Here is a 57,671-nt window from a genome sequence, read left to right as displayed (position 1 = left end):
TGTTTGAGCCATGCGGCCACAGCGGCAACTTCCGTTTCAAGCGTTTCCCAGGAAATTTCGGTTAAAGGAGATTGTTCTGACTGAAAAAGAATGGCTGGCCGATCCTTTGTTTTGTTTCTGAAAACGTGCTCAGCGTAGTTGAGCTTGGAACGTGTAAACCATTTTGTGCCGATCATCCCATGCTTCGGCCTTTGCAAAACTTCCAGGTAAAGGTCATGGGATTTTATATTAAAGTAAAGCCACAAACTCTCCCAGAAATCTTCCAGATCCGTCACCGACCAATCCCAAAGATCATGGTAGGAGCGGAAATAAAGGCCTCTTTTTACAAAAAGCCAATCCATATATTTTTTGAGATTGGATTGCTCCAGAAGCGTTCTTCCTGGTTTCCATAGCGGTTGAGGCTGGACGTCCGTAGGCATATTTACATCTTTATAAGTGAAGGTTAGGTTATGGAAAAAGGCCTTTTTCATTGCATTTAACCAATAGTACTAATAAACGTTCGGTTACCAAAAATGGCATAAACCGAAGTGAAAATATTTACTTAAAAATTTCCTGTATCTTTGCAGACTTAATTAAAACACTTAGTACTCTGATCATCAGATACGTTGATTAGCGGGTTTTAGTGGCATCTTTGAAATACAGACTGCAAAACCGCTGTCAGTACACGGCAAATAGTAAGAGGAAACAAATTCCAGTAGTGATACTGCATTCCTAATGAGAAAAAGAACATCAACACCTTCGAAGGCGCCAAGAGCTTCGCAGCCTTCGACCGGCGGACAGAAAACTTTCCGCAAATCCAGTGACGGCGCAGGCCATCCATTCAAAAAGGTTCGCCCTGAGGCCGAAAGCCGTTTCAGTAAACCAAGCATCAAAAAATCAAGCTTACGCACTGCTTCCGGCAACGGAGATAATGCAGGACAAAAAGCACGTCCCAGCTTTGACCACGAAAAAGGATCAGGCGACAGATCAAGCTTCAATAAGCCGGGCTTTGCCAAGCCGGGCTTCGATAAGCCGAGATTTGATAAGCCGCGTTTTGACAAACCTTCATTTAAATCTGGTTTTGACAAGCCGGGCTTCCCTAAAAAAGAAGGCGGTTTCCGTAGCCCCGCTGACAAAAAGGATTTTGGACAAAGAGAGCGTTCATCCGGCGACAGAGAATTCAAACCTCGTTTTGACAGACAGGCACGCGAAGGGGACCGACCTCGGTTTGAAAAAAGAGGCGATGACCGTCCTGCGCAATCCGGAGATTCCCGCCCATTCCGTTCAAGAGAAGAATCAGGACCGAGAGAAAGGCCGACCGGCGACAGGGAATTCAAACCTCGTTTTGAAAGGCGCGAAGGCGAAAGACCAACTGGTGACAGAGAATTCAAACCGCGTGCTGAAAGACCAACCGGCGACAGAGAGTTTAAGCCGCGTACCGAAAGACCTGCACGTGACGGCGAGAGACGCGATTCGAGACCATCGGGCGACCGTCCATTCAACCGTCCCAGCAGAGACGGTAAGCCGGAATTTAAAAAAAAAGATGAAACCGCGAATGTAGAGCGTGATTTCGAAAACTCTGCCCGTAACGAAAATACCGAGCAAGCCGAAGATCGCAGTGGATTAGACAGAAGAGTGGGCCGATTTGAAAGTGCTCCACGCTACAATTTGTCCAGCTACGAAAAGAAGAATGCTCCAAAACGCAAGGAAAAAGAAGAATCCGCGCTTATTCGTCTGAACAGATACATTTCAAATGCAGGCATCTGCTCGCGTCGCGAGGCAGATGACCTTATTGCTTCGGGCCAGATTTCTGTGAATGGTAAAACAATTACAGAAATGGGTTATAAAGTATTGCCGACCGACGTTGTAAAATACGGCAAAAAGGCACTGAACCCGGAGAAAATGGTTTATATATTAATCAATAAACCAAAGGATTACATTACGACAACCGACGATCCGGAAGAGCGCAAAACTGTGCTCGACTTAATCCAGGGTGCTTGTAATGAGCGCGTTTACCCGGTAGGCCGTCTGGACAGAAACACAACTGGTTTATTGCTTTTAACAAATGATGGCGAACTGGCTGTAAAGCTGACGCACCCATCAGGCGGGATCAAGAAAATTTATCAGGCAGAATTGGATAAGCCTATCACAACGGAGGACTTTGAAAGCCTGCAACACGGTTTGGAACTGGAAGACGGGTTTATCCGCCCTGACGAAGTTGGCATCGTTACGCCGGACGCTATGGTGGTAGGGCTCGAAATTCACAGCGGCCGCAACCGCATCGTTCGCCGGATGTTTGAACATTTGGGTTACGAAGTTCAAAAGCTGGACCGCACGGTTTTCGCGGGCTTGAATAAGAAAGATCTTCCGCGTGGAAAATGGAGATTTTTAAGTGAAAAAGAGGTGGTGAAGCTGAAATTCATGCTTTAAGATTTTTTGAAATACAACAAAAAGAAAACCGGCTGCTACGATAAACGTAACAGCCGGTTTCTTTTTTGAACCTATATATTACAAACGGAATCCGAATGAATAAACGTCATATGGAGCATCAGGATAAAGGCCTTCAAACTGCACCATTGACTCTTCCTTGCCGGCAATCGCGGCCTGGAATTCTTTTACAGAACGCACTGGCTTACCATTTACTTTGGTAATGATAAAACCTTCTTCCACCTGAGAGCGGGCGAATTTACCACCGTCGATCGAGACCACTTTCACACCGCCGTCCAGCTTGTAACGAGACAAACGTTGTTTTTCCTGGTCGCTAAGGTTACCGAATTGGGCACCCAAAGCATTCATGATTGCAGCTGACTCGTCACGTTTCAAAATATCAGAACCACCGGTGCGGTTACGCAATGTGATGTCGAGTTCTTTTTCTTTGCCGTCACGGTTTACAGTCAGGCTCACTTTATCGCCAGGCTTATGCAAGCCGATTGATTGTTGCAATTCAGGGATCGAGTGAATGTTCACACCGTCCACTTTCACAATCACGTCGCCTTTATTTACACCACCTGCTTTCGCAGCGCTGTTTTCAGTGAATTCGCGCACATATACACCGTCATTCACTTTCACACCGTATTCTTCCGCTTTTCTGCTATCCAGATCGTCCAGGGCAATGCCCAGGTAACCGCGCTGCACATTACCGAATTTGATCAGATCACTTGAAACTTTCTTCACGATGCTTGAAGGCACCGCAAATGCATAACCTGCAAAGCTTCCTGTTGGGCTGGCAATTGCGGTGTTGATACCGATCAGTTCACCTTTCAGGTTTACCAATGCACCACCACTGTTTCCAGGGTTCACAACTGCATCCGTTTGGATGAATGATTCAAGAGGAGAATCCACAGACGCTGCTGAGGCCGGCGTAACACCGCGACCGCGTCTTGACTGGCCAATGATACCCAATCCACGTCCTTTCGCACTTACAATACCAGCTGTTACAGTCGATTCAAGGTTGAACGGGTTACCCACAGCCACAACCCACTCTCCTACTTTCACCGCATCCGAATTACCCAGTGTTACCGCTGGCAATTCCTTAGCTTCCACCTTAATGACCGCAATGTCCGTAGATGGGTCCGTTCCGATCACTTTTGCTCTGAACTTGCTTTTGTTATGCAGCGTGACTTCCAATTCCTGAGCACCTTCCACCACGTGGTTATTGGTAACAATGTATCCGTCTGAGGAAATGATCACACCTGAACCAGATGCTTCCTGCGACTGAGGACCGCGTGAGCCGCCTTCAAATTCATCTCCGAAAAAGTCCCGGAAAATATCAGGAATCTGCTGACCACCGCCACGCGAAGCCTGGCGCGTCATGGTAGACTTGATGTGAACTACCGTTGGCGTTGTAGCCTCAGCAGCATAAACGAAGTCCCCGGGTGCGCCCACCGGTGTGCCCGTTGACGTGAAACGCGTGATCGACTCCGCAGGAGCCTCCTTAAAAATTACATCTTTACCATCGTTATCACTAAATAGTTTGAAGCCGGCAAGAGTTGATGCGCTCGAAATCAACCCAACCAACACTAAACCTTTCCAATTTGTTTTCATATAAATTTGTTGGGGTTTTATTTTATGAATGAATAACGCAAAGCATTTACTAAATTATCCCCACAGAGGGCTCATTTAACATAATTTAACAAAGATATTTCAATTAATAATCCACTAAAATACCCTGCCAATCAACTAACAATTTATCGCCTGCTTTGTTCACAAAAAAGGCGTTATTAATTAAAATAACGCCTTCCTATGCTTAGAAATAAGATTAAGCGATGTCGATCGTACGAGCAGGCTTTTCTTTTGCTTCTTCACGTTTCGGCAATGCAATGCTCAATATGCCATCTGCATAATTGGCTTCAATTTTATCGCCATCGATTGAGTTTGGCAAAGTAAAAGTGCGCTGGAAAGAAGAATACTTGAACTCCCTCCGTGTGTATTTATCGCTTGCTTCTTCCTCTTTTTGTTCCTTTTGTGCCGAAATCGTCAGTTGATTTTTTTCAAGGTTCAATTTAAAATCTGGTTTCTGCAAGCCGGGGGCAGCCACTTCAATCCTGAAACCTTCTTTGTTCTCAACAACATTTACAGCTGGAACGCTTCCGGAAAATGCTGGATTAGCAAGTTCGTTAAAAAGGTCTTTGCCAAAGAATCCGTTTACGTAAGATGGATTTGCGAAATGGGTTTTTACTAATGTGCTCATTGTTATAAAATTTTAATGGTCTGTTTAAATTTTGAAAACCTATCCGGTATGATGGCTTATTATCAATACTTGTACCGAGCTGAAAAAAGTAAAATAAACATGACATAATGTCTGCTAATTCAAAATAAATCGAAAGTACGCGACATAATGTCCGATTTTATTCAATAGAATGAGACAAAATGGTATGACAACCTGAAATGCCGGCTGCTTTAAGCAAAGAAGTAAGTTTAGTTATTTAAGATCGAGCAATGCGCAAGCCTGTTCGGAGGCAGATTGCTCGGCTTTTTTCTTGGTGAAACCGTTGCCTTGTGCGAAAGGCTCGTCGTTTACCAATATTTGGGAGATAAATTCACGGTGATGCCGTGTGCCGCGTTCTTCCAGGATTTCGAAACGAATTTCCTTGCCTTCGCGCTGCGCCCATTCAATGATGAGGCTTTTGAAGTTAGCATTGTTCTGGATAATGCTATCCAGGTCGTAATGTGTAATCAGCTTGCTGATAATGAATGTCCGTGTGAAACGGAAACCCTTATCCAGATAAATCGCGCCTACAAATGCTTCAAGCGCATCGCCGTACATGGAAGATCGGGGTGACATTCCGCGGCGGTTGCCATCGTATTCGATCAGGCGATCAAGGCCGAGCTTTTTTGAGATTTGATTTAATGATTCCCGATTTACAATACGCGAGCGGATTTCTGTAAGGAAACCTTCGTCTTTGTAGGGATATTTTGTGAAGAGAAATTCGGCAACCACCATTCCTAAAACTGCGTCACCCAAGTATTCCAGCCGCTCATTAGACTCACGAAATCCTTTGATTGCAGTTTCCCTGGACGCAGATGTATGCCGGAAAGCAAGTTGGTACACGCCCAAATTTGAAGGCCGGTCGCCAATTACATGAGCAATCGATTCCTTAAATTTTTTATCCTCAGCACTTCCGGTTCTGAAAAGAGAGAGTATCGGTATAAGAATTCGCTTTGCCAAGTGTAATTAGTTAATCAGTCTTCATATTTTTTGAAAATGACTGATGCATTGTGACCGCCAAAGCCAAAAGTATTACTAAGCGCAATGTTGATTTTCCTTTTCTGTGCGTGATTGAATGTGAGGTTCAACCGTGGATTGATCTCGGGATCGTCTGTAAAGTGGTTGATGGTAGGAGGAACAACCTGATCGCGGATAGCCAGGATACATGCCGCAGCTTCAATAGCGCCAGCTCCACCCAGCAAATGCCCGGTCATGGATTTGGTTGAACTGATATTCAGCTCATAAGCATGATCTCCAAAGTATTTTTCGATCGCCTTGATCTCCTGCGGATCACCGATTGGCGTAGAAGTGCCATGGGTATTAATGTAGTCCACATCTTCTGGCTTGATCCCTGCATTCTCAATTGCATTTTTCATAACAATGTGAGCACCAAGGCCTTCCGGATGGGGCGCTGTAATGTGGTAGGCGTCAGAAGACATCCCGGCACCAATCATTTCAGCATAAATCTTTGCTCCCCTTGCTTTTGCATGTTCCAGCTCTTCCAGAATAAGCGCTGCTCCGCCTTCTCCCAAAACAAAACCATCACGGTCTTTATCATAAGGACGGGAAGCCGTTTCAGGAGAGTCGTTTCTTTCGGATAATGCTTTTAAAGCATTAAAACCTCCAACACCAGCAATGGTAACTGCTGCCTCGGAGCCTCCGGAAATACACACGTTCATCATCCCAAGCTTGATGTAATTGAATGCATCGATCAAGGCGTTGGTTGCTGAGGCGCAGGCTGAAACTGTGATGAAATTGGGACCGCGGAAACCATAGCGGATCGAGAGAACTCCCGAAGCACTGTCCACGATCATTTTAGGGATAAAGAATGGGTTGAATCTGGGTGTTTTACCGTTTTCCGCGAAATTCATCACCTCTTCTTCAAAGGTTTTCAACCCGCCGATTCCGGTACCCCAAATTACACCGGCTTTGTCGAGATCAAGCGTATCTGCGTCAAAGCCGGCGTCCTTCATTGCCTCGTCTGCTGCAATGACGGCGTATTGTGTAAACGGGTCCATTTTACGCGCTTCCTGACGAGGAATGTAATTATGAACGTCCAAACCTTTTACTTCACAGGCAAAACGGGTACGAAACTTTTCAGCGTCGAAACGCGTGATAGGAGCTGCTCCGCTTACACCTGCAACCAAATTTTTCCAAAAGGTAGAAACATCATTTCCAACGGGCGTTAATGCGCCCATTCCGGTAATTACAACTCTCTTCAAACTCATAAAATGGGGACAGAAATAAAATGATACTGGTGCAAAAACCGAATTACTTCACGTTTTCTTCCAGGTATGCAACAGCCTGACCAACTGTACCAATGTTCTCTGCCTGATCGTCAGGGATAGATAGATTGAATTCTTTTTCAAATTCCATGATCAATTCAACGGTATCTAGAGAGTCCGCTCCCAAGTCGTTCTGGAAGTTTGCTTCCGATGTTACTTCCGACTCTTCAACGCCGAGTTTTTCGACGATAATTTGCTTAACTCTTTCTGCAATTGCTGACATTTTATATTCACTTTTTGGTTAAAATCGGAACAAAGAAAGAAATTTCGATTCACTTTGTCAAAATTTTTTTAGTCGTAACAGTTTATTGCTTTCAATGTCTTGAAAATAAAAAAAGCACAAAATCAAATGCTTACCACGGATGCGTACCAGTAAATCCTTCATTTTTATAAAGAACATTCAGGATAGGCGTACATTCGCAAAACATTTACCGACCATCAGACGAAGTATTGTATGATTTCGATACCGAATATAAAAAATGCCGAATCGCCTTTATTTTTTTTAATGGCTGGCCCCTGCGCAATTGAAGGCAGGGACATGGCATTACGCATCGCCGAGCATATTACTGGCCTCACAGAACGACTGAAAATCCCCTATATATTCAAAGGTTCTTACCGAAAAGCCAACCGCACGAAGATCGATTCATTCACCGGAATCGGCGATGAAAAAGCATTAAAGATCCTAGAAGAAGTTCGCAATACATTTGGTGTCCCGGTGGTTACCGACATTCATGAATCGCATGAAGCCGCTTTTGCTGCCGAGTATGTGGATGTTTTGCAGATCCCCGCCTTCCTATGCCGTCAAACTGAGCTTTTGGCCGCCGCTGCAAGAACTGGAAAAGCCGTAAATGTGAAAAAGGGCCAGTTTTTATCCGGCGCTTCGATGAAATTCGCAGTGGAAAAAATCAATGAGGTTAACCCCGAATGTCAAGTGATCCTGACCGATCGTGGAAACAGCTTTGGTTATGGCGATCTGATCGTTGATTATCGTAACCTCCCGGAAATGAGCTCATTCGGAGTTCCGGTCGTGATGGATTGCACGCATTCGTTGCAGCAACCTAACCAGGCTTCCGGTGTGACGGGCGGCAAACCAAAACTAATTGAGACCATTGCAAAAGCTGCCATTGCGGTCGGCGCGGATGGATTATTTATAGAAACGCATTTCAATCCGGCGGAAGCAAAATCCGATGGGGCTAATATGTTGCCTTTGGATCAATTGGAAGGGCTTTTGGAAAGACTTGTGCGTGTCCGCGAAGCTGTGATGTAATGGTGGCACGTTATCTGAGGACACAGCTGATTTGCGTGATTTTCTGTTTTCAATTCGTTTCGCCCGACATTGCGGCCCAAAGGGCTTATGAATCGCAAGGTGCTGCCCGACAGGACTCTACGCTTTGGGTGATCAAAGCGGGCGATGTAATTCCGCCCGTTTCCCTTGCAGTGGCAGGTTTGGTCACCCAGGGAAAGATCAGCAGGCATTTTCATGAAAAAGTACGTTCTCAATATCCCAATTTTCACTCCAAAGCAGATGAATTTCTGCCTTATGCGCCTGGCGTAGTCAGTCTGGGACTGGCCTCTGCGGGCGTGAAGGGTAAGCATAAACTTGGCGATCAGGTCATTCTTGCATTGCTTTCCAACATTATAGCGCAGGGTGTGACGCAAAGTTTGAAGCGGGTTATCAAATATCCACGACCCGACCAATCCGATTATTATTCCTTCCCCTCCGGCCACACGACCACGGCTTTTGCCAATGCGACCCTATTACACGAAGAATATGGCCAGCGTAGCGTCCTGTACAGCATTGGCGGTTACGGAACAGCGACGGCAGTTGGCGGATTAAGAATTTTAAATAATAAACATTGGCTCGCGGATGTGCTGATGGGTGCAGGCGTAGGAATTGGTGCCACAAAAGCGCTTTACATTAGTTATCCCTGGCTGCAACGGACCGTTCGCAGGATGAAACATTAATTGTTTAATTTTATCAAAACCAACTGACATAGGGTTGTCACAAGGAGCTGTTTCATTTGCAAAAAATCTATCTCAACTCATGTCTTATTGCAGCTATATCAATCATAATATTTTAGAAACGACCGACTTTCTACTAAATAAGCACTATCACGACAACCAATATGGTTTCCAGATCACAGATGATGATGAGCTTTTCGGTCGTTTGATCCTTGAAATTAATCAGGCAGGATTGAGCTGGACATTAATGTTGAGAAAGCAGGATAGTTTTCGAAAAGCTTATGATAATTTTTCCATTGAGAAGATCGCTCAGTATGATGAATCGGATCGGGAAAGACTATTGCTGGATGCAGGAATCGTTCGTAATCGTTTGAAGGTGAATGCTGCGATAGTCAATGCGCAGAAAATCCTGGAATTAAAAAAGGATTACGGATCATTTAAAGGCTGGATCGACGCGCATCATCCTTTGACAAAAGAAGAATGGATTAAGCTTTTTAAGAAAACATTCAAATTCACCGGCGGTGAAATCGTGAATGAATTCCTCATGAGCACAGGCTACTTACCTGGCGCACACACGCCGGATTGCCCTATTTTTAAGAAAGTGAAACTGATTGAAGCGACGGCAAAGGCCTGATTATCTCACGTTATTATCCTGCAAATATTTGATTAATGCTGCTGGCTGATCGGTTTGCAAACCTTGGACGCGCTTTTCCAAAGCCACTTTCCAGGAAGCCGGTCCTTCGGTTGCACTTTGCACATCGAGCCAAACCTGCACACCTGCTTCATTCAACGCGCTCAAAAGATGCGGATGCGGGAGGTTATCAACGATTTTCAAAGGCATTTTTTCCAAAAAACCGGTCAACTTTTCTTTTGTATCAATGTCTTTGGGCAAACTTGACATTAAGGGCACATTCGGAGCAACTTTTTGCCATTCCTGATAATCACTTTCTTTATTAAGGTAAACAATCACCTGCTTTTGCATGCCCACAGCTTGAATTTGCTTCCAGGTTTCAGCGGCATCCGCTGCTTTAAAATCGAGGTAAATGTTGATCTTATCTTTGCAAACAGCCAATAATTCCTTGAATTCGGGAATTTTGTTGGTTTTCTTATTTCGATTGAAAACCTGCAAATGCTTCACCTCATCCAGCGTCATTGTGCTCACTTTTCCTGCGCCGTTGGTGGTTCTGTCCACAGTTGCGTCATGCAGCACGACCAAATGACCGTCTTTGGTTGTCCGCAAATCCACCTCCACATAATCAGCCCCGGCGTTGATGGCTTCTCTGGCAGCGGCAAGGGTGTTTTCAGGAACATTAATGTGGCTTCCACGGTGCGCGATGACAACAAGCTTATGCTTGGTTTCAGGCAAAACCTGCTGCGCAACCGCGCTCAAAGACATGAATAACGACAGGAAAAGAAGATTTGTGGCTTTGCTGAGCATGATGGGCTTTATAAAAAACAAGTCTACAAGTAAGAATAAAAACTTCTTAACTCATAGACTTATAAACTTTCAAAACGGGTAATTATTGAATTTCGAAACTCGACAAATTCACAAAATCCTGAACTCTTGCATTAATTTCTTCCTGCGTAAGGTTCACAATACGCTCTGTTCCAAATTTTTCCACACAGAAAGACGCCATTGCAGATCCGTAAATAATCGCACGTTTCATGTTTTCAAACGAAATGTCATCCGTGCTCGCCAGATAACCGATAAATCCGCCTGCAAATGTGTCTCCCGCGCCGGTTGGATCAAAAACTTCTTCCAACGGCAATGCGGGTGCAAAGAAAATCCTATCGTCCTGAAACAACAATGCGCCGTGTTCTCCTTTTTTAATGATCAAAGTTTTCGGCCCCATTTCCAGGATTTTCTTCGCAGCCTTCCGCAACGAGTATTCTCCCGAAAGCTGGCGCGCTTCCTCATCATTGATCGTGATCAGATCCACCATTTTCAACACTGCCTTCAGATCATCCATTGCAATGTTCATCCAAAGGTTCATCGTGTCCAGCATGATGAGTTTTGGACGGGATGTCATGCGTTCGATAATTAGCTTTTGCGTTGCTGGAACTGTGTTCCCCAACATTAGGAACGTTGTGCCTTGGTAAGTTTCCGGAATAATAGGATCGAAATGTTCCATTACATTGAGCTCCGTCACAAGCGTGTCGCGCGTGTTCATATCCTCATGATATTTCCCTGACCAGAAGAAGGTTTTTCCGTCCTGAACGATTTCAAGTCCTTCTGTATTAACGCCGTGATCTTGCAATAGGGAGATCATTTCATCGGGGAAATCGCCACCGACAACGGCTACCAGATTATTTTCTTTGGTGAAATATGATGCTGCTAGTGTGATGTAAGTGGCCGCACCGCCAATAATTTTATCTGTTTTTCCAAAAGGTGTTTCGAGTGCATCGAATGCAACAGATCCTACGGTTAATAAACTCATAAATTAGTATTGTATTGATTTTAAGATAGTTTCAATTTTGGCCTTCTCCATAAAAGCGCTGCGAAGATAATCAAAACGCCCGAATAGCATCCCCGTCACATTGTATTATGCCAAACTGTTTAAATCAATCATCGGTTATTTGCTATTTTTGTAAAATTTACCACTTTCACCACTAACACATTACTATGGAAGCGATCAGCGAAGCCAGAAGGCACATTGACAATGCAAAGGATTTTTTGAGCAACAATGCTAAGAAGCAAGATGGGTTGTATCGTGATGTAAAATATGTAAAGATCGCGGGGCATACTGCTTACACAGGAATATTATTAGCACTGAACGAATTACTTGGAGAGAAAAAGAAGAAATCTAGAAAGAGTGTTGAATGGTATCAAAAGGAATTAAGCAGTATGGACAAAAAAGTCACCTCCAACTTTGCTTTGGCATATGAAATTCTACATCTCGCAATGGGCTATGATGGCGCCAAGAGTGCAGAACTAGCAGAGATAGGCTTTGACAGAGCAGAGCAAATTATCGGATGGGTCGAAATGAGACTACAAAAACCGTCCTCCAAATATTAGATCAAAAAGTAAAAACATAGATGACCGCGCAAACTTTCCAGCCGCTTAAAATATTCAATACACTGACCCGTAAAAAGGATGTGTTTGTTCCTATTGCTCCTCCTTATGTCGGCATGTATGTCTGCGGTCCAACGGTTTATAATAATGTTCACTTAGGAAACATTCGTACGTTTTTGTCTTTCGATATTCTTTACAGATATCTAACGCACATTGGCTATAAAGTCCGCTATGTGCGGAACATTACGGATGTAGGTCATCTGGTGGGCGATGGCGAAGTCGGTGAAGATAAAATTGGCAAAATGGCGAAGCTGCAAAAGCTTGAACCGATGGAGATCGTACAGCGCTATACCAATGACTTTCACGACGTTTCAGCAACATTCAACCTGATTCCACCCAGTATTGAACCGACTGCAACGGGACATTTAATTGAGCAGATTGAAGCAGTGAAGACTTTGATAGAAAAAGGCGCTGCTTACGAATCGAACGGCTCTGTGTATTTTGATATCAATAAATATCAGGCGGACGGCAATGAATATGGCAAGCTTTCTGGCCGGATCATCGAAGATCTGTTGAATGAAACCCGCGAGTTGGACGGACAGTCTGAAAAGCGCAATCCGCTCGATTTCGCGTTATGGAAAAGGGCCAGCCCTGAGCACATCATGCAATGGGATTCTCCTTGGGGAATGGGCTTTCCGGGATGGCATTTGGAATGTACGTGCATGAGTGCCAAATATTTAGGAAAACAATTTGACATTCACGGCGGCGGAATGGATTTAAAATTCCCGCACCACGAATGCGAGATTGCGCAAGGAAAATCCTTAACAAATGAGGAGCCGGTGCGTTACTGGATGCATACGAATATGCTGACGGTAAACGGACAGAAAATGTCCAAATCGCTCAATAACTCGTTTTTGCCCGCTGAGCTATTTTCCGGAAATCATGATTTGCTGGAACAGGCTTACAGCCCGATGACAGTGCGCTTTTTTATGCTCCAAAGCCAATATCGCAGCACGCTTGATTTCTCAAATGACGCATTAAAGGCTGCGCATAAGGGTTACAAAAAGCTGGCAAATGGCCTGAGAAATGCAAAATTGCTTTCCTATGTGCCAGAAGAAGGCGTAAGCATTGATGAGATCAAGAAAATTGAAATAGAAAAATCGATTGACGGATTCTATGGCGCAATGAATGATGACCTGAACACGTCGGTTGCATTCGCCAACCTTTTTAATTTGCTCAAATACATTAATATGCTCAACATGGGCCAGCTGAAATCGGCGGCGCTTGGGGAGGAAACATTTAATGCTTTGAAACACAATTTCATCGCATTTTTCGAGGACGTTTTAGGTCTGAAAGAAGAGTTGAGCGAGGGTTATGCCATCCTCGACGGCATGCTGAAATTGTATAAGGAATATAAATTATCAATGAACTACGAAAAAGTAGACGAAATCCGTTCTTACTTCAAAAATCAGGGACTGGTAATCCGCGACACAAAAGTGCGGATCGATTGGGCTTACGAAGAGTGATTATGAAAAAGTTATCTATATTATTGTTTGTCTGTGTGCTGGCTTACGGCTGCAAAACCAAAGACAGTTCCGAACAAGCCGCCGAGCAAGCGCCTGCGTTGGTGAAAAGCCCTGCATTCAGCGAGGATTCGGCTTATAAGTTTGTGCAAAAGCAAGTTGATTTTGGCCCTAGGGTTCCAAATACGAAACAGCACGATGCTTGTGCAGCTTATTTAGCCGCAACGCTTAAAGGTTACGGTTTGGACGTTGTTGAGCAAAAATTTAAGGCGACGACTTACGACAACAATACCCTGAATTCCACAAATATCATTGGCAGCTTTAATCCAAAAGCTTCAAAACGCATTCTTTTAGCAGCACATTGGGATTCAAGACCTTTTTCCGACCAGGATTCGCTGGTTAAATACAAACCGGTCCTTGCAGCAAATGATGGTGCGAGCGGCGTGGGCATTCTCTTGGAAGTTGCTCGCGTGCTATCCGCTCAAAAACCCGCTCCGGAGATTGGTGTTGACATTATTTTCTTTGACGCTGAGGATTGGGGAAATTCTGAAAAGGCAAGTGATGAGTATGGTGGTTTCTGCCTTGGTTCACAATATTGGGCAGCGAATAAACATACGCCAAATTACACAGCATATTTCGGAATTTTGTTAGACATGGCTGGTGCAAAAGGAGCAACTTTCTTCAAAGAAGGGTATTCTGTCCAGATGGCTGAAAGTGTTGTGAATTCTGTTTGGAATACGGCGAGCAGACTTGGATACAACAATATTTTTATCAACGAAAGAGGCGGTGCCATTACAGACGACCATCTTCCGGTGAACAAAATCGCTAAGATTCCGATGATCGATATCATTCACACGCGTGCCAACAATGCTTCAAAAACGTTCTTCGATCAATGGCACACAAATGACGACACCATGGAACATATTGATCCTAAGACATTAAAGGCTGTTGGACAGACATTGATCCAGGTTGTATATCAGGAAGCCGAAGGTCAAGCGCTTTAACATTACATCTTCTTTACAGTAACCCAGATATTTGAGTTGCGACCCTTATCGTCGCTGCACGAAATCTTGACTCTGCCCAGCGGAAGGCTCACAAAAACGCTTTCATGCGAGGCAGATTTTTTATTCAGTTTATCATTAATATACCAAAAAACTTCCTGCACGTCATTGGACGTCTGACAGGCTAGCTGGATCTGCTGTGGCTCGTCGGGCCGTAAATAATATTCGCTTCCATCATTCGGACTCACGATCAGCGGCGGGCCTTCATGGAAAACGCGTTCACAATCAGGGTTATGCGGGGGAATTTTTTGATAAGGAATCTTTTGCATCTCATTATAGGCAATTAATTCTGGCGCCTGATTCGCATAAGCCCGTTTTTCATATCCATTTTCAGGAAGACAGTAAGTGCAGTAAGAAATCTTCCCAGGCTTATCTGTGAAAACCCACCTTAAATGCTGACATTTCCTGTAAGCCGAAACGCCCATAATGTATTGATCCAGAATTTGATGTGTGCAAAAATCAGACGGGATGTCGCCGCTCGCCGCACAAACTTTTCGTAACGAAACATTGGCAGGCGTTTCATACCAGCCCTTCGGTGAGTTGTAATCCAATGCATTAAAAATCGAAAACAGCAATGGTGTCGCTGTGTTCGCACCGCTCAGTTCCGGAACCCCTTCGCCGGAAAAATTACCCACCCACACGCCTATTGTATATCTGCGGTTGTAACCAATGCTCCACGCATCCCGCTTTCCGTATGAAGTGCCTGTTTTCCAGGCGATCTTCGGCAAATGATAGGTGTTGTCAAAGTTTGTCGGTAAGTCGGGACGAGTGATTTGGGTTAAAATGTTGGTTAACAAATAAGCGGCTTCCTGAGAAATGATCGGCGTTCCTTTTTTGTCCAAAGGCGTTTCCGATGTATAACGCAACTTTTTCAGCTCACCATTATTCGAAAACGCTGCAAACAAGCGCGTCAATTCTTCTAATGTAACCCCACATCCGCCGAGAATCATGGAAAGTCCAAGGTCTTTGGCTTGTTTATCAATGGTTTTAAAACCTGCTTTCCGAAGTTTTGCAATCAAAACCGGCGTGCTTACTTCCTTCAAAATCTTAACCGCCGGAATGTTCAGCGAATTGGACAATGCAAATTCAGCAGTAACCGGTCCGTTAAAATGCTGATCAAAATTCTCCGGCTCATAGCCGCTGAAATTGCTCGGAACGTCATTGACAATGTTTTTCGGTGTAATTAATCCCTGGTCAAATGCCGCCCCATAAAGCAATGGCTTCAAAGTGCTCCCAGGCGAACGAACCGCTCTAACCCCATCCACTTGTCCTCCATCAAATGGATTATTGAAATCCGCCGAACCAATGTAAGCCTCCACTTCCATCGTCTCATTATTCACCACCAGCACCGATGCATTGTGAATATTCATCGTTTGTCGCCGGTTAATGTAGTTTTTCACCTGCTCCTCGATCTGGCTTTGCAGCTGCATTTTAAGCTTACTATGAATAACCGGCTCGTCCGGGTTTTCCTTTTTTAGCCTTAATGCCAAATGCGGCGCCAGCTTAGGCGCTTGCAAACGCTTCACAACAAGCGGCTCGTTCAATGCATCCTGAATAATGTTTTTCTCAAAAAGCCCTTCTTCTTCAAACCGGCGCAGCCATTGATTTCTCGCTGCTACCAATGCGTCATTACGTGTGCCCGGCCGCAAGCTCGACGGGCGATTGGGAACTATGGTTAATGCGGTGATTTCTGATAAGCTGAGCAGCTGAGGCGGTTTTCCAAAATACAATAATGAAGCCGCCTTAATCCCTTCAATGTTCCCGCCATAAGGCACCAGATTGAGATACATTTGCAGGATTTCGGCTTTGGAATAATGCAGTTCGAGCTGGAATGCGCGGTGGATTTCAAGGATTTTGTTCAAGTAAGTCCTCTTCCTTGGTTCGATAAGCCGAACCACTTGCATGGTAATTGTTGAAGCACCCGAAGTTCTTCGGCCAGTATATACATTGCGAAAACCGGCACGCACAATGGCAAACGGATTCACCCCCGGATGCACATAGAAGTATTGATCTTCCTTATAAATCAATGTCTTACGCAGCAACGGCGTAATTTCTGAAATGCTGGCATACAAGCGCCATTTGTCTTCTTTATTGAGAAAAGCATAGATCAAGTTGCCTTTTTGGTCAGTAACCTGCGTGGCGTAGGAGATTTTGGGTTGAAAAGGGAAGACAAAGTCTAGAATGATAAACAGCAAAAAAACGCCTGCTAGGATTAGAAGTGCTTTTTTGAGCCTTGCAAATTTCATTTTTGTAGGTGTGTGAGGGTTCGTTTTCGGCTTCAATTTGTCCCTATCAGGTAATTTTCTCTAATTACTGACTTTATTGCAAATAAAGCCAATCATAATACCAATATGTCAAAATACGTTGCCGCCATTGACCAGGGAACCACCAGCACGCGCTGCATTCTTTTCGATCACCAGGGAAATATCGTTTCTGTAGGACAAAAAGAACACGAACAGATTTACCCACATCCGGGCTGGGTGGAGCATAATCCGACTGAAATCTGGAAAAACACATTGGAAGTGATGGCCATCGCGCGGATCAATGTGTCAGCGACGGCGGCGGACATTGCGGCGATTGGCATTACAAATCAAAGAGAAACAACGGTTGTCTGGAACAAACGCACGGGCAAACCTTATTATAACGCATTGGTCTGGCAAGATACGCGGACTACTGAACTTGTAGCAAAATATGAGCGTGAAGGCGGTTTGAACCAATTCCGAGAAATTACCGGTCTTCCCGTTTCAACCTATTTCAGCGGCCTGAAACTGAAATGGCTTCTGGATAATGTGGAAGGAATTCGTGAAGATGCGGAAAAAGGTGAAGCCATTTTTGGAAACATGGACACATTCCTGATCTGGCATCTGACCGGCAGCACGCACGGCGAAGGCGGCATTCACGTTACGGACGTTACCAATGCAAGCCGCACGCAACTGATGAACCTCAAAACATTGCAGTGGGACAAAGAAATGCTCGCAGCTTACGACATTCCGGAAAAAATGCTGCCCGCCATCAAAAGCAGCAGCGAAATTTACGGTTATGTTAATAATGAAATCCTTCCAGGCGTCCCGGTTGCAGGAATCTTGGGCGATCAGCACGCTGCATTGGTCGGACAAACTTGCTTTGAGCCTGGCATGGCCAAAAACACTTATGGAACCGGCTGCTTCCTGGTGATGAACACGGGTAACGAGCTCAAAACTTCTGAAAATGGCTTATTAACAACCATTGCTTATAAATTCGGCGACAATCCGGTTCAATATGCATTGGAAGGAAGCGTCGCGGTCACCGGCGCATTGGTGCAATGGGTTAGGGACAATTTGGGTTTGATTAAAAAAAGCAGCGACATTGAAAAACTGGCAAAAACCGTAGAAGACAACGGCGGTGCCTATTTCGTGCCGGCATTTTCAGGCTTATACGCACCTTACTGGCGCAATGATGCGCGCGGCGTAATTGCCGGATTGACTGGATATGTGAACAAAGGCCACATTGCACGCGCCGTTCTGGAAGCATCGGCCTATCAGACATTAGACGTCGTGCGGGCAATGGAGCAAGACTCAGGCATCGAACTTTCCTCCCTACGCGTAGATGGCGGAATGGTCGCCAATGAACTCTTGATGCAATTCCAGTCTGACATTTTAAACACTCAAGTCGTATCGCCTGCCGTCGCCGAAACCACCGCGTTAGGCGCAGCATATGCCGCTGGACTTGCAGTTGGCTATTGGAAAAACACCGATGAACTCACCGCTAATTGGGCTGTCGCCCACACGTGGAACCCAAATATGGAAGAAGCAACCCGCGAAAAATTCTATAAGGGCTGGCAGAAGGCGGTTACCAAGTCTTATGGCTGGATGGATTAAGAAAAATCTGTCGATAAGGTTTGACTAATGTTTAGAGAGTTGATAGGCAACGGACAGTTGTATATTCCTGCTGTAAAAGTCACGGAGGACTTTGGCATTGCCTTGGCTGTCAACTGTTCTAAGCAAGTTGCTTAATGGGGCTAATCCCTGAACACATCTTAATCCAATATTAACGGACGGAGAAACATTGACTCTGCAACCTACCGTCATGCCGAAATCAACTTTGGAATTCATTAACAGCAACGATCGCTTTGAGGCGTGTATAAAGCTTATTTGTGGACCTAGTTCTAAAATAACGCCTTTTCTAAAATGCACATTCAACAGCATTGGAATTGACAAATAATGTGCATAGGATTTGAAGAGATTGACATTGCTTCCATTTATTGAATACAAAAGCTCAGCCTGAACAGCGAATGTTTGATTTAATGGCTTTTCAACATAGCCTCCAACATGAGATAATATCATTGGCTTCCAAATGTTCTTTATTCCTTGTGAAAACGCATTTGTGCGCAACGAAAAATCCGAAACATTAACTCCTCCTTTTATTCCATATTTCAATTTTTGAGCTTGTCCATAAGTTGAAAATAGCATGAGAAGAATGAGGCTCCTGAAAAGAATTGTTGATGTCCGCATAGAAAGATCGGTTTGATTTGAAAAGATTCCGCTAGATAATCCACAGCCATGCGCTCAGAAAAAGCGATTATTTTTCGGCGACGCTGCGTTAGCCATCGGAATTGAGAAGTTCTTTTCCAAATCAATCCCAAATAGGAACGGCAGATAAACTGCACCAACCGGTGGACGCTGCCATTCAAATTTTAACTTTTTTATAATCTGTATAAACTAACCTCTTTCTTGCGGTATCTTAGGTTTAGGCGTAACTTCACGGCTCGAAAATCAAATTTGAGTGTCTTATGCATACCCTCCGTCTGAAAAAGCCGCTCGCTTTTTTTGATCTTGAAACAACCGGAGTCAATATCGTCCGCGACCGTATTGTTGAGATATCTGTCGTAAAGGCACTTCCCAACGGCGAAACCGAAATCCGCACCCGAAGGATCAATCCCGAAATGCCTATTCCGCTGGAAAGCAGCCTTATCCATGGCATTTATGACGAGGATATCAAGGATGCGCCGACATTCAAAGGCATTGCCAAAAACCTCGCAACATTTCTGGAAGGATGCGATCTGGCTGGTTTTAATTCCAATCGGTTTGACATTCCTATGCTTGTGGAAGAATTCCTGCGCGTGGGTGTTGAATTTGATTTAAAAAACCGCAAAACAGTTGATGCTCAACGCATTTACCATATGATGGAACCCAGGAATCTGGGTGCTGCTTATAAATTTTATTGCGGAAAAGAGCTTTTGAATGCACATAGCGCGGAGGCGGACACCATTGCAACTTTCGAAGTTTTGCAGGGCCAAATCGCTCGTTATGAAGGTGTAAAAGTCGTTGATTCACATGGTGTTGAAACGGAACCTATCAAAAACGATGTGGCTGCATTGCATGAGCTTACTGCCTCGAAATTGATTGACTTTGCGGGACGAATGTCCTACAATGATAAAGGCGAGGAAGTTTTCAATTTTGGCAAACACAATGGAAAACGCATTGCGGAAGTCTTAAAAAATGAGCCTTCTTTCTTCGACTGGATGATGAAAGGCGAGTTTCCTTTGGATACCAAAAGAAAACTGACAGAGATTAAATTAAGAGCATTAACCCAGCGCTGACATAAAGGTGACGAACGCACTTGAGTAAGTAGTATTTATGTCTATTTTTGCCGGAAATCTATTTTTGACTATTTTAACCGAATATCCAACAAGGTAAACCTGCTATGATCCCAAACCCCAATATTCCAGAGGTCAATATACCGGCGGTTATTCAGAATATTCCACTTCAACATTATCTAATTCTCAGCACTTTACTTTTTGTAATTGGCATTATCGGCGTGCTGACACGTCGCAATGCGATCATCATTTTCATGTCTGTAGAATTGATGCTCAATGCTGCGAACTTGCTCCTTATCGCATTTTCATCTTACAGATCTGACCCTTCCGGGCAGGTTTTTGTGTTTTTTATCATGGCGGTTGCCGCAGCGGAAGTGGCTGTGGGACTTGCGATTATCGTAATGATCTACCGAAACACAAGAAATACGGATATCGGGTTTCTCAACAAATTGAAGTGGTAAGCATTTGCCAATAAAGATTAATAAATAAACATGTCTGCATCATTACTCATTCTGATTCCACTTTTACCCCTGATTGGTTTCCTGATCAACGGAATCGGATTTAAGACTATACCCAAAGGCGCTGTCGGCATTATCGGAACATTGGCTGTTGTGGCGAGTTTCGTGCTTTCGGTGATGACATTCCAAGCATTTCTAGCCGCTGGCAGTCAGCCGGTTATCGTCCCGCTTTTCGACTGGATCACAGTTGGCAGCCTTAACATTCCATTTTCTTTCCAGGTTGACCAGCTTTCGCTTTTAATGCTGATGATCATTACGGGCGTGGGTTCGCTGATCCACATTTATTCGATTGGCTACATGCATCATGATGAGGGTTTTGGTAAGTTTTTCGCTTATCTGAACCTGTTTTTGTTCTTCATGTTACTGCTTGTTTTGGGTTCCAATTATGTGATTATGTTCATTGGTTGGGAAGGTGTTGGATTGTGCTCTTACCTGCTGATCGGTTTTTGGAATAAAAACACATATTACAACAATGCTGCGCGCAAGGCATTCATCATGAACCGTGTAGGGGACTTAGGTTTCCTATTGGGGATTTTTACAATCATCTCCACGTTCGGTTCGGTTGAGTATCTTGAGGTTTTTAGCAAAGCAACGGATTTTGAAATCGGTGATCCGGTGATCATTATGATTACATTATTCCTGTTTGTTGGTGCAATGGGAAAATCGGCTCAGATTCCACTTTACACGTGGTTGCCGGATGCGATGGCGGGTCCTACGCCTGTTTCTGCGCTTATTCACGCGGCTACGATGGTTACGGCCGGAATTTACATGGTGATCCGTTCCAATGTCCTCTATTCCCTGGCGCCTTCCACATTGGAGATCGTTGGCATCATTGGCGCGGCGACGGCATTGTTCGCGGCTTCTATTGGTCTTTTACAAAATGACATTAAGAAAGTGCTAGCTTATTCGACTGTGAGTCAGCTAGGTTATATGTTTATGGGATTGGGTGCAATGGCTTACTCGGCTTCCATGTTCCATGTGATTACGCATGCATTCTTTAAAGCATTACTATTTCTTGGAGCGGGTAGCGTGATTCACGCCATGTCCAATGAGCAGGATATTCGTTCCATGGGTGGTTTACGCAAAAAGCTCCCGATCACGTTCCTGACATTCCTGATTGCAACGATTGCAATCTCCGGGATTCCGCCATTTGCAGGGTTTTTCTCGAAAGATGAAATTCTAGCGCATGTTTTCGAGCATAACAAGTTGCTTTGGGTGATCGGAGTTTTGGGCTCGTTGATGACTTCATTTTATATGTTCCGATTGCTATTCCTGACATTCTTTGGAACATTCAGAGGCACGCATGAGCAGGAGCATCATTTGCATGAGTCGCCTGCTTCGATGACTATTCCATTAGTTATTTTGGCGGTTCTATCAGCATTAGGCGGTTTTATTGGTGTTCCGGAAGCATTGCATGGCACGCATCATCTGGCCGAGTTCATGAGTCCTTTATACGACGCATCGCGCATGGTTAATCCTGAGGCCTTCTTGCCCACGGAGCTTTCGCATTCAGAAGAATATTTGTTAATGGGCGTTTCGGTGGCTGTGGCGTTGGTTTCAGCGGTTGTGGCTTATGTGATGTATGTTCAGAAAGAATCTGTTCCGGCACCGGATTCTCAGCCAAAATCAGCATTGCAAGGTTTGGTTTACAACAAATATTATGTGGATGAGCTTTACGACAATGTGTTCGTGAAGCCCATCAAGACCTTATCCAATATCCTTTACAGTTTCGGCGAATTTTTCATTGATCTGATTGTAAATGCTTTTGTGAGACTGACGCAGTTTTTTGCCGGGCTTTTGAGAAAAACACAGACTGGATCTACGGGAGACTATGTTTTCGCTATGGTTTTGGGCATTGTGGTTATATTATTCTGGAAGCTTTTACTTTGATCATTAAATCCGTTCACCATTTGTTGCTGACCGTTGACTTGAAAATATGCTTACTCTTCTTTTAATACTTTTACCCATTGCCGCAGGTGTTCTCACGCTGCTTTCAGGCGAACGCCTGGCGAAGCAGGTTGCTTTGGTGAGCGGTTTGGCTGTGCTCGGCGTTGCCATTGCCACCTGGCTGCAATTTGATCCGGCTGCGGGGACGCAATTTAGTTTCAAATATGCCTGGCTGGCTTCGGGAGGCATTTCTTTTGCTGCCGGAATAGATGGCATCAGCTTAGTCCTCGTCTTACTTACGACATTTCTGACACCACTTATAATCCTTTCTGCTTTCAATCACGATTACAGAAAGCCTGCTTCGTTTTATTCCCTGATTTTGTTCATGGAAGCCGCCTTAATCGGTGTTTTTACGGCAACGGACGCGTTTCTGTTCTATCTGTTCTTTGAAGCTGCGCTGATTCCGGTTTATTTCCTTGCAGCAATCTGGGGTGGAGAAAATCGTTTGAAAGTAACATTCAAGTTCTTTATTTACACCATTTTCGGAAGCTTGTTAATGTTGGTCGGGCTGGTTTATTTGTATTATCAAACACCCGGCACGCATACTTCTGAAATCACTGCATTTTACGCATTACAGCTTAGCAAACAAGTTCAGGGTTTTGTCTTCTGGGCGTTCTTCATTGCCTTTGCGATCAAAATGCCGCTTTTCCCTTTCCATACCTGGCAGCCAGACACTTACACAGAATCTCCTACGCCAGCAACCATGTTGCTTTCAGGGATCATGTTGAAAATGGGGGTTTATGGTTTGATCCGTTTTTTACTTCCGATCGTTCCGGGTGGTATGGAAACATGGGGCACGATGGCGATGGTTTTGTCTGTGATCGGCATCATTTATGGTTCTATCATTGCCATTCAACAAAGCGATATGAAGCGTTTGATCGCTTACTCGTCCTTTGCGCACGTTGGTTTGATGGCCGCTGGGGTGTTTTCTTATTCGATCAATGGCTTGCAAGGAGCATTAATTCAAATGCTTGCGCACGGAATCAATGTGATTGGGTTGTTCTTCATTATTGATATTATTTATTCCCGCACCAAAACGCGCTATCTGGACCAGTTAGGCGGGATTACGCAAAGCACGCCGCATTTGAGCGTCTATTTCATGATATTGTTGCTGGGCAGCGTTGCGTTGCCATTGACCAACGGCTTTGTGGGTGAATTCCTGTTGTTATCCAGCGTTTTCCAATATGACGGCTGGCTGGGCGCCATTGCTGGTCTTACCATCATCCTCGGGTCGGTTTATATGCTGCGGATGTTCCAAAAATCAATGTTCGGGCCTCGTTCCAAATGGGTTGAAGGTTTTCAGGATCTAACCATGAGCGAACGCGCTGTGCTTTTGCCCTTGGTGATCATGGTTTTCTGGATTGGCATTTATCCCAACACGTTTCTGAAATTAACTGAGCCGGCTGTAAGTCAACTTTTACAAATGGTTAATAACTAGTCAAAATATGTATCCCATTATATTGTTGTCTGTTTTTGGTATCGTAACCCTGTTTTTGGGCTTTTCGAAAACTAAGAACATCCTGCTTCCCGCCACATTACTTTTCCTTGTGATTGCCACAGTAGGTAATTTCGTGGAGTGGAACAAAGGGCCTTTGCTTTATTTTTATGAAATGCTTCGTGTTGATAACCTGACACTTGCATTTAATGGTATTGTGCTCCTTTCCGCATTTATGATTGTGGCGATTTCAGGCGGTTTTCAGGAAAACCCGGATTCGGAGCCAGCGGAATATTTTGGGTTAATGCTCTTTTCGCTTGTTGGCGCGCTCATGATGATCGGTTTTGAGCATATGATCATGCTTTTCATCGGTGTTGAGATCTTGTCTGTTGCGATGTATATTTTAACAGGAAGCAACAAGCGTAACCTGCGTTCCAATGAAGCTGCGTTGAAATATTTCCTGATGGGCGCTTTCGCAACGGGCTTTATGCTTTTCGGCATGACCTTGATTTACGGGGCAACCGGTTCTTTCAAATTAAGCCAGATCCACGGCTTCGCATCCAACATTCAGGCAGATGCACAGCCTTACATTTTATATGCCGGTCTGCTGCTTTTGTTGATCGGGATGCTTTTCAAAGTGTCAGCCGCGCCGTTCCACTTTTGGACGCCCGATGTTTACGAAGGAGCGCCAACGATTTTTACCACATTCATGTCTACAATCGTAAAAACAGCCGGTTTCGCCGCACTTTTCCGATTGCTAAACACATCATTCAGTGAAATTTATGGCTTCTGGTGGATTATCATCGCAACCATCGCCGTTCTGACATTACTAGTCGGGAACATTGGTGCAACGAGCCAGAACAGCTTCAAGAGAATGCTAGCCTACTCCGGTATTTCGCATGCGGGCTATATGTTAATTGCGTTAACCGCATTGACCAAACCATCACAGAGTGCCATTGTATTTTATTCCCTAGCCTATTCACTATCAACGATATGCGCATTTGGTGTGTTAATGTTGGTTTCCAAAGAAAAAACACTCGAAGGACAGCCTAACGAACGTTACGAAGCATTCAACGGTCTGGCGAAACAAAATCCGGTTCTCGCGTTTGTACTAGCCGTATCCATGTTATCATTGGCTGGAATTCCATTAACAGCCGGCTTCTGGGGTAAATTCTTCATCTTCACGAGTGCAGCGGAAAGAGGCATTATCTGGATCACAGTGATTGCCGTTTTGATGTCGGCAGTGGGTATTTACTATTATTTCCGGGTTATCATTGCTTCTTATTTAAAAGAAGGTGATTTGATCAAAATCCGTGTTGCGCCCTTTTATCAGGTGATTTTATTGCTTGCTACATTTTTGACAATCCTCTTCGGACTGGCCCCGGGCGTGTTTGAAGGACTGATATAAAATTCCCTTAACTTTTATTTAGGAGAAAGAGCTGTACATCATTTACAGCTCTTTTTTTGTGACCAATTTTAAATTGTGCGTATCAATGTAAAATCCGGCAGTTTCCGGTCCTACATTTTTAATATGCACACGAGTAATTCAAAACCTCCGGTTTGCGGAGAAACCAATCGTTTTAATGCAGCGGATCTTTTGCAACGGGATCCTATTGAGCTTGATCCGGCAAACATTCAGAAAGTAATTGTCAACAGCATTGTGCTCATTACCGGCGCGGCGGGCTCCATCGGCAGCGAGCTTGCATGGCAAATCTGTTCATATCATCCTTTCAAAATCATCCTGATCGACCAGGCCGAGACACCCCTGAATGACCTTGATATTCGGCTCAGTCAGCAATTCAGAAACGTTATCATCCAGTCCTATCCGGCAAACATTACTGATGCAGTCCGGATGGAAATGATATTTTCAAACGCAAAGCCTCAAATTGTTTTCCATACGGCCGCATACAAACACGTGCCATTTATGGAAAATCATCCCTATGAAGCCATTAGTACAAATGTTTTTGGAACAAAAATCCTGGCTGACCTTGCGATTGCACACGCGGTCAGCAGGTTTATTTTTATCTCGACGGACAAAGCTGTAAAGCCGTCCAGCATCATGGGCGCCACCAAGCACATTGCCGAACTTTACATTCAGTATTTAGCCCGAAACGAATGTTTCAAAACACAATATGTCATCACCCGGTTTGGTAATGTGCTGGGATCTAATGGTTCCTTTATGCCAACATTCGAAAAGCAAATTCGCGCAGGCGGACCGATTACCATTACCCATCCGGATGTGCGCCGCTACATGATGACAATCCCGGAAGCCTGCCAACTTGTGTTGGAAGCAGGCGCAACCGGAAAAAATGGTGCTATATTATTCTTCGACATGGGCCGGCCTATCAAGATCCTGGACATCGCAAAACGAATGATCGCATTAACCGGTCACAATGTGGATGACATTAACATTGAATACATTGGCCTCCGCCCGGGCGAAAAACTGTGTGAGGAATTATATGATGATTGCCAAATTTCCGAAAATGTAACGCAATCCAAAATCCTGGTCAGCACGAACCAGGAATCAGCCTTATGCCCTGAAAACATGCTTCAAATGCTTAGAAAAGCGCTTGAAAGTGGAAATGACGAGGAAATGAAAAATGCAATCTGGCGCGCATTGCCCGAATTTTCAGATTAACACAATGTTATTTTGAAGGTAAAAACTGATTCACCTGCATCCAATGCAGGCAACGGCCAAACCATTCACTTAACTCGGGTGTCTTGGGATAGCCGTGCTCGCCTTTGGAATAGATGTGCATATCCGCCGGAACGCCATTGGCATTAAGCGCCTCGTAAAACTTGATGCTGTTCGACACCGGCACAACTGTATCATCGCCAGCATGCGTCAGGAATGCAGGCGGGGTTGTTTTCTTTACTTGAAGCTCGTTTGAAAAATATTTAACCTTTTCCGTTGTCGGAGACGAGCCCAGCAAATTACTGCTTGATCCTTTGTGTCCGATTTTATCCATTAAACTGATCACCGGATACACCAGGATCATAAAATCGGGACGCAGGCTGGTTTTTTCAGGGTTTGAAATAAATGTGCTGTCATAATGCGTCCCGGCTGTTGCAGCAAGATGTCCGCCCGCCGAAAAACCCATAATCCCGATTTTCGCCGGATCTATTTTCCATTCTTTTGCACGCTCACGCACCGTTTTGATCGCCTGCTGCGCATCCTGCAACGGACCTATGGACTTATCTTTCATGATTTTTTCATCCGGCAACCTGTATTTTAAAATAATCGCCGCAATTCCGGATTGGTTCAGTTCCTTCGCGATCCTGTAACCTTCCCATTCCATCACCAGGACGCCATAACCACCGCCAGGGCACACAATCACAGCAGAACCATTTGCAGTCGCTACGGGTGGCAAAAATACGGTCAATGTTGGCTTGGACACCTTTCGGATAACTTGGTCCTTATTGGTCTCTTCGTCCGGTCCGTTTATTGCATTCGGAATTTTGTCCGGATAGAGTGGCACGACAGTTTGCGCGGTTGCCTGGAATGTGCAGGAAAGCACCAGGAAAAACGGAATGCTAATCCATGCAGAAAATGCTTTGGGGAGCGTCATATTAAATATTTGTGTTTTAATAATTTTCTAATCGTTATAACTATAAAATGTAACTAAATTTCGATTAGACTTGTCTCTACCCATTTGAAGCAGTTCAGTGTGCTTTTTTACCTGCGACAAGAAAACAGGCAACGTCCCGGCACGTTCTGCACGCGTCTAAAACCAAATTGCACCATTCAATGTTATGTTTCAAGTTTTGACATTATTAATATAATATTTACAAGAAAATAGAATTTGCTTTGTTACTTTATGTCTGTTACCAATAAAAAATTTTAACTAGTTTTGTAGCTTATGGAAATCATGCACTAGTTTCTTTGAAGTGTTATAAAATGAGCCATATCATAATCAATCCACAATAACAGAATGAAATATCCAGTACATGCAGAAGGTAGGTTTCAGTTTATCGACGAGGGAAAAGGCGAAACATTACTGCTTTTGCATGGCCTTTTCGGTGCATTGAGCAACTGGGACGGCATCATAGATCATTTTTCCAGTCGCTTCCGTGTTATAATTCCTTTGCTTCCTATTTATGAATTGCCTCCGCGGGAAGCTGGTTTGGAAGCGCTATTGGCATTCCTGGAAGATTTTGTGTCTTTTAAAAACCTTACCAATGTCACCGTGATCGGCAATTCACTGGGCGGGCACATTGGTTTGTTATATACTTTAAAGAACCAGGAAAACGTTCACAAACTGGTTTTAACAGGAAGTTCGGGCTTGTTTGAAAACTCAATGGGCGGCTCTTTTCCAAAGCGCGGCAGTTACGATTACATCCGGGAGCGTGTTGCATATACATTCTATGATCCGAAGGTTGCAACGAAAGATCTGATCGATGAAGTGTTTGAAACAACGTCCAGCATTCCGAAATGTATGAGCATTGTTGGCATCGCCAAATCCGCGCAGCGCCACAATCTGGCCAAAGATCTGCATGAAATCAATGTGCCTACGTTATTGGTCTGGGGATTGAATGACACCATTACGCCGCCGCATGTAGGTTATGAGTTCAACAGGCTTATTGCCGGTTCCGAGCTGCATTTCATTGATCAATGCTGCCATGCGCCCATGATGGAACGCCCTCATGAATTTAACGTGATACTGGAAAGCTTTTTAGAAACACATATTTCAGTGCCTGTTGCCTGACTTTTTTTAAAGGGAATTTCTTTTGATACGAAAGTTGTTACATATATAGTTTTTTTATAGATTCGAAAAATGACGCTCTGAAAATATGCTTGCTGCTACCCTGATTAATCCCATGATCCCCGTTCTGAAACTGACCGATTCGGTTAGTACGGCACTGGACTGGATGGATGAATTTGGTGTTAAACAGCTTGTTGTTGCAGATTCCGGCATTTATCAGGGCATTGTATCCGAAGACATTTTGTATGATGTCACGGACAATTCGGATCCGCTCGCGAAGATCATCATTCAGCATAAGGACATTTTTGCTTCCGAAGACCAGCATCCTTACGAACTTTTGCGTATTGTAAATCAATTTGGCTTGCTGATCATACCGGTTTTACATGAAGACCGGAGCTTCGCAGGAAGTATTTTGGTAAATGATCTGATCGAACATTTTGTAAATGAGCTGGGTGTACAGGAAAAAGGCGCCGTTATTGTGCTCAAAATTGCCGAACGCAGCTACTCGCTTTCTGAGATCAGCCGTTTGATCGAATCCAATGGGACCAAAGTCCTGAGCAGCTACTATTCGTCAGGCGAGAGCTATAATCCGCTGAATGAGGCCCGGCTTACTTTGAAACTCAACCGTACGCACATTACGCCCATCATTGCCACGCTCGAACGGTTCGGTTATGAGATCGAGGAAGCACATGCCAATGATCCGATCGAAAGCGTAGATCAGGAGCGTTTGGATATGCTTTTGAGATATCTTGCCACCTGATTTCTTCACATTACTTCTCGTGCCGCTATTTTGAATCGGCATATTTGCGCGTATCTTTCGGAAGAAACAAGATGATCTACTTTTTCTTCCATGAAAATAGCAATTCACGGACGCAACTTTAATGAGTCCGCCCGCCCGTTCATTGAAAACATGTTCAATGAGCTGTCCCGCCGGAACGTTGAAGTCCAGCTCTCCAAACCCTTTCGGAATTTTCTGGATCAGAACGGGATCACGCATTACTCTGAGCTTGTATATGAAAGGCCCGACGAACTTTTTGACGCACGTCTGATCGTAAGTATGGGCGGGGACGGAACATTGCTCGAAACCATCTCTCATGTAGGAAAAAGACAGATCCCGGCCATCGGAATTAATGTCGGCAGGCTTGGTTTCCTGGCCACTGTGCCTCCTGAACGGATCACAGATATGATCCAGGCGCTGGAAAACAGCCAGTATCGGATCGATGAAAGGACGCTTGTTGAAATAGAATCCAATGTTGATTTATTTGACGGTCAGAATTTTGGTTTAAATGATTTTACGATCACAAAAACCGATACTTCTTCTATGATCACGGTTCACACTTATCTTAATGATGAGTTTTTGAACTCCTACTGGGCCGACGGCCTCATCATCTCAACACCCACCGGCTCAACCGGATATTCCCTCAGCTGCGGCGGGCCGGTGCTCGTTCCGCATTCTCAAAACTTTATTATCACACCCATCAGCCCACATAATTTGAATGTTCGGCCGCTGGTTGTGGAAGATACGGCCGTTATCCGGCTCGAAGTAAAAAGCCGTAGCAACAACTTTCTGGTCTCCCTGGATGCAAGGTCAAGGGTTGTGGATGAAAACACGTTATTAACCGTTAGAAAAGCCGGCTTCATCGCACGATTAATAAAAATGCGTGATGACAGTTTCCTCAATACATTGCGAAGTAAACTGTCCTGGGGACTGGATATGCGTAATTAACACTTTCACTAATGCAACTGATCTATCACACATTTGACCTGCAACTCAGGCACACATTTACCATTGCACACGATTCTCGCGATGTTCAGCCCACATTGATCGTGGAACTCCGGGACGGCGATATAAGCGGCCTGGGAGAAGCAACCAGCAATCCTTACTACGGCATTACGATCCAGAATATGATCGAGTCGCTGGAAACGGCAAAAACGATGATCGAAAATGGTGCTTATCAAAGTGCAGAAGCGCTTTGGGAGCTCGTTCATCCATTCTTGAAAAATAATTCTTTCGCACAATGTGCATTGGACGAAGCCGCCCATGATTTATTTGCCAAAAAGAAAAATCAAAAGCTTTACGAAAGTTGGGGGTTGAATATTGATATCATTCCGCTCACCAATTACACGATCGGCATTGATACGGTTGAGAAAATGGTGTCCAAAATGAAAGAGCTTCCCTGGCCGATTTACAAGATTAAATTGGGGACCAACGAAGACCTTCGTATAGTAGCGGAATTGCGGAAACATACCGATGCGCGGTTTCGTGTGGACGCAAATTGCGCCTGGACTGCCGAGCAAACCATCGGTTTTGCTCCTGAACTGAAAGCGTTGGGTGTCGAATTCATCGAACAGCCGCTGCCTGCAAATGACTTGGAAGGCATGAAGAAAGTGTTTGCCCAATGTGTGCTTCCTGTTATTGCCGATGAGAGTTGTATCATTGAAAGCGATGTAAAATCTTGCCACGGTTTGTTTCACGGCATCAATATCAAGCTTACCAAATGCGGCGGGCCTACTGCCGCGAAACGGATGATTGCTGAGGCTAAAAGTCTTGGAATGAAAACGATGATCGGTTGCATGACGGAAAGTAGTGTTGGCATTTCGGCTATTGCACATTTTCTGCCTTTGCTCGACTACGTGGACATGGATGGATCACTCTTGATCAAAAATGATCCGGCTTCGGGCGTAACATTTGATTATGGCCAGGTTATTTTCCCAGATGGAAATGGTTCCGGCGCCACTTTGAATGCCTGACATTCGAACAGCGCATTTCCATGAAAACTTTTCAAACTAATCAACTTCCGGGCAGAACTGTCATCGCTGATCATGGCGTTGAATATCTATGGTTTAGTGGAACGGATTACCTGGGAATGGGACACGACGAAGTGTTTCGTAGCTCTATTATTGAAGGTTTTCAGCATTACGGAACACACTTTGGAAGTTCTCGCAACAATAGTTTAAGGTTGGGAATTTATGAGGAAACAGAAATCCAGCTTGCAAATTGGATTGGCTCGGAATCTGCCTTGATCGTTTCGTCTGGAATGTGGGCTGGGCAAATGGTCATGAAAATGATCGAAAATTTGGTTTCGAAGACAACTGATTTTTCATCAATTCAATATCATTACGCTCCAAAAGTACATCCTGCATTATGGGGAAATGCGTTCACTTTGTCCACAAGCACCTGGTCAACTTGGGCGAAGGAAGTTGTAAAATCAATTCACGAAAGTCAGGCAGATACGGCTCACATCATCTGCACCGATGGCATCGGCTCACCATTGGTTGAAGCATTTGACTTTACTCTGTTTGAAAACTTACCTGATGGAAGGTCTAATATTTGGATCATTGTCGATGAATCGCATACGCTGGGCGTGTATGGAAACGGCAGTGGTCTTTACAAATTAATTAACGGCATAGGCAAAGCTAATGTCATTATGGTGTCCTCATTGAACAAAGCATTGGGCATTCCGGGCGGCGTGATTGCATGTGACAATGCTGCCTATCATGAATTTCGCTATTCACCCTGGTTTGCGGGCGCGTCGCCACCAGCTCCTGCCTATATTTACGCACTTAAAAAACTGCTTGAAAACAAACATTACGAGCATGTCAGGGGGGTGTTGGCTGCTAACATTGCATATTTTCATAATCAACTAAGATCTCCAAACTTCTTCCAAAGCGTTCCGGCCTATCCCGTTTTTTGCAGCCAAAACCCTGCTCTTTATGAAACTCTACTCTCAAACGGCATCATGCCGTCGTGCTTCTCCTACCCAAGCCCCACCGATCTGCCCATCACAAGACTAGCCATCAGCGCACTCCACCAAAAAGAAGACCTCAACCGATTGGCTGAGGTCTGTAATATGCTTTAAATTGAAATGCCTAAAATTAAATATCCCCAGTACTATTAGCCAGTGCTTTTTCCTCAGCAAGCTTCTCCCTTTCCACTTTCCCTGCAACCAGAATACTTAATTCATAAAGCAGGAACAATGGGATAGCGACGATTACCTGGCTGTAAATGTCTGGTGATGGAGTGATAACAGCTGCGACGATCAGGATTACGATCATGGCGTGTTTGCGATATTCACGCATGAAGGATGGTGTAAGCACTCCTACTTTTGCAAGCACATAAACCACGATAGGAAGCTGGAATGCGATTCCGCAAGCCAATGTCAATGTTGCAACCAGTGATATGTAAGACGATAAGCTGAATTCATTGATAATCGAAGGATCCAGCGTAAAATTAGCTAAGAAGTTGATTGCCAATGGTGTTACAATGTAATATCCAAAGAACACCCCGGAGAAAAACAAGAACGTAACATAAAACACAGCACCCCTGGCTGATTTGCGTTCCGATGGCCTTAACCCCGGCTTAATAAACCGCCAGACTTCCCAGAAAGCATAAGGAAAAGCGAAAACCAAACCCGCAATAACCGCGGAAGTCATACTCATTGTGAATTGGTCACCTACACCAATCGCCTGCAATTTGAAATTTAACGCCTTGATACACAGATCGTCGTACTGCACTTTCTCTGCCAGCTTACACATCATTCGGTAAGTCCAGAAATCTGGCTGTGAAGGCGCAATGATCACATAATGGTATATTTCTTTAATATATATAAAGGCCAGAATAGCAAAAACAAGAATAGATCCACCTGCCCGAATCACATGCCATCTTAATTCTTCAAGATGCCCGATAAACGACATCTCTTTGCCAACTTCTTCTTCTTCGCTTTCTAATTCCTGGTCTAAGGGCATATTCTTATCTTATTACTAAAATTCTATTTACGTTGAAAAGCAAAAACAAGATTGTTCTGTAATTGTAAAAGCCGAATTTACTTAAAAAACCCGTCGAAATAATCCGGCGGGTTTTTTTTAAATTGCTTTATGACTGATTAATCCATTACAAAAGGATAGTCATTCTCTACATAAACATCTGTGTAAGCCTCTTTCGCGTCTGGGAACTCTGAATCCTCCGCGAACTGAACCGATTCCGCAACAATTTCTTTTACTTTCTTATCAATGTTGTCCAGATCTTCTTCCGTTGCCAGCTGGTTTTCAAGAATCACGGAGCGGATCTGTTCGATCGGGTCGCGGTGCTTGTATTCCTCCACTTCCTCTTTTGAACGATATTTCTGAGGATCCGACATCGAGTGGCCTCTGTAACGGTAAGTCCTGAATTCCAGGAAAGTAGGGCCTTCACCGCTTCTGGCGCGCTCAGCAGCTCTGCCAACCGCTTCGTGAATGGCTTCAACGCTCATTCCGTCAACAGGCTCAGAAGGAATATCATATGCCTCACCCAATGTGTAAAGCTCTGTAACATTAGAAGACCTTGCAACCGAAGTTCCCATGGCATATCCATTGTTTTCAACAACGAAAATGACCGGCAATTTCCAGCTCATCGCCATGTTCAATGCTTCGTGAAAAGCACCCTGACGAATGGCTCCATCACCGAAATAGCAAATGCAAAGGTTTCCGGTTTTGTTATATTTCTCCGCAAAAGCGATTCCAGCTCCCAGGGGAATCTGAGCTCCTACGATCCCGTGACCTCCTACAAAGCCTTTTTCTTTATCAAAAATGTGCATTGACCCACCCTTTCCTTTGGTAGTCCCTGTTTTCTTTCCGTAAAGTTCGGCCATGATCGCATTCGGCGAAGTTCCTAATGCAAGCGGAATGCCGTGGTCGCGGTAGGCAGTAATGTATTTGTCGCCTTCTTTCAGCGCTGTAACGGCTCCGGACGAGCAGGCTTCCTGGCCAATGTACAAGTGACAAAATCCTCTGATCTTCTGCTGACCATAAAGCTGGCCGGCTTTTTCTTCAAAACGACGCTGTAAAAGCATATTCTCGAACCAGAACATGTATTGTTCTTTCGGATGCTGCAACTTCTTTGGGTCTGATTTTTTCTTTTTTTCAGTAACGGTGGCCATGTATTTGGTTCTCGTTTATAAAGACAGAACTTTGTCTTAAAGTTTGAGGTTTGAACAGAGTCTGTTTTTGCCGTACTCACGCAAATTGATTTGCGAAAATAAGCATAAACTAAATAACAAAGAAGTTCATGTGGCTAGAAAAGCTCCATCTTACATACTTTAAAAGCTATGAAGAGAAAGCCTTCACCTTTGGGGAACATGTAAATTGTCTGGTTGGGGAGAATGGGAGTGGAAAAACGAACCTCTTGGACGCCATTTATTTTTTGAGTCTTACCAAAAGCGCTTTCCATAATCAGGATGCGCTGGGCATTCGGCATACAGCGGATTTTTTTGTTCTGGACGGCGTTTTTAAGGATTCCAGCAGAAACACGCAGATCACTTGCAGCATGCAACGCGGCCAAAGGAAGATTTTCATGGCCGATAAAAAGAACTATGACCGGCTAAGCGATCACATCGGCCTTTTCCCTTTGGTTTTAATTGCACCCAATGATACGGACCTGATCCGCGACGGCAGCGAGGAGCGCAGACGTTTTTTCGACGGCGTTCTGGCGCAGGCCACGCCTGGTTATCTCACTGATTTTCTGCAATATAACAAGATCCTCAGCCAGCGAAACGGCCTTTTAAAGCTCTTTGCAGAGCGGAATTATGTGGATGAAGACTTGTTGGAAACCTATAACGAGCCGCTAATCATCCTTTCGCAGCGCATTTACAATCACCGGAGCACGTTTATGAGCCGGTTTGTGCCGTTGTTTTTGAAAAGCTATGAATTTCTAAGCAGCGGGCATGAACAAGTGGAGGTTATCTATGAAAGTGAAGTCGCGAGTAAGGATTTCGCAGCCGAATTCCGCAAGAACCGCGCCCGCGACTTACATGCACAACGAACAGGAAAAGGCATTCATAAAGACGAATACACCTTCGAAATTGACGGGGTGACGCTCAAAAAATTCGGCTCCCAAGGCCAGCAGAAGTCTTTTCTGATCGCATTGAAGCTGGCGCAGTTTGAATTACTAAAAGAAGAAAAAGAAAAAACACCCATCCTGTTACTAGACGACATCTTCGACAAACTCGACGATCGCCGCATCCAAAAACTCATCGAATTAATCGACACCGGCTTCCTGGGCCAGGTTTTCATCACCGACGCAAGACCCGAACGCTCGCAGAAGATTTTAGAGAATGTAAAAGCGGATGTAAGGTTTTTTGAGATTGAAAAAATTCGAGCAGATTCTATTTGAGGCGCTTTATAAAATCGCAGAGCGATGCAATATTTGTAACCCACCACGAACCAACAAATAAAAACAATCCCGGAGGGATGTAACGACATGCACGTCGTTACATCCCTCCGGGATTGTTTGCATAAAATATTTTTTGGCTACCGATATTTTATTCCGCTGGGATTTGCTTACACGTATTTCGTATCAATCTCCTTCGCCTCGGCGACAAATTCCTTCACCTTCTGCTCGTCTTCTTTTTTGCAGATGAGCAAGACGCCGTCGTATTCGGCGACAATGAAGCCGTCCAGGCCGTTGACCACCACCAATTTATCTTTTGGGGTTTTGATGATTGAATTTGTCGTGTTATGCAGGATGAGGTTTCCGTCAATAACATTCAGGTTGGCGTCCTTATCTGATACTTCATAAAGCGACTTCCAGGTGCCAAGATCTGACCAGCCGAAATTACTTAACACAACATGCACATTATCAGCCTTTTCCATGATGCCGTTATCGATGGAAATGCTGCCGCAGTGCTGGTAAGCCCTCTGAACAAATGCATCTTCGGTTTCAAGATAATAATGGTTGTCGCCGCCTTCAAAAATCTCAGCAATGTTGGGTTGAAACTTTTTCAGCGCTTTTTTGAACGCATTGATATTCCAAACAAAAATCCCTGCATTCCATACGAAATCCCCACTATCCAGGAATTGAAGCGCCAGTTCAAGATGGGGTTTCTCGGTGAAAGACTTCACTTTTTTAACCGTCAGCTTGTCCGGAATGTATTGGATGTAGCCATATCCCGTGTCTGGACGGCTTGGCTGAATTCCCAGCGTCACCAGAATGTCCTCGTTGCGCGTTGCGCCCAGGGCAATGTTAATGGTGTCCCTGAAATTCTCTTCCTTCAGAATGATATGGTCGGCCGGAGCTACAACCACATTCGCATCTGGATTTTTGGCGGCGATCTTGTAACAAGCGTAAGCAATGCAAGGCGCAGTATTGCGGCGGTTTGGCTCGCAAAGGATCTGATCATCCGTTAAAGCCGGAATTTGCTCCTTAACAATGTCCTTATATTCCGAACTTGTAACAATATAAATATTCTCGATCGGGCAAACCCCGTCGAAACGCTCAACTGTCTGCTGTAAAAGTGTTTTGCCGGTTCCCAACACATCGTGAAATTGTTTAGGGAAGTCCGTTCTGCTGAAAGGCCAGAACCTCGTACCAACTCCACCGGCCATTATAATAACATAAGAATCCTGCATTGTGAAAGGTAATTTTATTTATCCACACTATGAAAAACTACTCAAAGCTACGGATAAACGCCCACTTATGACCAATGCAAACGGACCAATGAGCCCAGAAAATGGGATTAATGCGCTCTTTTCGCTGTATAGCACACTTTTCACTTATTTACTGAACCTCATGTTAGCTAATACTCCCAAAATTTGAAGTATGCCAAGATTGTATAATTTAAAAAGATTTGAAGAAAAAATAGTATAATTATGCTATGTGATGATATAATATTCTTATATCTTGCTCGAAGAACATCAGCCTACTTAAAACCATGAAACACTTGTCTACAATTCTAAGATTATGCCCTTTTATTTTGGCCATAATACTTGTTTCTAATGCATACGGACAGATTACAATCAATGGCGTAGTCACGGAATCGACGACATCCGAGCCACTGGCCGGTGTGAGTATCCAGGTTAAAGGAAAAGTCACCGGGACCATTACTGACAACAAAGGCGCATTCAACCTTACCACAACATCCAGTCCGCCTTTTACATTAATCATTTCATCTGTCGGATTTCAAACCCAGGAGATAGAAGTAACCGGCGGCATGTCCAAGCTGGACATTAAGCTGGCCGAGCAAGTGATTCTGGGTCAGGAAATTATCGTCGCCGCGTCCAGAGTGGAAGAAAGCGTGATGAAGTCGCCCGTTGCCATTGAGAAAATGGACATCAGGAATATCAGGGAAACGCCATCGGCCAATTTTTACGATGCATTGGCAAACCTGAAAGGCATTGATATGACCACGCAGGGCGTTTTGTTCAAATCGATTAATATGCGCGGTTTTGGCAGCACAGGTAACCCGCGGACGGTCCAGATGATCGACGGAATGGATAATCAGGCTCCTGGTTTGAATTTTCCTCTGGATAATATTATCGGGATGTCTGAGCTGGATGTTGAGAATGTGGAAGTTTTACCGGGCGCCGCCTCTGCGCTTTATGGGCCTAATGCGATCAATGGCCTTATTTTAATGAATAGTAAAAGCCCTTTTTTATATCAGGGATTAAGCGCCAATGTAAAATCAGGCGTGATGCACGAGTCGAACCGCTCCAAGGCGACGACGCCGTTTATCGACGGGACCATTCGTTATGCCAAAGCATTTAATAACAAAGTGGCATTTAAAGTGAACTTGTCATACATCACTGCAAAAGACTGGGAAGCAACGAATTATAACAATTTAAATGTAGGCGGGGCATCTGATCCAAGGCGTGGCGCTGGAACGGACAATGATTATGACGGCGTGAACGTTTACGGCGACGAGGTCCAAACCAACATGAATGCGGTTGCAGGCACATTGGCTGCCAACGGCCTGATCCCGCAGGCAGCCGTGGCGCTCGTTCCAAACACATTTGTGAGCCGCACGGGTTACCAGGAAAAGGACATTGTGGATTACAATACCAAAAGTTTCAAAGCCAACGCGGCAGTGCATTACCGGATCAACGAGAAGATCGAAGCCATTGCACAAGTTAATTACGGCTATGGAACAACGGTTTACACGGGAACTGGCCGCTATTCGCTTCGTGATTTCAATCTGATGCAAGCCAAGCTTGAACTGAAAGCGGATAATTTCACCGTGCGGGCCTATACAACGCAGGAACGTTCCGGAAAATCCTATCTGGCCGGGCTGGCTGCTGTTTCCATGCTGAACGATTTCAAGCCGCATGCGAATTGGTTTGGTGAATATGTAGGCGCATTTGCAACGGCACGCGGCGCCGGAATGCCGGAGGACCAAGCGCATTTGGCAGCACGCGGGGTGGCCGACAAAGGCATGCCGATGCCCGGAACCGCAGCGTATGATCAGTTATTGGATAAATACAGAAATCTGCCGATTGTGAATGGCGGCGGCGGTTTTGCTGATAAAACGAACCTCTACCACATTGAAGGATTTTATAATTTCAAAAACCAGGTCAAATTCGTAGAGCTGCTGGCGGGCGCCAATTACCGGCTTTACGAGCTGAGATCTGCCGGGACGTTATTTGCAGACACCAAAGAAGGCCGCAATGGCAAAATCCCGATTTCAGAATTCGGGGCTTTTTTACAGGCAGGAAAGAATTTGTTAAGCGATCATTTAAAACTGACCGGCTCGATACGATATGATAAAAATGAAAATTTTGATGGACAATTTACACCCAGGATTTCGGCAGTAACCACATTTGGGGAGCACAACATTCGCCTATCTTACCAAACCGGTTTCCGTATCCCAACTACTCAGAACCAATACATTGACCTCAGAACGCCATCCGGAACATTGATTGGCGGCTTGCCTGAATTTGATGCCAGATACAACCTTTCAAATGGTATTTTAAGACGAAACTTATCCGAAGACGCTATTAAACAAGTGATTGCAAGCGATCCGAGCATTGTACAGAATGCGACAAACTATGCTAAGGCAGCCGTCACACAACAGGCAACCGCTGCTATCAGCGCAGCCGTTACTGCACAGGTCACAACAGCTGTAAATCAAGGTGTTGCCGCTGGAAATATCCCCAACAATCCAGGCGCCATTCAAGCGGCAATCACGGCTGGGGTAAACCAGGCATTGCCCGGCGTTCTTGCTGCCCAACTTCCTGCTATTTTAGCGGCTCAGGTTCCAGGCTTAGTGCCTACACTCGCCAAAGCTTACGCATTGGAAAAACTGCCCAAATACAAACCGGCTAAATTGAAACCTGAACGCATTGCTTCATATGAGGTTGGTTACAAAGCCGTTATTGCCAAAAAACTTTTCATTGACGCGTATTACTACATCAGCAAATACAAAAATTTTATCGGCGGAACTGTGATCGTAGTGCCTACTGCGGCGGCATCTCCCGGCCTGCCGATTGAATCAGGAATTGGTGTGGGGAATTTCAATGGTTATTCGAGAACGGTTAACACCACTGAGACCATTACAACAAGAGGATTTGCATTGGGCCTGACTTATTCACTGCCAAAAGGGTTTAATGTTGCCGGTAATGTTGCCAACAACGAGCTGAATGACTTCAAACCGTCTCCGGAAGTGCAGTATTCATCGTTTAACACGCCAAAATACCGCTATAACCTATCATTTGGGAGAAGAATTACAAGCAACAATTCGGTAGGGTTCAACATTGCCTATAAATATCAGCAGGCATTTTTATGGGAATCAAGCTTCGTTTTACCCACTACAACGGACGTGCCCGTTTTCTCGAATACACGTGTGCCTTCGGTGAGCGTGCTGGATGCGCAGGTGAGTTACAAAGTCAATGCATTGAAATCGATCATCAAACTGGGCGGCACCAATTTAACGGGCAAATCCTATATACAGGCGTATGGAAGTCCAAATGTCGGATCAACCTATTACGTATCTATTACATTTGATGAGTTGCTGAATTAACGACTGGCTTACTTTTCGCCGTAGGCCAGATCGCCCGCGTCGCCGAGCCCGGGAACAATGTACCAGTGCTCATTAAGCTTCTGGTCGATTGCGCCTAGCCATAACCGGCAGTGCGGAATGCGTTTTTGCAGGTAATCGACGCCTTCCGGACTTGCAATGACAGATGCAATGTGCGTTTGTGCAGGGATTCCGAAGCGGAGCAAAGCATGGTAAACCTTCTCCATGGAACGCCCTGTGGCAAGCATCGGATCTATTAATATTAATATTTTGCCAGTCAGGTCGGGGCTGGTAATGTAGTCCATTTCAACTTCAAACTCCTCTTCCGCATTGATATGATGACCGCGGTAAGCGCCGATAAATGCATTATCCGCTTTATCGAACATATTCAAAAAACCCTCGTGCAAAGGCAATCCGGCACGCAAAATCGTGGCCAGGACAACAGGTTGGAGCAATGTGCGCGATGAGGCTTGTCCCAATGGCGTCTCAACGCTTTCCGTTTTGAATGTGAGCGTTTTGGAAAGTTCATAGGCTAGCAACTCTCCCACCCGCTCCAAATTTCGCCGAAAACGCATCCGGTCTTTCTGCAAATTTACGTCACGCAATTCGGCCAGATAATGATCGGCGATGGAAGGTTTTTGGGAAAGTAAAAACATAGGAAGGACAGTTTTTTAAACTACTCCATGCAAGATAATACAAATTCATTGACGTAATTTGGAAGAGTTATTTGAAAAATCATCCGCAAACGGTGAATGGTGTGAACAGTAGATTTTTTTTGCCTATGGATCAAGGAATTATCCGGCTTTTCAAAATATTGATTTTATCACTGATATCCCTGTCATACGTACATGCACAAAGTTCTTTTGTTCCTTTTAATGACGATTATTACCATTTAATTGATCGCTTGGAGATCAAAAGGGGCAAATTCACAGAAGGGTTTCATTCCAATGTTAAACCCTTTGAGCGTAAAGCAATTGTTTCGTTAACAGACTCTATATTAAAGGAAGGAACAATAAATCTGACGGACCGCGACTGGGAAACCATTGATTATTTACGGGAGGATAGTTGGGAATGGACTAATGGGATGATCGCCACAGATTCCCTGAAATATGATAAATTGGCGAGGTTAGGCCTTTTTACAGATCCGCCTCCTGGCAAAAAACGGAAATTCTTCAACCATCCCGCCGACCTTTACAGCATTCACAATAAAGATTTCGACCTGCATTTTAATTTTACTACAACCAACTTCATAGGCAGCGATAACAGCTACGGTAAAAAGTTCGGCAGAAACGAGGATACAACGCCAAACCAATTATGGGGAACAAGCCGCGGTGTGGAGATCCGGGGGATGATCAATGAAAAACTTGGTTTCTACACATATGTAACAGATACGCAGGGCCGTTACCCGCGCTATGTTAATGATTTCAAGACTTCGGAATACGGCTTTCCTGGGGAAGGACTTGCCAAGACAACCCGCAACAACGGCATTGACTTTCTGACTGCCCGCGGATACATTACATTCAGGCCATTGAAGAGCATTAATGTGAAGTTCGGCCACGATCATAATGTCTTCGGAAGTGGTTTCAGATCATTGATCTTATCAGACAACAGCAGCCCCTATTTATTCTTACGACTTGATACGCAGCTTGGTAAGTTTCATTATACCAATTTGTATACAAGCATGATCAATGCCAACAAATACGAAACGGACGGCTTGTTGCGGGGTAAAAAGTTTGCAGCAATCCATCATCTCAGCGTCAATTTGACTGATAAGATCAACATTGGTGTTTTTGAAGCTGAGGTTTTCAGCAGGGATTCCGTAGGCGGCGGTTATGACCTGAATTATCTGAACCCGATCATTTTTTACCGGTATGTAGAATCTTATCTGGGAAGTCAGGACAATGCGATCCTTGGTTTCGACTTCCGCTGGCTGGTTGCCAATAAGGCTTCCATTTACAGCCAGTTTGTGCTTGATGAATTTTTAACAAAATTTCTTTTCAACGGCAGCGGTTCCTGGACGAATAAATACAGTTTTCAGCTTGGCGGGAAGTATGTGGATGCTTTCGGCGTGCCTAACCTGGATTTACAGGCAGAATACAATGTGGTGCGTCCCTACACCTACTCGCATAAGGACGCCGGCACGAGTTACGTACATTACGGACAATCATTAACACACCCGCTAGGCGCAAATTTTCGTGAATATCTGGGCATAATCCGCTATAAAGCCACTTCACGATTGTCTTTTTATGGAACGATCATGATGGCGAACCAGGGAAAAGATCCGGAAGGGGATACAAGTTTCGGCGGCGACATCACAAAAAGTTACGAAAACCGGAATATAAACCGTGAAGGTAACCTGAATCAAAAGATAGGTCAGGGCATTAAGGCATCCACTGCTTACACGGATTTGCGGGCAAGCTATTCGCTGGCACATAATTTATTTATTGACGGCCGTTTTCTCCAAAGAAGAATCAATTCTCCCGACGAATCGATAGCCGCCAAGTCAACGGTTTGGTCCCTGGCGCTGCGCTATAACATGGCATTCCGCCAGCAGACTTACTAGTAATCAACGACTTCCTTTATTTTTACATCGATAATTTATCAAAAACCATAAGTAATATGGAAACGAACCCCCATGAACTTCGCGATCTGATCCGGCTTGCTTTGCTGGAAGATATTGGAGACGGCGATCATTCTTCCCTTTCCTGCGTGCCCGAAAATGCGACCAAGCGTGCGCAGTTGCTCGTGAAGCAGGATGGAATTTTGGCGGGCGTTGAAGTTGCCCAGATCATTTTTGACGAGACTGCCGCTGCATATAATTACCCCCCGTTAAAAATAAATGTGTTACTTCTTGACGGAACTTACGTCAAAAGCAAGGATGTGGTATTTACGGTTGAAGGGAATGCAAGACTGATCCTGAAAGCTGAACGGCTGGTTCTCAACACAATGCAGCGCATGAGCGGCATTGCAACCTACGCCCGCCAGATGTCGGATCTGATCAAGGATTTGCCTGTTAAGCTGCTCGACACCAGAAAAACGACACCTAATTTTCGGGTTTTTGAAAAATTGGCTGTAAAAATCGGCGGCGCTGTAAATCACAGAATGGGCTTGTACGACATGATCATGTTGAAAGACAATCACGTCGATTATGCAGGCGGGATTGAACCGGCCATTATGCGCGCAAGCGCTTACCGGCAGCAATTGGGTAAAAACCTGAAAATTGAAATAGAGACCAGAAATATCAAAGAAGTCGACGAAGTGCTGCGTGTGGGGATGGTCGACATTATTATGCTGGATAATTTCTCGCTCGATGACTTGCGCGAGGCCGTAAAACGCATTGGCGGACGGTATGAAACGGAAGCGTCGGGAAATATTACGGAAAAAACATTGCGTGCCGTTGCGGAAACCGGGATTGACGGAATCTCGAGCGGCGCATTAACACACCAGGCAAGGAGTCTGGATTTGAGTTTAAAAGCCTTCTAACCTTTCACTAAAACTAAAAGCGTATGATTAAACAAACTACATTAACATACGCTTTTAAGTTGAAAATCCCGGATCGGGCGGTTCTGCCGTGTCTTGTCCTTGCGCTCATTTTTTTATTTAATACAAAAAACCTTTCCGCCCAGGAACCGCCGCGCAGGGAAATCGACATTGATGCTTTCATCCAGAACCTGATCGCCGATCCTTCCGAAGAGGCCGATTACAGCGAACTCTACGAATCGCTTTTCGCCTTATATGCCGATCCGATAGACATTAATAAAGCAACGCGTGACGAATTGGCGGCTTTAATGCTCCTTTCAGAAACACAGCTCAATTCTTTCATAAAGTACCGCGAACAGCTCGGCTCGCTCATTTCCCTTTACGAATTACAAGCCATCCCTGATTTCGATCTGGCCACGATTTATCGGTTACTGCCATTTGTTACGGTCCATTCGCGGACATTGTCCATTGCAGAATCGCTGAAAAATCCTTCGCAACATTTCCTGATCGTGCGCTCCGGTAAATTACTGGAAAAACCAAAAGGCTTCCTTCCCGCCGATTCCGGTTCGACGGCTTCCAGATATAACGGAAACCCACTTTGCGGATATTTGAAATACAGGAATTCCCGCGCCGGAGTTTATAGTTACGGCCTCGCTATGGAGAAAGATGCGGGCGAAGTGTGGTGGAACTGGAATGCAAAACGCCAAATTCTCGGCTCGGACTTCTCATCATTTCACGCACAGGTTATGAACCAGGGAAAGATCAAAAACCTGATCATCGGGGATTATCAAATGCAGGCTGGTCAAGGGCTTGTAATGGCCGCAGGATTTTCATTGGGCAAAGGTGCAGAGGTCATCAGCTCCACATACAGAAGCACATTGGGCTTAAAACCTTACACTTCTGCATTGGAATCCAACTTTTTCCGGGGAGCCGCAGCGACGTTTTCATTGTCAAAGCATTTTGAGCTAACCACTTTTTATTCCTATATCAAACGTGACGCAACTGTTGATGATGCAAAAGACGATCGTGAGCACATAGCCAGCTCCTTACCCGTCACCGGTTACCATCGGACAGCCAGCGAGCGCGACAAGCACAATAACTTTTTGGAACAAAATGTCGGGACGCATTTGCTCTTTAAGCTCCCTTCCAAAGCTGGCCAGCTTGGCTTCACATGGCTCAATACGGGTTATGACATTAGATTACAGAAGCGAAATGCGGCTTACAACCGCTATGAATTTTCCGGAAAACACAATCTTGTTGTTGGCCTGCATGGTGATTACCGGTGGCAGAACATTCATTTTTTCGGAGAAGCGGCGCGCTCGAAAAGCGGAGGCTACGGAGCCATAGCAGGCTTAATAGCAGCATTGGGTAAAAAGTTTGATCTCAGCTTGTTAGGCCGGCATTACGACCGCAATTTTCACACATTCTACGGAAATGCTATTGCCGAAGCCACGCGACCGATCAATGAAACCGGCGGTTATGCGGGCTTTCGTTACGGGCCCAACCGGCGCTGGAAGCTAAGTGCCTATTATGATTATTTCAAATTTCCCTGGCTGAAATACCTGGTCGATGCACCTTCAAAAGGCTATGATTATTATTTCCACATTCTCTGGAAGCCTAACAAGCGATTTAATGCTTATGCTTTATATCACCAGAAGAAAAAACAGCGCAATGCGCCGTCAGATAGCGAGAACGAAGACGGGCCTGTTTCCACAATCCGTAAAACGGCAACGATCAATGTTGAATATGAAAAGCCGCTCCGGTTTTCGCTGAAAACGCGCTTGCAGAGCGGCAATCTGGCCTATATAAAGATTTCAAAATCAAATGGTTTCACACTTTTGCAAGACGTAAGCTGGCAATTTCCCAGACTGGAACTGAGTGCGCGTATAGCGTATTTCAAAACCGATGACTATGACAGCCGCCAATATGTTTACGAAAAAGATATGCTTTACGCCTTCTCCATTCCGGCCTATTACGACGCCGGCACCCGACATTATCTCATGGCCAAGTATGCGGTGTCAAAAAATATGAAGCTGTGGCTCAGGTGGTCGCAGACGCGATACGCCAAGCTCGATAAAATCAGTTCAGGCCTTAATGAAATCCAAGGCGGCAAACGCAGCGAGTTGAAGGCCCAGGTAATGTATCAGTTTTGATCAAATGTTTTTGAATGCCCGTAATTAATCCCAAAATTTGACCTCTTTTTCAAGATCCAATGCAAGACAACAAACTAGAAGCACTAAAAAAATATTTTGGTTACGACTCCTTCCGCCCGCAGCAAGCCGAAATCATCGACACCGTTATGGCAGGCAAAGATTGCCTCGTCCTCATGCCCACCGGCGGCGGAAAATCAGTTTGTTTCCAAATTCCCGCCATACTCAAAGACGGCTTAACGGTTGTTATTTCACCATTGATCGCCTTGATGAAAGATCAGGTGGAAGCATTGCGTGGCAATGGTGTGAATGCAGCGTTTTTGAACTCATCATTATCTGGTGCTGAGCAGGATAGCGTGATGTGGCAAGCCAAAATAGGCGAACTGAAATTGCTATACATTGCCCCCGAACGGCTTTTCTCAGGAAATACATTTGACTTTTTGCGCGAGTGGAATGTAAAACTGTTTGCAGTAGACGAATCCCACTGTATTTCCTCCTGGGGCCACGACTTCCGCCCGGAATATCGGTCGTTGAATACATTAAAAATGCGCTTCCCGGACATTCCCGTGATTGCATTAACCGCCACCGCGGACCGGGTAACGCGGCGCGACATTCTGAAACAGCTGAACATTGAGTCTGCCCAAACATTTATCGCCAGCTTCGACCGGCCAAATCTGAACCTCAGCGTGCTTCCGGGCAGAAAGCGCATGCAGCAGATTCAAGAATTTTTGAAAAAACACGAAGGACAAGCCGGCATCATTTACTGTCTGAGCCGCAAAGGAACCGAAACCGTTGCCGCCAGCCTGAAAAACGCTGGTTTTAAAGCGGAATATTATCACGCAGGATTGGCGCCGGACAAGCGTTCACGCGTGCAGGAACAGTTTCTGAAAGACGACATCCAGGTCATTGTGGCCACGATTGCATTCGGGATGGGGATTGACAAATCTAATGTGCGCTGGGTTATACATTACAACTTGCCATCCAATGTGGAGAGCTTTTATCAGGAGATCGGTCGGGCCGGACGCGACGGTTCTGCTTCGGACACTGTGCTGTTTTACAGCTTCTTGGACATCATTACCAGGCAGGATATGATCAATAATTCGGATCAGTCGGCCGAGCAGAAGGAGCTTTTGCACGCCAAATTGAACCGGATGAAGCAATATGCGGAAGCGGATATTTGCCGGCGACGCATTTTATTGAGCTATTTTAATGAAGCTGTGGATTATGACTGCGGCAACTGCGACGTATGCCGAAACCCGAGAACCCGGTTCGACGCCACCGTCATCGCTCAAAAAGCGCTTTCCGGCATTGCCCGCACCGACCAGAAAGTGGCGATGGGTATGCTGATCGATATTTTGAGAGGCAGCCGCAACCGCAACATTCTGCAACACGGCTACGATAGGCTCCCCACTTTTGGTGTCGGTAACGAGCTTCGCGGCGAAGAATGGGCCGAATACATTGGCCAGCTGCTCAACTCCGGCGTAATGGACATTGCGTACGACGAAGCACATTCATTTAAGCTCAATCCGGTCAGTAAGCAGGTTTTGAAAGGTGAGCGGAAAGTGGAGCTGGTGAAATTTATTCCAATTTCCGAACGCAAAGCGAAGGAAGAGGAGCTTGTACCAAAGGAAAAACCGAAACAGGAAATTATCCGCGATGCACTGTTCGAAAGGCTGCGGATATTAAGAAAACAAATGGCCGACGCGCTGGGCGTGCCGCCATATGTGGTTTTCAGCGACGCGACGCTTTCGGAAATGGCGCAGAAAAAGCCAATTTCAGAAGCCCAGATGAAAGCTGTTTCAGGGATTGGTGCGGAGAAATTCCGTCGCTATGGTGAAACATTCATCAACGAAATCCTTGCCTTCGCCCGGGAAAATACAAAACCGGGAACCCGGGTAGTGAAGGGAATGACCTACGTCGAAACACTTGATTTGTATAAAGAAGGTTACTCTTTAAAAATAATTGCAGAAAAACGTGATCTGAGTACGGTCACGATTATTTCGCATTTGATAAAACTAAAAGAAGACGGTCACGACATCGACTTACACGCATTGATTGATAATCAGGCTTATAGCACCATTACCGAAGCTGCGGCAGAAATACAGGTTGGTAAAAATGATCCGCTGAAACCATTGTTTGAGCTTTTGAACGAGCAATTTGACTACGGACAGATACGCCTGGCACTTGCACTTTTCGAGGAATCACGAAATTAAGTTTTATCTTTACATGGTTATAACATTTACGCCATGTCAAGACAAAATATACTATCCGGTTCTCCATGGGAGGACAAAATGGGTTACTGCCGCGCGGTACGCATTGGTAACATTATAGAAGTTGCGGGCACAGTCGCCATCGTGGATGGAGAAAAAGTTAAGGCAGATGATGCTTTTGCCCAAACAAATAACATTATTGAAAGAATAGAAAAAGTGTTGCAAGAGGCCGGCGCTGCGTTAAGTGATGTTGTAAGGACACGTATTTTCACAACGGACATCAGCTTATTTGACGAAATAGCGAGAGCTCACGGCACTTATTTCAGGGATATCAAGCCTACTACGGGCATTTATGAGATCAGCAAACTGGTTTCTCCGGAATATCTTGTGGAGATAGAATTTACGGCTGTTGCACAATAGCTTATTAGTAAAGTTACAAAAAGCCTAAATTAAGTGATATGGGTTTTTTTGTACTTAAATAATTTTTCAAAGGTTACAACCATTTGGTGCGAAAATTGCTCTTTGTGTTGTAGTTGTCTGATAAGGACCCTTTAAAAATAGACATCTTGATTATGAAAAATAAACATACGTTGCTCATTGCCACCTTTTTACTAGGGCTTTGTGTATTACAGAAAGAGGCACGCTACAAGGCAATGACAGGTGGGACTGTGGAAAAAATGTACAATATTCCCTTAATAGATAGAAGTGGTGAACTGGCAAACGAGGAATTATCCAAAACAAGCCAGACGCAGGAGGTAACTATTTTATCAAAATCTGATTTATTTGATTTTACTTCCTTAGACAGCGCTTCGCAGTCGGTGAGTTCAGTGAAATTGATGAATAGCAACCTGCTCAATATTTCGTCGGGAACGAAAATGCTTAATAATTAAAAAGGCATTATGGAGCTTAACTGAAAAGCCCCATAATGTCTTCCTGACTAAGTTTTTTGATAAAGCCTGATTCTCCCCCTACCAGGTCTTCCGCAAGATCTTGCTTCCGCTGCTGAAGCAAAAGGATTTTCTCTTCAATAGTATCCTTACAAATCATTTTATAAGCAAACACTTTGCGCGTCTGACCGATCCTATGCGTCCGGTCGATGGCCTGGCGTTCTACTGCCGGGTTCCACCAGGGATCCACGAGGTAAACATAATCCGCTTCGGTGAGATTAAGGCCCACACCGCCTGCTTTAAGGCTCATTAAGAACACCCGGCAGGTCTGGTCATTCTGGAAACGGTTCACGCGACCAGCGCGGTCCACAGTTTGCCCGTCCAGGTATTCATAGGGAATGTTTACTTTTTCCAGATGCTTGCGGATCAGATCCAACATTCCCAGGAATTGACTGAAAATCAATATTTTATGATTGGACGCATTCTCTTCAATTTCCCTGACAATTTCTTCCAGCTTGGCAGATTCATTACCGAAATCCTCATCACCAGACAGGATCGAAGGCGAATCGCATATTTGTCTTAATTTCAAAAGAGCTTCCAGGATCAGGAAACTGCTTTTGTTAAGGCCTTCTGTGGCCAGCTTTTCAGCAATTTCCAATCTGTATTTTTCGCGGAATGTGTCGTAAACCTTACGTTGCTTCTGCCCCATTTCGCAGAACAAAATGGTTTCTGTCTTATCCGGCAAATCTGTCGCCACTTCCTCTTTGGTGCGTTTCAGCATAAATGGATAGACCAGCTTACGCAATTCTGCCGCCTTTTCTTTGTCCTGATATTTATCGATTGGTGTTGCATACTCACTTCGGAAAAAGTCCGCGTGGCCTAGCATGCCGGGATTCAGGAATTCAAATTGAGAATAAAGATCAAATGTATTGTTCTCCACTGGCGTTCCCGTCATAGTCAGGCGATTCTTCGCATGAAGCAGCCGTGAAGCTTTTGAAGTAAGGGAATCCGGATTTTTAATGGCTTGCGCTTCATCTAGCACAATGTAATTGAAATCGAACTTACGAAGCAGCTCCACATCACTGCGCATGGTGCCGTAAGTGGTGAGGATAATGTCGTATTCCCTAAAAAAATCAATGTCTTTCCGCCGGGCCATTCCCCTGTGAACATACAGGTTGAGGTCGGGAGTAAATTTAGCGGCTTCTGCTTGCCAGTTGAAAATCAGCGTGGTAGGAACTACGACAAGGTTCGTATTATTTGAATTCAGGTTTTTTTGCTGTTGCAGAAAGGTTAGCATTTGCAATGTTTTTCCCAAACCCATATCATCTGCCAGACAGCCGCCCCAGCCGAATTCATCCAGGAAATGGATCCATTTGTAACCTTCTTCCTGATATTGCCGTAACGTTGCATTCACATTTTCAGGCAATGCCACATTCGGAATTTGCTTGAAATTGAGGAGTTTTTGCTTTTTCTCGTAAAGCTCACGGAACACTTCTTCGTTATCCGTTTCCGAAACAAGCTCATCGATCAGCGAGAAATGGATTTTAGACAAATGTATCTTTTCACCATTCACACGGCCAAATTGCAGCAATGGTTCCAGCTTACTGATCCATTCGTCAGGCAAAACGCCCAACGAACCATCCTGCAACTGCACGTAGTTCTGCTTTTTCAGCAATGCTTTTTTCGCGTCCGCCAATGAAACCCGCTGATCGCCAAAAGTGATTTCAACGGTCATATCAAACCAGTCGATTCCCGATGAAGCATTCACTTTTACTGTTCCGCGGTTCGGATTGAAGCGCATTTTTTTCAGGTCTTTGAAACCCAAAAGTTCATATTTCTTCTTGCCGACAGCTTCTACGAAACTGAAAAGCCATCCTCCTTTCATTACCTGATCCAACGGAACATAAAAGAATGGCTGCCCTGTTTGGTTCGCAAAAGCCGGATTCAGCGATTTAACCCATTCCCAAACTGCATTTTCAGCAGCCAGGTCGCGTTCCAGCATGGTGATTTTGTTATCTTCAAAACCCGTTTTGCTCCGGCGCTGGTCGTGCATGAAGGTTACTTCCGAGCCTTCTTCGTTTTCATCTTTATATACAAAAGACGGCACGATGAGCAGGTTAGCATCATCTTCTTTGAGATAAATGCGTGGTTTATCAAACGTCAACGGACGCGTTAGCACTTCGTGGCGCGTCTGGAAAATGACGTCAAACTGCTCGGCAACCGGAATGATCCAGTCCTTTAAAAATTCGTCCGAATAATCCTTCTTAACCCGGATTTTATAGCCCGTCTGGCCCAGGTAAGCGACCATTTCGGCCTCGCTGATGCCTGCCCAGCGGAAAAGTGTTTTATCATTATGGATTCCCAGCCAGAAACTATCCAGCGAAACCACTTTTTGAAGTTCCAAAGGACTTCCGGCAGTTAGCTCTACATAAGGATTTAATGTAATAAACTCCTTATCCTCAGTAAGAACGAAGAAAAGCTTTACAGGCTCCCGGTGTAAATCCAGTTGTGTGAGCTGGTTGTTGCTGGTCACATAATCACCGTCTGCGAGATAGACGCGCTCCGGATCCAGGTCATTGAAAATCCTGTTCAAATGCTTCCCAACGTAATTTCTGGCCTCGTAACGCTGCTCGGAACTTACATCATCAAAGTGCAGATAAGCATTGTAAGCCCAGCCTTGTTTGCGGATGAATTTTTGTAAACCCTCTTCCCAGTGCTTCGCGATGCGCACAAGCCGCGCGTCCGCATCGGTCAGGACGGGAATTTCATCCGCTGAATAATAGTGGCTTGAACCGCCGGCAATGTTGCGGATATTGGTGATCTTCTCCGATTTTGAACTGTATTTGACCGAAAAAACACCGAAACCAATGTCCAGCAAATGATTTTTTCCTTTTGGCCAAAAAACAAAAATGGAGATCCGGTCTTCCTCGTCCTGCTGGCTGTCCGCCGAAACGCTGAAAGTAACATTTTGAGCCGGTAGAATTCGGTCTCTTAATGTCTGCCAATCCTGGTAAACACCCACTTTCTGCAATGCAGGATCTGATTTGATCAGGTAAAGGCCGCCATCTTCGTCCAGCTTGAATTCGAACTTTCCTTTAATGTCATCTTCGAGGGAATAGCCATATTCGGCCAGCAGATTATTTTTCTCAACCGTCAGATCACGCATCACTTCGAATGCGCGTTCGCCCAATTCTTCGCGCAGTTTGAGCAATGCAGCCAGTTTGTGCTGACATAGCGGAACCCAAAGTTGCTGGTTACACGTGCAGGAAGTATGAATTTGCTTGGTGCTTTTGATCCGCTGAAAATCAACCGTAAAATCTTGGTCGTTTTCACGCACAATACATTGTGCTTCACCCTCTTTGGCGGAAACAATGGTCACATTCTGGATCGATTCCCTGTTTTTCCAGGTGTCTTCCAGGACCAGATTTCTTAATTGAAGTTCTTTGATCTCGCCGAGCTCAATGACCGTGCTGCTCATTTCATGAACAACCTGCTTAATGGTCGGCATTTTATCCAGAATGTAGAGAATTCCGGCCACGCGGTGCTTGCAAAGGCCATTCTTATCCGGGCAGGAACACTCGGTGGTGATCTGCGGCGTAAGAAAATCCCGGATATATATTTGGTAAAATTGAATAGAATAGTCGCTCTTGACCTTAAATTCGGCATTACCCGGACCGTTATAGTCGAGCTTGGAAACTTTTAATCCCCCGCTGCTATAAATGGAACGCCCTCTTGACAATACATCCTTCTCCGTCCGTCTTAATAAGAAGTTGGATAATTTCTCCTTCTTTTCATTTTCCATTTACCCTGCTGCCATTTAAAATGCAAAAGTACGCTATGTTTCTCTTTTATAGAAACGAAGAGAAAATATAGGGAAAATCTGAAATCCGATTATTTGATATAAGGCTGGTCAATAACGCCTATGTGACCCGATGGAGTTAACATTGTAGCAAAGTCCTGGATTTGCTTTCCAACATTTGGGTATAGTAAATTTTTGTCCAAATCCTCGATTGGCAGCCAAACGAGTTCCTGTGCCGTTGTTTCGGCCGGATTTAATGTTGGTTTCCCTGTTATTTTTGTGTGAAAAACGATATGCAGCGTTTCTTTTTGAACTTCCTCCCATATCACTTCCCCGCAAATTATCATTTCATTAATATCTGACATCACCCCTAATTCCTCATTTAATTCCCGACTAAGCGCTGCGTTAAGGCTCTCACCAGGATCAGGATTTCCACCGGGCAGTGCATAAACATCCTGATCTCCATAGCAATAACGCAAAGTAAGGATGTGACTATCTTTTAAAATAATGGCAGAAGGACGTACATTCATTTCAATTGGGGATTGGTGTGCAAGGATAATATAGCCTAATTATTCCTGCAAAACCATTTTTTCAATCAAAAGCATGAAAATATGGATCACCTTAATGTGGATTTCCTGAATGCGGTCGGCGTAGCCAAAGTGCGGGACGCGGATTTCAATGTCGGCTGCTCCGGCCAGTTTCCCGCCATCTTTTCCCGACATAATGATCACTTTCATCCCCTTCGCCCTTGCTGCCTCGACGGCTTTGATAATGTTGGCCGAATTGCCGCTGGTGCTTAGTCCAAAAAGCACGTCGCCTGGCTGCCCCAAGCCTTCAATAAATCTTGAAAACACATATTCATAACCATAATCATTGCTCACGCAGCTCAAATGACTCACATCGGAAATGGCGATCGCTGGCAGGGAACGGCGGTTATCCCTGTAACGGCCGGTAAGTTCTTCGGCAAAATGCATGGCGTCGCAATGTGAGCCGCCGTTTCCGCAGGAAATGATCTTTCCATTGGCAAGAATTGCATCGGACATCAAACGCGCCGCATTTTCTATTTTTTCAATTTGTATCGGATCATTCAAAAACTGGTCTAAAACCGTTTGTGCTTCTTTTAATTCCTGGCTAATAATGCTTTGATAATCCATTTCTAGTGAGATTTTTAAATTTTTATTGCTTTCAAAACGTGTGTTTTACGCCCCGGTCCCTTGTGCCGTTGTACTTCAAAACCGGCTGCCCGTAATGCACGTTTCACAATTCCTTTGGAAGAGTACGTTACCAATACGCCGCCCTGGCGCGTTTGGGCTGCTATTTGCGAAAATATTTCGGCAGTCCACAGTTCCGGCTGCGCTCTCGGATCGAATGCATCGTAGTAAATAACATCAAACTTTTCGGTTGTTATAAAATCTTCGAGCCGCAAATGCTCTTTTCGCAATGTAAGGTTTTCGGAAAGTGCACAATCGGCGGACCAGGGACAGTCGTGCAGCTCCATGAAGCCGGAGTGGCCGGTTAATGCTGCGTAATTCAAAGAAAAAGCCTCATCCCGCGTAACGGGAAAGGCTTCAACTGCGACGTAGTAAATATTTTTTTGAAGTAAATCGGCCAGTTTCCAGGTTAGGAAAGCATTTAATCCTGTTCCGAAACCCATTTCAAAAACCCGGATCGTTGTCTCCGCTCTTTCGAGCAACGGACGCAGGCCCAGATTGATATAAATGTGCTCTGCTTCAACAAGCGCACCTTGTAATGAATGATATTGCTGATTGTACTCTGGACTATACAGCGAATGTGAACCGTCTTCGGTTACGATGAGGCGTTCCAAGTTAAGCCGCGTATTTGATTAATTTGGCTTAAAAGTAAACTAAATCATTCTTTTCAGGGTAATTTGGGTAAAGAAAATGTCCCCTTTGCGTTTCACCAGCAAGTCGATATTCCTGCCGTCCCCGCGCTGCAACAGTTTGTAAATTTCACTCACATTCATGTCGGAAGCAGAATGGTCGTCGATGAACAGCAATTGATCGCCTTCCAAAAGCCCGGCTTTCAATGCTGGCGAATCGTCGGCAATGTGGTTAACAATGTAAGAACGCAGGTCGATGCCCTCCGCACGGATCTCCATCCCGCTCATATCGTGCTCAAATTTCTCGCGCATCCGGCTTTTTACCGGTTTAAGCACCATATAGCTTTGCGAATAATTCATGGTTACCTTAAAACGGCGCAACAACTCGCAGCCAATGTTCCCCTGGCGAGATTGTCCCGCGCGAAGTTTGGAGCCAAATGAAATGCTATCCGGAAACGACGCCACAATGTTGTCCATCGTGTACTTGCCCAGCCTTAACCGATCAATCCGGCCCAGATTGCCATTGATCACACCATTCAAGCCACGTCCCAACTGCGCCCGGATCACCTTTTCAGGAAGTCTGAATGATTCCTTGGGCGTATTGTTGAGCAGCAGTGCATGTCCCGCACCTGTATCGATCAAAACACGGATCGGGTGTTCGCGACCGTCGGCAAAAAGCGTTACGGCGTCTGTAAATGGCTTGGTATCTTCAATGATCAGCGGGTGCTTATCGCCTTTTCTGGTCTTGTAGCGATATTTATCGGGGCGCATTAATATCAGTTCCTTCTTCGAAAAATCAATCGTAACCACAAAATTGTTGAAGATTTCGTAGCCGAAAATCCCATGAACGGGCACACCGACATATTCAGAAAGCCTCAAAAAATCGTCTTCCAGCACTACAATGTTCTGGTGATTGGCTTTGAGGCGGCCCATTGAAAATTTATTGTCGATAGCAACGTGCGCGGAAATGCTTTTGCCTTCGCCGGCACCGGTCAGGTTCACTTTTCTCGTTAGCCGGAGCTTGTCCGGTTTCAGGATGTGGGGATCAGTGATAATAATGGAGCTTACTCCCGTGTCCAAAATGAAGCGGAGCGAATCGGTTTCGTTGATCTTTGCATACAAAAGGATCAGGTTTGAATGCAGTTCAAAAGGGATGCGGGTGGATTTGTGATTTTTATCTAGAAAGTAGCCATACTTTTCCTCTGAAACGGGGAGTACATCTTCTGTTTTAGCAAATGATATGCTGTTCGTAAAAAGTATAATCGCTACAACTAACCACTTAGACGTTTTCATCGTGGCCTCCTTTTTCTTTAAATTCTAAGTTCTGAACTCCGGTATTAACATTAGAAACACGTTGATTATAAATGGCTTAACTCTGTCTTTATTATCCTCTGTGTACAGTAAGTGCCGTAAACGACGCTATCGGTTATCTAAGTAAATTTAGTGCATTTTATCTCAATTAAACACAAAAAATTCTTTATATGTGCAAAGTTTTTGTGATTTTTCAGAACATTGCTTCATAATAATGTAAATGAGGAAATTATGGTAATTTTGTTGCGTTAAAAGGCGTTTTTTCACAATAAAAATTTTCTCATGCGAAAAAAAATTGTTGCAGGTAACTGGAAGATGAACAAGGTTCTGGATGAAGCAGTTGCGCTGACTTCGGAACTCGTAAATATGGCTAATGATGAGGTTCAAAGTGATGTAAAAGTGATCCTTTGCCCTCCTTCTATTTATCTTACTACTATCAAAAAATATCTGGAAAGCGCACCGAATTTTGCCCTGGCTGCACAAAACTGTTCAGACAAGGTCTCGGGTGCATATACGGGAGAGATTTCTGCGCAAATGTTGCAGTCGATCGGTGTGGAATATGTGCTGATCGGGCACAGCGAGCGCCGTCAATATTTCAATGAAAGCAATGCTGTTTTGGCTGAAAAAGTGAATACAGCTTTGGCTAACGGCGTTTCACCGATTTTCTGCTGCGGCGAGTCATTAGATCAGCGTCAGAATGAAGATTACATTGGTTTTGTAAAAAACCAGATTACGGAAAGTCTTTTCCATCTTTCGGAGGAACAATTGCTTTCGGTGATCATTGCTTATGAACCAATCTGGGCGATCGGGACGGGCTTAACGGCTTCTGCGGAACAGGCACAGGAAATGCATGCGGCTTTACGTCAGCACCTTGCATCTAAATATGGGGCAGATGTTGCTGAGGAGATTTCAATCCTTTACGGTGGAAGTGTTACAGCGGCCAGCGCTCCTGAATTATTCAGCTCCCCGGACATCGACGGCGGCCTTGTTGGCGGCGCATCCTTGAAATCCAGGGAGTTTACAAACATTATCAAGGCGAGATAAGCACATTACATTTGGGTTACTACAAATTCAACCCTTCTGTTTTTGCTGCGTTCAACTTCGGAGGTGCCTTTTGCCAATGGGCGGGTGCCTCCGTAGCCTTTCGCTTCGATCCGTTCGGCAGCAATGCCTTTTTCAATTAAATAGCTCCGCACCGACTCTGCCCGTTTTCTGGACAGATCCAGGTTTTTGTCAAAATCACCCACATTATCCGTGTGCCCTTCCACCCTGATCCTGATACTTTCACTTTCTTTCAGCAAGTCGACCAGCGTGTTAAGCTCTTCGTATGACTCGGGAAGCAAATCCACTTTTGAGGTTTCAAAATAGACATTAGGCAAACTAATCGTCTCGCCCACAGCGACTTTACCCGCTTTCAGCTTATTCAATGCACTTTCTGATTTTTCAGCTTCAATTGGCTGTTCAGCTTCAACCGGCTTTTCGGCTTCGGCAGGCTTTTCAACTGGCTTCGGTTTTTCGGCAAC

49 protein-coding genes (2 of these 49 cut by a window edge) are annotated in these 57,671 nt (G+C 44.8%); 28 read left to right on the top strand and 21 right to left on the bottom strand.

Annotated features, from left to right (window positions below; translation table 11 throughout):
* Positions 1 to 419, bottom strand: partial view of an acetoacetate--CoA ligase gene (locus L0659_RS15480; protein ID WP_235127441.1) — the 5' portion only. Its footprint begins 1,531 nt before the window's first position; only the first 419 of its 1,950 coding nucleotides appear in the window; its start codon is at positions 417 to 419; its stop codon lies off the left edge, out of view.
* A gap of 295 nt (positions 420 to 714) precedes the next feature.
* On the opposite strand from L0659_RS15480, the gene L0659_RS15475 reads away from it, so the two are divergent.
* Complete coding sequence (locus L0659_RS15475; protein WP_235127316.1) at positions 715 to 2,409, top strand: pseudouridine synthase; 1,695 nt, start codon at positions 715 to 717, stop codon at positions 2,407 to 2,409.
* A 78-nt stretch (positions 2,410 to 2,487) separates the two neighbouring features.
* On the opposite strand, the gene L0659_RS15470 is transcribed toward L0659_RS15475, so the two are convergent.
* From L0659_RS15470 to L0659_RS15450, 5 genes are all read right to left on the bottom strand, one after another.
* Positions 2,488 to 4,023, bottom strand: coding sequence for a Do family serine endopeptidase (locus L0659_RS15470; RefSeq protein WP_235127313.1), 1,536 nt, complete (start codon positions 4,021 to 4,023; stop codon positions 2,488 to 2,490).
* 214 nt (positions 4,024 to 4,237) lie between these two features.
* Positions 4,238 to 4,669 (bottom strand): Hsp20/alpha crystallin family protein, encoded by a 432-nt coding sequence (locus tag L0659_RS15465; RefSeq protein WP_235127306.1) that lies wholly within the window; start codon positions 4,667 to 4,669, stop codon positions 4,238 to 4,240.
* 231 nt (positions 4,670 to 4,900) lie between these two features.
* Positions 4,901 to 5,647, bottom strand: a complete 747-nt coding sequence (gene rnc, locus L0659_RS15460) for a ribonuclease III (protein WP_235127304.1) — start codon at positions 5,645 to 5,647, stop codon at positions 4,901 to 4,903.
* 14 nt (positions 5,648 to 5,661) lie between these two features.
* Positions 5,662 to 6,915, bottom strand: a complete 1,254-nt coding sequence (gene fabF, locus L0659_RS15455; RefSeq protein WP_235127296.1) for a beta-ketoacyl-ACP synthase II — start codon at positions 6,913 to 6,915, stop codon at positions 5,662 to 5,664.
* 43 nt (positions 6,916 to 6,958) lie between these two features.
* Complete coding sequence (locus tag L0659_RS15450; RefSeq protein WP_026629555.1) at positions 6,959 to 7,195, bottom strand: acyl carrier protein; 237 nt, start codon at positions 7,193 to 7,195, stop codon at positions 6,959 to 6,961.
* A 231-nt stretch (positions 7,196 to 7,426) separates the two neighbouring features.
* Between L0659_RS15450 and kdsA the strand changes: the two genes are divergently transcribed.
* The 3 genes from kdsA to L0659_RS15435 all read left to right on the top strand — a co-directional run bounded on the left by kdsA (position 7,427) and on the right by L0659_RS15435 (position 9,568).
* Positions 7,427 to 8,239 carry a 3-deoxy-8-phosphooctulonate synthase gene (gene kdsA, locus L0659_RS15445; protein WP_235127292.1) on the top strand — a complete coding sequence of 271 codons (813 nt, stop codon included), beginning with the start codon at positions 7,427 to 7,429 and terminating at the stop codon, positions 8,237 to 8,239.
* A complete protein-coding gene (locus L0659_RS15440; RefSeq protein WP_235127290.1) occupies positions 8,239 to 8,937 on the top strand; it encodes a phosphatase PAP2 family protein in 699 nt (232 codons plus the stop codon). The genes kdsA and L0659_RS15440 overlap by 1 nt, the downstream gene beginning before the upstream one ends.
* A 79-nt stretch (positions 8,938 to 9,016) precedes the next feature.
* Positions 9,017 to 9,568, top strand: a complete 552-nt coding sequence (locus tag L0659_RS15435) for a DNA-3-methyladenine glycosylase I (RefSeq protein ID WP_235127289.1) — start codon at positions 9,017 to 9,019, stop codon at positions 9,566 to 9,568.
* On the opposite strand, the gene L0659_RS15430 is transcribed toward L0659_RS15435, so the two are convergent.
* Both L0659_RS15430 and L0659_RS15425 read right to left on the bottom strand, forming a co-directional pair.
* Positions 9,569 to 10,372 carry a glycerophosphodiester phosphodiesterase family protein gene (locus L0659_RS15430; protein ID WP_235127287.1) on the bottom strand — a complete coding sequence of 268 codons (804 nt, stop codon included), beginning with the start codon at positions 10,370 to 10,372 and terminating at the stop codon, positions 9,569 to 9,571.
* Positions 10,373 to 10,454: 82 nt separating this feature from the next.
* A complete protein-coding gene (locus tag L0659_RS15425) occupies positions 10,455 to 11,372 on the bottom strand; it encodes a PfkB family carbohydrate kinase (protein WP_235127285.1) in 918 nt (305 codons plus the stop codon).
* Between the two features lie 185 nt (positions 11,373 to 11,557).
* On the opposite strand from L0659_RS15425, the gene L0659_RS15420 reads away from it, so the two are divergent.
* Genes L0659_RS15420 through L0659_RS15410 form a run of 3 tightly spaced genes read left to right on the top strand, consistent with a single transcriptional unit; the run spans position 11,558 to position 14,474 of the window.
* Positions 11,558 to 11,950 carry a DUF5618 family protein gene (locus L0659_RS15420; protein WP_235127284.1) on the top strand — a complete coding sequence of 131 codons (393 nt, stop codon included), beginning with the start codon at positions 11,558 to 11,560 and terminating at the stop codon, positions 11,948 to 11,950.
* Positions 11,951 to 11,970: 20 nt separating this feature from the next.
* On the top strand, positions 11,971 to 13,473 hold the full coding sequence (cysS, locus tag L0659_RS15415; RefSeq protein ID WP_235127283.1) for a cysteine--tRNA ligase: 1,503 nt from the start codon (positions 11,971 to 11,973) through the stop codon (positions 13,471 to 13,473).
* A 2-nt stretch (positions 13,474 to 13,475) separates the two neighbouring features.
* The gene (locus L0659_RS15410; protein WP_235127282.1) at positions 13,476 to 14,474 is read left to right on the top strand and encodes a M28 family peptidase; all 999 of its coding nucleotides are present in this window, start codon (positions 13,476 to 13,478) and stop codon (positions 14,472 to 14,474) included.
* 2 nt (positions 14,475 to 14,476) lie between these two features.
* Here L0659_RS15410 and pbpC read toward each other — a convergent pair whose 3' ends face one another.
* Positions 14,477 to 16,777: a penicillin-binding protein 1C gene (gene pbpC / locus L0659_RS15405; RefSeq protein ID WP_235127281.1), complete on the bottom strand. Its 2,301-nt coding sequence runs from the start codon at positions 16,775 to 16,777 to the stop codon at positions 14,477 to 14,479.
* Between the two features lie 105 nt (positions 16,778 to 16,882).
* Between pbpC and glpK the strand changes: the two genes are divergently transcribed.
* Positions 16,883 to 18,388 carry a glycerol kinase GlpK gene (gene glpK, locus L0659_RS15400; RefSeq protein ID WP_235127280.1) on the top strand — a complete coding sequence of 502 codons (1,506 nt, stop codon included), beginning with the start codon at positions 16,883 to 16,885 and terminating at the stop codon, positions 18,386 to 18,388.
* 24 nt (positions 18,389 to 18,412) lie between these two features.
* Here glpK and L0659_RS15395 read toward each other — a convergent pair whose 3' ends face one another.
* Entirely contained in the window at positions 18,413 to 19,021 is a 609-nt protein-coding gene (locus L0659_RS15395) for a porin family protein (RefSeq protein WP_235127279.1), read from the bottom strand.
* Positions 19,022 to 19,299: 278 nt separating this feature from the next.
* Here L0659_RS15395 and L0659_RS15390 point away from each other — a divergent pair, with 278 nt between their 5' ends.
* From L0659_RS15390 to L0659_RS15365, 6 genes are all read left to right on the top strand, one after another.
* Entirely contained in the window at positions 19,300 to 20,109 is an 810-nt protein-coding gene (locus tag L0659_RS15390) for a 3'-5' exonuclease (protein ID WP_235127277.1), read from the top strand.
* A 104-nt stretch (positions 20,110 to 20,213) separates the two neighbouring features.
* On the top strand, positions 20,214 to 20,567 hold the full coding sequence (gene nuoK, locus L0659_RS15385; RefSeq protein ID WP_026629568.1) for an NADH-quinone oxidoreductase subunit NuoK: 354 nt from the start codon (positions 20,214 to 20,216) through the stop codon (positions 20,565 to 20,567).
* A gap of 30 nt (positions 20,568 to 20,597) precedes the next feature.
* Positions 20,598 to 22,514, top strand: coding sequence for an NADH-quinone oxidoreductase subunit L (gene nuoL, locus L0659_RS15380; protein WP_235127276.1), 1,917 nt, complete (start codon positions 20,598 to 20,600; stop codon positions 22,512 to 22,514).
* 46 nt (positions 22,515 to 22,560) lie between these two features.
* Positions 22,561 to 24,009 carry a NuoM family protein gene (locus L0659_RS15375; protein ID WP_235127268.1) on the top strand — a complete coding sequence of 483 codons (1,449 nt, stop codon included), beginning with the start codon at positions 22,561 to 22,563 and terminating at the stop codon, positions 24,007 to 24,009.
* A 7-nt stretch (positions 24,010 to 24,016) separates the two neighbouring features.
* Positions 24,017 to 25,414, top strand: a complete 1,398-nt coding sequence (locus tag L0659_RS15370) for an NADH-quinone oxidoreductase subunit N (RefSeq protein WP_235127266.1) — start codon at positions 24,017 to 24,019, stop codon at positions 25,412 to 25,414.
* A gap of 123 nt (positions 25,415 to 25,537) precedes the next feature.
* Complete coding sequence (locus L0659_RS15365) at positions 25,538 to 26,644, top strand: polysaccharide biosynthesis protein (protein WP_235127264.1); 1,107 nt, start codon at positions 25,538 to 25,540, stop codon at positions 26,642 to 26,644.
* A 7-nt stretch (positions 26,645 to 26,651) separates the two neighbouring features.
* Here the strand turns inward: L0659_RS15365 and L0659_RS15360 are convergent, their stop codons facing one another.
* The gene (locus L0659_RS15360) at positions 26,652 to 27,575 is read right to left on the bottom strand and encodes an alpha/beta hydrolase (protein WP_235127262.1); all 924 of its coding nucleotides are present in this window, start codon (positions 27,573 to 27,575) and stop codon (positions 26,652 to 26,654) included.
* 363 nt (positions 27,576 to 27,938) lie between these two features.
* On the opposite strand from L0659_RS15360, the gene L0659_RS15355 reads away from it, so the two are divergent.
* The 5 genes from L0659_RS15355 to L0659_RS15335 all read left to right on the top strand — a co-directional run bounded on the left by L0659_RS15355 (position 27,939) and on the right by L0659_RS15335 (position 32,569).
* Positions 27,939 to 28,712 (top strand): alpha/beta fold hydrolase, encoded by a 774-nt coding sequence (locus L0659_RS15355; RefSeq protein ID WP_235127261.1) that lies wholly within the window; start codon positions 27,939 to 27,941, stop codon positions 28,710 to 28,712.
* Positions 28,713 to 28,797: 85 nt separating this feature from the next.
* Positions 28,798 to 29,469: a CBS domain-containing protein gene (locus L0659_RS15350; RefSeq protein ID WP_235127259.1), complete on the top strand. Its 672-nt coding sequence runs from the start codon at positions 28,798 to 28,800 to the stop codon at positions 29,467 to 29,469.
* A 90-nt stretch (positions 29,470 to 29,559) separates the two neighbouring features.
* Positions 29,560 to 30,435: an NAD kinase gene (locus L0659_RS15345; RefSeq protein ID WP_235127258.1), complete on the top strand. Its 876-nt coding sequence runs from the start codon at positions 29,560 to 29,562 to the stop codon at positions 30,433 to 30,435.
* Between the two features lie 11 nt (positions 30,436 to 30,446).
* The gene (locus L0659_RS15340) at positions 30,447 to 31,460 is read left to right on the top strand and encodes a dipeptide epimerase (RefSeq protein ID WP_235127256.1); all 1,014 of its coding nucleotides are present in this window, start codon (positions 30,447 to 30,449) and stop codon (positions 31,458 to 31,460) included.
* A gap of 20 nt (positions 31,461 to 31,480) precedes the next feature.
* Complete coding sequence (locus L0659_RS15335; RefSeq protein WP_235127254.1) at positions 31,481 to 32,569, top strand: aminotransferase class I/II-fold pyridoxal phosphate-dependent enzyme; 1,089 nt, start codon at positions 31,481 to 31,483, stop codon at positions 32,567 to 32,569.
* Between the two features lie 16 nt (positions 32,570 to 32,585).
* Here the strand turns inward: L0659_RS15335 and tatC are convergent, their stop codons facing one another.
* Positions 32,586 to 33,455: a twin-arginine translocase subunit TatC gene (tatC, locus tag L0659_RS15330; RefSeq protein WP_235127252.1), complete on the bottom strand. Its 870-nt coding sequence runs from the start codon at positions 33,453 to 33,455 to the stop codon at positions 32,586 to 32,588.
* A gap of 137 nt (positions 33,456 to 33,592) precedes the next feature.
* Positions 33,593 to 34,624, bottom strand: a complete 1,032-nt coding sequence (pdhA, locus tag L0659_RS15325) for a pyruvate dehydrogenase (acetyl-transferring) E1 component subunit alpha (RefSeq protein ID WP_235127250.1) — start codon at positions 34,622 to 34,624, stop codon at positions 33,593 to 33,595.
* Between the two features lie 128 nt (positions 34,625 to 34,752).
* Between pdhA and recF the strand changes: the two genes are divergently transcribed.
* The gene (gene recF / locus L0659_RS15320) at positions 34,753 to 35,856 is read left to right on the top strand and encodes a DNA replication/repair protein RecF (RefSeq protein ID WP_235127247.1); all 1,104 of its coding nucleotides are present in this window, start codon (positions 34,753 to 34,755) and stop codon (positions 35,854 to 35,856) included.
* 167 nt (positions 35,857 to 36,023) lie between these two features.
* On the opposite strand, the gene L0659_RS15315 is transcribed toward recF, so the two are convergent.
* A complete protein-coding gene (locus tag L0659_RS15315; protein ID WP_235127243.1) occupies positions 36,024 to 37,091 on the bottom strand; it encodes a mannose-1-phosphate guanylyltransferase in 1,068 nt (355 codons plus the stop codon).
* A 302-nt stretch (positions 37,092 to 37,393) separates the two neighbouring features.
* Here L0659_RS15315 and L0659_RS15310 point away from each other — a divergent pair, with 302 nt between their 5' ends.
* Positions 37,394 to 40,474 (top strand): carboxypeptidase-like regulatory domain-containing protein, encoded by a 3,081-nt coding sequence (locus L0659_RS15310; protein WP_235127241.1) that lies wholly within the window; start codon positions 37,394 to 37,396, stop codon positions 40,472 to 40,474.
* Between the two features lie 8 nt (positions 40,475 to 40,482).
* Here L0659_RS15310 and upp read toward each other — a convergent pair whose 3' ends face one another.
* Positions 40,483 to 41,127 (bottom strand): uracil phosphoribosyltransferase, encoded by a 645-nt coding sequence (gene upp, locus L0659_RS15305; protein WP_235127238.1) that lies wholly within the window; start codon positions 41,125 to 41,127, stop codon positions 40,483 to 40,485.
* Positions 41,128 to 41,252: 125 nt separating this feature from the next.
* Between upp and L0659_RS15300 the strand changes: the two genes are divergently transcribed.
* The 6 genes from L0659_RS15300 to L0659_RS15275 all read left to right on the top strand — a co-directional run bounded on the left by L0659_RS15300 (position 41,253) and on the right by L0659_RS15275 (position 49,201).
* Positions 41,253 to 43,034: a capsule assembly Wzi family protein gene (locus tag L0659_RS15300; protein WP_235127236.1), complete on the top strand. Its 1,782-nt coding sequence runs from the start codon at positions 41,253 to 41,255 to the stop codon at positions 43,032 to 43,034.
* A gap of 56 nt (positions 43,035 to 43,090) precedes the next feature.
* Positions 43,091 to 43,954 carry a carboxylating nicotinate-nucleotide diphosphorylase gene (nadC, locus tag L0659_RS15295; RefSeq protein ID WP_235127234.1) on the top strand — a complete coding sequence of 288 codons (864 nt, stop codon included), beginning with the start codon at positions 43,091 to 43,093 and terminating at the stop codon, positions 43,952 to 43,954.
* Positions 43,955 to 43,977: 23 nt separating this feature from the next.
* On the top strand, positions 43,978 to 46,104 hold the full coding sequence (locus L0659_RS15290) for a helix-hairpin-helix domain-containing protein (protein WP_235127233.1): 2,127 nt from the start codon (positions 43,978 to 43,980) through the stop codon (positions 46,102 to 46,104).
* Positions 46,105 to 46,163: 59 nt separating this feature from the next.
* Positions 46,164 to 48,314: a DNA helicase RecQ gene (gene recQ, locus L0659_RS15285; protein ID WP_235127232.1), complete on the top strand. Its 2,151-nt coding sequence runs from the start codon at positions 46,164 to 46,166 to the stop codon at positions 48,312 to 48,314.
* Positions 48,315 to 48,347: 33 nt separating this feature from the next.
* Positions 48,348 to 48,731, top strand: coding sequence for a RidA family protein (locus L0659_RS15280; RefSeq protein ID WP_235127231.1), 384 nt, complete (start codon positions 48,348 to 48,350; stop codon positions 48,729 to 48,731).
* A gap of 152 nt (positions 48,732 to 48,883) precedes the next feature.
* Positions 48,884 to 49,201 (top strand): hypothetical protein, encoded by a 318-nt coding sequence (locus tag L0659_RS15275; protein ID WP_235127230.1) that lies wholly within the window; start codon positions 48,884 to 48,886, stop codon positions 49,199 to 49,201.
* Between the two features lie 16 nt (positions 49,202 to 49,217).
* On the opposite strand, the gene L0659_RS15270 is transcribed toward L0659_RS15275, so the two are convergent.
* The 5 genes from L0659_RS15270 to L0659_RS15250 form a co-directional block, all read right to left on the bottom strand.
* A complete protein-coding gene (locus tag L0659_RS15270) occupies positions 49,218 to 53,000 on the bottom strand; it encodes an SNF2-related protein (RefSeq protein ID WP_235127229.1) in 3,783 nt (1,260 codons plus the stop codon).
* Between the two features lie 89 nt (positions 53,001 to 53,089).
* Complete coding sequence (locus L0659_RS15265) at positions 53,090 to 53,527, bottom strand: NUDIX domain-containing protein (RefSeq protein ID WP_235127227.1); 438 nt, start codon at positions 53,525 to 53,527, stop codon at positions 53,090 to 53,092.
* 39 nt (positions 53,528 to 53,566) lie between these two features.
* Positions 53,567 to 54,151: a D-sedoheptulose 7-phosphate isomerase gene (lpcA, locus tag L0659_RS15260; protein WP_235127226.1), complete on the bottom strand. Its 585-nt coding sequence runs from the start codon at positions 54,149 to 54,151 to the stop codon at positions 53,567 to 53,569.
* A gap of 14 nt (positions 54,152 to 54,165) precedes the next feature.
* On the bottom strand, positions 54,166 to 54,822 hold the full coding sequence (gene mnmD, locus L0659_RS15255) for a tRNA (5-methylaminomethyl-2-thiouridine)(34)-methyltransferase MnmD (protein ID WP_235127224.1): 657 nt from the start codon (positions 54,820 to 54,822) through the stop codon (positions 54,166 to 54,168).
* Between the two features lie 39 nt (positions 54,823 to 54,861).
* Positions 54,862 to 56,130 carry a pepsin/retropepsin-like aspartic protease family protein gene (locus L0659_RS15250; protein ID WP_235127222.1) on the bottom strand — a complete coding sequence of 423 codons (1,269 nt, stop codon included), beginning with the start codon at positions 56,128 to 56,130 and terminating at the stop codon, positions 54,862 to 54,864.
* A 300-nt stretch (positions 56,131 to 56,430) separates the two neighbouring features.
* On the opposite strand from L0659_RS15250, the gene tpiA reads away from it, so the two are divergent.
* Complete coding sequence (tpiA, locus tag L0659_RS15245; RefSeq protein WP_235127221.1) at positions 56,431 to 57,192, top strand: triose-phosphate isomerase; 762 nt, start codon at positions 56,431 to 56,433, stop codon at positions 57,190 to 57,192.
* A 5-nt stretch (positions 57,193 to 57,197) separates the two neighbouring features.
* On the opposite strand, the gene L0659_RS15240 is transcribed toward tpiA, so the two are convergent.
* On the bottom strand, positions 57,198 to 57,671 hold the 3' portion of the coding sequence (locus L0659_RS15240) for an OmpA family protein (RefSeq protein WP_235127219.1). Its footprint extends 600 nt past the window's final position; 474 of the gene's 1,074 nt are visible here — the last part of the coding sequence; its start codon lies off the right edge, out of view; the stop codon is at positions 57,198 to 57,200.

Origin of the sequence: Dyadobacter sp. CY347 (assembly GCF_021502655.1) — a bacterium.
In the GTDB taxonomy this organism is placed as follows: Bacteria; Bacteroidota; Bacteroidia; order Cytophagales; family Spirosomataceae; genus Dyadobacter.
Note: the sequence above shows the minus strand (reverse complement) of the source record. Positions and strands in the feature narration are given on the sequence as shown.

Coding starts and splice junctions, on each gene's coding strand:
- L0659_RS15475 (WP_235127316.1), top strand. CDS start 715: ATGAGAAAAAGAACATCAACACCTTCGAAGGCGCCAAGAGCTTCGCAG.
- L0659_RS15470 (WP_235127313.1), bottom strand. CDS start 4,023: ATGAAAACAAATTGGAAAGGTTTAGTGTTGGTTGGGTTGATTTCGAGC.
- L0659_RS15465 (WP_235127306.1), bottom strand. CDS start 4,669: ATGAGCACATTAGTAAAAACCCATTTCGCAAATCCATCTTACGTAAAC.
- fabF (WP_235127296.1), bottom strand. CDS start 6,915: ATGAGTTTGAAGAGAGTTGTAATTACCGGAATGGGCGCATTAACGCCC.
- L0659_RS15450 (WP_026629555.1), bottom strand. CDS start 7,195: ATGTCAGCAATTGCAGAAAGAGTTAAGCAAATTATCGTCGAAAAACTC.
- kdsA (WP_235127292.1), top strand. CDS start 7,427: ATGATTTCGATACCGAATATAAAAAATGCCGAATCGCCTTTATTTTTT.
- L0659_RS15440 (WP_235127290.1), top strand. CDS start 8,239: ATGGTGGCACGTTATCTGAGGACACAGCTGATTTGCGTGATTTTCTGT.
- L0659_RS15435 (WP_235127289.1), top strand. CDS start 9,017: ATGTCTTATTGCAGCTATATCAATCATAATATTTTAGAAACGACCGAC.
- L0659_RS15430 (WP_235127287.1), bottom strand. CDS start 10,372: ATGCTCAGCAAAGCCACAAATCTTCTTTTCCTGTCGTTATTCATGTCT.
- L0659_RS15425 (WP_235127285.1), bottom strand. CDS start 11,372: ATGAGTTTATTAACCGTAGGATCTGTTGCATTCGATGCACTCGAAACA.
- L0659_RS15420 (WP_235127284.1), top strand. CDS start 11,558: ATGGAAGCGATCAGCGAAGCCAGAAGGCACATTGACAATGCAAAGGAT.
- cysS (WP_235127283.1), top strand. CDS start 11,971: ATGACCGCGCAAACTTTCCAGCCGCTTAAAATATTCAATACACTGACC.
- L0659_RS15410 (WP_235127282.1), top strand. CDS start 13,476: ATGAAAAAGTTATCTATATTATTGTTTGTCTGTGTGCTGGCTTACGGC.
- pbpC (WP_235127281.1), bottom strand. CDS start 16,777: ATGAAATTTGCAAGGCTCAAAAAAGCACTTCTAATCCTAGCAGGCGTT.
- glpK (WP_235127280.1), top strand. CDS start 16,883: ATGTCAAAATACGTTGCCGCCATTGACCAGGGAACCACCAGCACGCGC.
- L0659_RS15395 (WP_235127279.1), bottom strand. CDS start 19,021: ATGCGGACATCAACAATTCTTTTCAGGAGCCTCATTCTTCTCATGCTA.
- L0659_RS15390 (WP_235127277.1), top strand. CDS start 19,300: ATGCATACCCTCCGTCTGAAAAAGCCGCTCGCTTTTTTTGATCTTGAA.
- nuoK (WP_026629568.1), top strand. CDS start 20,214: ATGATCCCAAACCCCAATATTCCAGAGGTCAATATACCGGCGGTTATT.
- nuoL (WP_235127276.1), top strand. CDS start 20,598: ATGTCTGCATCATTACTCATTCTGATTCCACTTTTACCCCTGATTGGT.
- L0659_RS15375 (WP_235127268.1), top strand. CDS start 22,561: ATGCTTACTCTTCTTTTAATACTTTTACCCATTGCCGCAGGTGTTCTC.
- L0659_RS15370 (WP_235127266.1), top strand. CDS start 24,017: ATGTATCCCATTATATTGTTGTCTGTTTTTGGTATCGTAACCCTGTTT.
- L0659_RS15365 (WP_235127264.1), top strand. CDS start 25,538: ATGCACACGAGTAATTCAAAACCTCCGGTTTGCGGAGAAACCAATCGT.
- L0659_RS15360 (WP_235127262.1), bottom strand. CDS start 27,575: ATGACGCTCCCCAAAGCATTTTCTGCATGGATTAGCATTCCGTTTTTC.
- L0659_RS15355 (WP_235127261.1), top strand. CDS start 27,939: ATGAAATATCCAGTACATGCAGAAGGTAGGTTTCAGTTTATCGACGAG.
- L0659_RS15350 (WP_235127259.1), top strand. CDS start 28,798: ATGCTTGCTGCTACCCTGATTAATCCCATGATCCCCGTTCTGAAACTG.
- L0659_RS15345 (WP_235127258.1), top strand. CDS start 29,560: ATGAAAATAGCAATTCACGGACGCAACTTTAATGAGTCCGCCCGCCCG.
- L0659_RS15340 (WP_235127256.1), top strand. CDS start 30,447: ATGCAACTGATCTATCACACATTTGACCTGCAACTCAGGCACACATTT.
- L0659_RS15335 (WP_235127254.1), top strand. CDS start 31,481: ATGAAAACTTTTCAAACTAATCAACTTCCGGGCAGAACTGTCATCGCT.
- tatC (WP_235127252.1), bottom strand. CDS start 33,455: ATGCCCTTAGACCAGGAATTAGAAAGCGAAGAAGAAGAAGTTGGCAAA.
- pdhA (WP_235127250.1), bottom strand. CDS start 34,624: ATGGCCACCGTTACTGAAAAAAAGAAAAAATCAGACCCAAAGAAGTTG.
- recF (WP_235127247.1), top strand. CDS start 34,753: ATGTGGCTAGAAAAGCTCCATCTTACATACTTTAAAAGCTATGAAGAG.
- L0659_RS15315 (WP_235127243.1), bottom strand. CDS start 37,091: ATGCAGGATTCTTATGTTATTATAATGGCCGGTGGAGTTGGTACGAGG.
- L0659_RS15310 (WP_235127241.1), top strand. CDS start 37,394: ATGAAACACTTGTCTACAATTCTAAGATTATGCCCTTTTATTTTGGCC.
- upp (WP_235127238.1), bottom strand. CDS start 41,127: ATGTTTTTACTTTCCCAAAAACCTTCCATCGCCGATCATTATCTGGCC.
- L0659_RS15300 (WP_235127236.1), top strand. CDS start 41,253: ATGGATCAAGGAATTATCCGGCTTTTCAAAATATTGATTTTATCACTG.
- nadC (WP_235127234.1), top strand. CDS start 43,091: ATGGAAACGAACCCCCATGAACTTCGCGATCTGATCCGGCTTGCTTTG.
- L0659_RS15290 (WP_235127233.1), top strand. CDS start 43,978: ATGATTAAACAAACTACATTAACATACGCTTTTAAGTTGAAAATCCCG.
- recQ (WP_235127232.1), top strand. CDS start 46,164: ATGCAAGACAACAAACTAGAAGCACTAAAAAAATATTTTGGTTACGAC.
- L0659_RS15280 (WP_235127231.1), top strand. CDS start 48,348: ATGTCAAGACAAAATATACTATCCGGTTCTCCATGGGAGGACAAAATG.
- L0659_RS15275 (WP_235127230.1), top strand. CDS start 48,884: ATGAAAAATAAACATACGTTGCTCATTGCCACCTTTTTACTAGGGCTT.
- L0659_RS15270 (WP_235127229.1), bottom strand. CDS start 53,000: ATGGAAAATGAAAAGAAGGAGAAATTATCCAACTTCTTATTAAGACGG.
- L0659_RS15265 (WP_235127227.1), bottom strand. CDS start 53,527: ATGAATGTACGTCCTTCTGCCATTATTTTAAAAGATAGTCACATCCTT.
- lpcA (WP_235127226.1), bottom strand. CDS start 54,151: ATGGATTATCAAAGCATTATTAGCCAGGAATTAAAAGAAGCACAAACG.
- L0659_RS15250 (WP_235127222.1), bottom strand. CDS start 56,130: ATGAAAACGTCTAAGTGGTTAGTTGTAGCGATTATACTTTTTACGAAC.
- tpiA (WP_235127221.1), top strand. CDS start 56,431: ATGCGAAAAAAAATTGTTGCAGGTAACTGGAAGATGAACAAGGTTCTG.